A 56521-nucleotide genomic window follows, 5' to 3' on the forward strand; every position below is an offset into this window, starting at 1 on the left:
GAGCGGTTCCTAGACAGCTCCACTCTCGCAACGGGAGGCCTTCGTCCGTCAGCAGATCACACTCGATTCACGCAACAACGTCCCTGGACATCACAGCTAGGCGTTCTGGACCCGGCCGAGCGGGATGCGGTGATGGTCCGATTCGGAGTCTCGCCCGTGCAGGTCGCTCGCGACCACGTCATGTCGCACGCGCTCGCTGCGATCGCCAGCCTCGGAACGGACGGCATCGTCTTCTTCGGCGGCACGGCACTCGCGCGGACGCTGCTGCCAGAGCTCCGCCTCTCTGAGGACATCGACCTCATCGCGCTCGGCGACCGGCGCGAGATCGGCTCGGCGATTCAGGAGGCGATCGAGCGGCAGTTCCTGCGCAGCTTCGGTCATCCGACGTTCACTCCGCCGCTGGCTGATGCGCGGCATCCTGACCCATCGGTGCTCGCTGTCGGTGGGGTTCGCATCCAGATTCAGCTGCTATCCGGAACCGGATATCCGGCGTGGCCCACGGAGGTCGTCGACATCGAGCAGCGCTACAGCGATGCGCCGGCTGCGCGGCTGCGTGTGCCGACGCCTTCTGCGTTCGTTGCGGCGAAGCTCGCCGCGTGGACCGACAGGCATGCGCCTCGCGACCTGTACGACCTGTGGGCGCTCGCCGAAGCTGGTTATCTCACCGATGAAGCGGCCCGGCTGTATGGGCGGTACGGGCAGTACACGGATGTGGCGAGGGTGTCGTTCGCCGAGGTGCCCACGGATGCCGCGTGGCGAGATGCTCTGGAACGCCAGGGGATCGTCGCGGTGGGCCCCGAGGAAGCGGCGCGCGTCGTGCGCCACGCCATCGCGGCGCTATGACGCGCTCTCTCATCCGCCCGGGCTCTTGACCGACGCCCGGAGGGTCGACCTACCATTGCCGCATGGTCGAGCGCAGCATCCGACCCATTGTCACCGTGCCGGACGTGGTGGGGTTGCCCTTCCACGTCGGGCGCGATGTGGCGGCCGAAGCGGGCGTTGCGCTGGCGAATCCGGATCCCGATGGGCCAGCCATTGGTGCGCTGGCGTGGCCGGGGCTCTTCTACATCGTGTGGCAGCATCCGGCGCCGGGAACCCAGCTGCGCGAGTGGGATTCTGTCGCCGTCCGGGTCGTGAAGCACGGCGACGCGCCGGAGCGGGAACCCGCAGACCCGCTCGATGCGCCTCCCGCTGATTCGGCGCATGCGCAGCCCGATCGGGAGCGGTATCTCGACCTCACCGAGGGCGACTCGCGCGACTAGGGCGTGGAGCGTCGGCTTCGCCTGCCGGCGAGGAACTCGCCTCGGGGAGAGCGACGCGAACGCGATCCGAGTTTTCTCATGACTGGGTCGAATGCCACTATTCGTGAGAAAACATGGTTTTATCTCGCTACGATAAAACCATGGAAGTGCGAGAAAACACCGCATCGGTGTCGGCGTTGCTTCGGGTGATCCCCCCGGAGCTTGAGCCAGGGTGGGATGGCCACGTCGTTCGCATTCGTCACGAGGGGCGCGAATCGCTGTTCCGGCCGCTCTGGATCGGGGAGGGCCTGCCCGCTGACGCCCGGAGGGCGCGCAACGAACTCGTCCACGGTGCCCCCGAACAAATCGACGGTGTCGTGCCCGTCGTGACTGCCCGCCGGGTGAGTCCCGGGGCACGCGAGATCCTCGAAGACGCACAGCTGTCATGGGCAGACGCCAGCGGCAGGGCACGCATCGTGGTGCCGGGGAGCTTCTACATCGCGAGACTCGAGCCGATCCGCGCAGACGCGGGGCGCACCTTCAAATGGTCGGCAGCGGCTGATGCGATCGCAGAGACGTTGCTCGGGTGGCGGGTGGAGTACTCCGAGCGAGGACCCATGCCCATCGAGCAGGTCGGGGTTATCGCAAAGTCCGCGGATGTGTCATTGGCGCACACTGCTCGCGTCCTGCGGCACTTCGACGAGCAGCGATACACGGCCAAGACAGGAGCCGAACGTGGGACATCGGCGACGCGCGAGTTTCGCGATCCGGGACGGATGCTGAGCGACTGGGCCGCGCACTACGCGGCCCAGCCTCGGTCGGGAGCTGACATCGAGTTCCATGTTCCCTGGCGTGAGCCCCAGCAATCGATCGATGCGCTCACCAGTTCGCTGCACGGTCGGGAGTGGGCACTAACCGGGGAGGCGGCAGCCGATCGCGTCGCCCCATATCTCACCAGTGTCCCCACGGTCGACCTGTATGTGCCGGCGGGGCAGCTCGAGCCCGCCCGTGCGCGGCTGTCGCAGCATCCTGAGTTCAGGGAAGTGGAGGCGGGAGGGCGCATCCGCCTCCACGCCGCCGATCCCTACGTCTTCCGACTCATACGGGAAGCACGGGACGTGCGCATCGTATCTCCGGTGCGGGTCTATGCGGACCTCTTGCGCGGCCGGGGGCGTTCGGCCGAAGCCGCCGAATACCTGCGGGAGACGGCCATTGGATTCTGAGCCCCGAACCCGGGAGGCGCGCGCCCGTGCAGAGGAGGCGCTCGTACGATTCGCGCTGCTCGCTGGGGGTCACACCGACGAGTTCGTCGTCATTGGCGGCCTCAATCCGGAGTATCTCGCCACCGATGCTCCCGTCTCCCACCAGGGAACAACCGATGTCGACCTGCTGTTCGCGATCGGATTGGATCTGGCCGGCGCCGAACACGACTTTTCGTGGCTCGACGCTGCGCTCGATCAAGGTGGCTTCACCTCGGGGAACGGATGGCGGTGGGACGCGACTCTCGGCGACGCGCGGGTGCGACTCGAGTTTCTCGCGGACGTCTGGGATCACACCGCAGACACCGTGTCACTGCCGGGCTCGCGGACTGCGGTCGCGACCAAGCTGGCGGGACCGGCCGCAGCGCTCATCGACCCCGAGCTGCGAGACCTGCCAGTGCCGCCATCCGTTCGCGCGGAGTTTGGTATCGAGACGGATGCCGTCACCCTTCGATTCGCGAATCTCGGCGGCTACCTCCTCGCCAAGGCGGCCGCGGCGCAATCGCGGATGCTACCCAAAGACAAGTACGACCTGATGTATGTCACGCTCTACAACCCCGGCGGCGCAGCGGGTGCGGCGACCGCCGTAGTGCGCCAACTGGGTCTGGCAGGCGACGTCGCAGACCCAGAGGTCATCCGCGCGGCGATCGTAAAGTTCGCCGCGCCCGACGGTGCGTGGGCCGGAGTGTTCGCGGACACAATGGTGGCGACCGGCGACAGCGCCACAGAAGCGCAACTTCGAACGGATGCCGCGATCGGCGCCCAGACGTTTCTCGAGGTGCTCGACGCGAGCGCGTAGCTACTGCCCTACGCCCCGCCGGTGTAGACGAACGCCACCCGGGCGGACCCGTCGCCGCGGAGGTGCCAGCGGTTCCGCAGCGCACCGGGGTGGGCGACGGCATCCCCAGCGCCGAGTTCCCAGATCCCAAGGCCTTCGATCTCCAGCGCGATGGAGCCTTCGATGACGTAGTGAATGACTTCGCCATCCGTCTCGAACCAGTCCCCGACCTGCTCGCCGGGGCGGATCACGTACTCCTGCAGCGAGGTCTCACCGGCATGGATGACGCGGGTGTGGGCGGTGTCGGATGCCTCCGAGACCGGCACCCACGTGGCATCCGCCGCCCGCGAGACGTGCACGACCTCGGGGTCGGGGTCCGCGGGGAGGAGCGCGGAGGGCGAGATGTCGAGGGCGTTCGCGATGCGGTACAGGGTCAGCAGCGACGGCATCGTCTGGCCCGACTCGATCTGGCTCAGAAACGGCTGGCTGATCTCGGCGGCCGAGGCGAGCGCCCTCATCGACAGCTTCTTCTCGGTGCGTGCCTGCCGTACCTGCTTGCCGATTCCGACGCCGATCTGTGATTCATCGGATGCCGCACCCGACGCACCATCGGAGGTACGAGCGGGAGTGGACACCGCTCCAGGATACGGCGCTGCCCACAGCCGACCGGCGCGCCTAGTCGGAGACGAGGGAGCCCACCAGGTGGGCGATGCCGTAGTCGTAGGCGTCGTCGAGATCACCGCCGAGGCGGAAGGCCCCGGCGAGCTCCATCGTGACGAACCCGGTGGCCCACGCCGTCAGCAGCCGCGCCGCGTCGAGCGCGTGGTCCGGCCCGACGGCGGCGGTGGTCGCGCGCAGGGCTGGCGCGCTGGTGGCGGCGAGTTTGTCGGCATCCACCCCCGCGTTGAACAGCAGCCGGAACGCCTCGGGCCGCTCGTGCGCGAAGCGGCGAAAGACGAGCAGCAGCTCTTCGATGCCGGATGCCGCATCCAGACGCCCCGTGAGGTCGTCGGCCGCGGCGCCGCCGACGAGCCCCAAGAGCGTCTCACGATCTCGCACGCGCTTGTAGAGCGAGGGCGCCTTGACGCCGACATCCTGCGCGACGGCCTGCATTGTGACGGCGGCGACCCCGCCGGTCTCGAGCAGACGCGCTGCTGCGCTGACGATCTCGTCGAGCGATGTTCTCTCCGGTGTGGGCATCGAACCTCCATGGCTACGAACATAAGCTATCATGGCTAACGTTCGTAGCCATCCTCCTGAAAGGCCAGTCATGAGACTCGCACCATCGCTGCACCGCATCGGCAACGACATCGTCGCCGCCTACCTGATCGTCACGCCCGAGGGCATCACGCTCATCGACGCCGGACTGCCCGGAATGTACGCCGACCTCACTCGCGAGCTGGATGCCATCGGTCGCTCCCTCGACGACATCCGCGGCATCGTGCTCACCCACGGCGACAGCGACCACGTCGGGTTCGCCGAGCGCCTGCGCGCCGAGCGTGGCATCCCGGTCTTCGTGCACGCCGCTGACGCCGACCGCGCTCGCGGTGGCGACAAGCCCAAGACCCCCATGGGCCCGACCCGGATCGGCCCCCTGCTGCAGTTCGCCGCGTACGGCATCCGTAAGGGCATGCGTCCGACCTGGCTCACCGAGGTGCGCGAGGTCAGCGACGGCGACACGCTCGATCTTCCCGGCGCGCCTCGCGTGATGTCGATGCCCGGCCACTCGCCCGGCAGCATCGCGATCTTCTCGCCCGACGTGCATGCCGTCTTCGTGGGCGACGCGCTCACGACCCGCCACGTGCTGACCGGTCGCACCGGGCCTGGTCCAGCTCCGTTCACGGATGACCCCGCCGAGGCGCTCGCGTCGCTCGGCCGCATCGCCGACCTGGATGCCGAGTGGGTGCTCCCCGGACACGGACCTGCGTTCCATGGCTCGCCCGCGGCCGCCGTCGAGGCTGTGCGCGCGGCGGCCCAGGTTTAGGTCCCCTCGCTTGCGTCGGATGCAGCGGGTTCCGTCGGATCGCTGAGCCCGAGGCATCCGACCGAAACCGAGGTCTCCAACCGAACTCACACACCGATCACGTACGGCCGCGGTCGAGGCTGGGCGCGTGGCGGGTCGGGACTCGCAGCCGCCGTTCGGTTGCGTCGGATGCGGTGGGTTGGGTCGGATCCCTGGGCCTCGCTGCATCCGACTGAAGCCGAACTCTCCGACCGATTCACCCGCCAAAGTTCGCTGCAATCAGCCTTGGCGCGACTGAACGGTCCGGGGCTACTCGCCGCGGGCGTTGTAGACGAGGGAGTCGCTGGCGCCGTAGGCGCGGTAGACCTCGAGGGCCTCCTCGCGGCCGACATCCTGGGTCACCCGGATGCCGCGAGCCTCGAACTGCTCCGCCCAGTCGGAGACCATCGGCCCCTCGTCGAATCCCGAGAGCTCTTCGAGCTCGGGGCCGGACCCGGCCACGACCAGAGACCGCACCCCGCTCCACATCGTCGCGCCGTAGCACTGCACGCACGGGCGCCAGTTGACCACGAGCGAGAGGTTCGCGCCGTCAGCGCCGAGGTCCCAGCGACCGAGGCGCTGCTGGGCGAGTCCGAGGGCCATGACCTCGGCGTGGCCCGACGACTTGCCGGTCGACAGCACGACGTTGACCCCGGCCGAGACGAGCTCGCCCGTGGTGTCATCCACGACGATCGCCGCGAACGGACCGCCGTTGCCCTCGCGCCAGTTGCGGTCGGCGAGGCGGTTCACGAGGGCCATCCGTTCCTCGAGCGTTGGAAGCACGGTGGGCAGCGTGTCGGCCTCGTCGACCAGCCACGCGGGCAGGGTCATGGTGAAAGATGTCGCGATCGGCATGGGTTACTCCGTGGGCGGGGCCGGGGTCGGGTCAGGATGCTGCGCCAAGCGCCACACGCGCTGGCGGGTGAAGGGCTGGTGGAAGGGTCGCTTTCCGAGCGCCCGGGCGATGGCGTTGCCGATCGCGGGGGCGACGGGGTTGTAGGGCGACTCGCTCATCGACTTCGCTCCGAACGGACCGACTGTGTCGGACGTGTCGGCGAGGTACACCTCGGTTTCGGGAACGTCGGCGAATTGCGGCACGCGATAGACACGGAACACGGGGTTCAGCACCGCGCCGTTCTCGACGAGCACCTCTTCATAGAGCGCGCTGCCGACGGCCTGCGCGACGCCACCCTCGATCTGCCCGCGCAGCTGCGCCGGATTCATCACGGTTCCGGCATCCGCCGACTGCACCGACTGCAGAATCTGCACGACCCCGGTCTCGGGTTCGACGGCGACCCGCACCGCGTGCACATTGAACGACACCGAACGTAGATGCCCCTCTTCGTCACCGGTCGCGAACAGGCCGTTCTCGTCGCGCTCAGCGGGGTCGGCCGCAGCGACAAGATCCGCGAAAGACACGAGCCCCGCGGGAGTCGCGACCCCGGCATCCGTCAACAGCCCAGCATCCGGATCCGTGCCGGTCTGCGCTGCGGCGAGCTGCAGCATCCGCGTCCGCAGCGCCTGGCACGCTGCTGCGAGCGCCTTGCCCGCCACGGTGATACCGGTCGAGGCGAAGGCGCCGGTGTCGTGCGCGACGGCGTCAGTGTCGGCGGTCCACAGGTGCAGCCGCTCGAACGGTGCCTCGAGCACGGATGCCGCGATCTGCCGCAACACAGTCGTGGTGCCGTTGCCGAACTCGGCGGTGCCGGCGCGAACGACGAACGTGCCGTCAGGGCGCAGCGCGACTCTCGAGCGCGAGACATGCCCGTTGGGGGCGATCGTCGCGATCATCGCGACAGCCATCCCCTCACCGACTGCCCAGCCTTCCGGCGCCGACACCCCGTTGCCGCGGCGCAGCGCGTCCTGCGCGAGATCGAGGCACTGGTCGAGGCCGTAGCTGCCGATGATGAGGTCGCGCTCGTACGGGTCCTCATCCGGATGCAGCGGATCATCGGCCCGCACGATGTTGCGCCGCCGCAGCTCGAAGGGGTCGAGATCGAGCTTCTCGGCGAGCATGTCCATGGCAGATTCCACGCCGAGCATGACCTGCCCGAGCCCGTACCCGCGGAACGCTCCGGAAGGCACGTTGTTCGTATAGACGGCCTCGGCGTCGATGTGGCGCACGGGCGTCCGGTACACGGTCGTCGACTCGGCAACCCCGTGGAACATCACGCCTATCGCGTGGTTGCCGTACGCTCCGGTGTCGCTGAGAACGTCGAGCTTCATCGCGGTGAGGGTGCCATCGGCATCCGCACCGAGCGTCACCGACACCCGCATCGGATGCCGCAGTGACGCGCGCGTGAACTGCTCGGTGCGGCTGAACTCGTACGTCACGGGGCGGCCGGTGCGCAGCACGGCGAGGGCGACGAGGTCTTCGGTGAAGATCTCTTGCTTGCCGCCGAAGCCGCCGCCCACCCGCGCCGCGAAGACGCGAACGTTCTCGCGCGGCAGGTCGAACACGTGCGCGAGCTCGTCGCGGGTGAGGAACGGCACCTGCGTGCTCGAACGGATGACGAGCCTGCCGTCCTCGTCGAGCCAGCCGACCGCGCCGTGGGTCTCGAGCTGCGCGTGCGTGACGCGCGAGGTCTGCCAGGTGCCAGTCACGGTCACGGGGCTCGCGGCCAGCGCCGCGTCGATGTCGCCCCCATGCCCCTCGTGGAGCTGCGCGACGACGTTGCGGGAGGCATCCGAGACCCGGTCTTCGGTAGTGCGCCCCGGATGCAGCACCGGCGCCCCCGGCGCGCGGGCTTCTTCGGGGTCGAAGACGGTGGGAAGGATGTCGTACTCGACCTGCACGAGCCGGGCTGCCGCGTCAGCGGCGGCTGCCGTCTCGGCGACGACCGCGGCGACGCGCTGCCCGATGAAACGGACGGTGTCGTCGAGCACCCGGGTGTCGTCGGGGTCGTCTTCGCGGTGTTCGTGCCGGGCGGTCGAAAAGCGGGTGGCCGGGGAGTCTTCGTGCGTGAAGACGGCTACGACGCCTGGGACGGCGAGTGCGGCATCCGTGTTGATCGAGACGATGCGGGCATGCGCGTGCGGCGAGCCGACGACGCGCAGCACGAGTGAGCCGGTGACGGGCTCATCGAGGGTGTAGGGCTCGCGGCCCTGCACGATACGGCGCGCGGGCTCGGGGATGACCGACGCCCCAATGCCGCCCGAGGCGACAGACCGCGACGCCGAACCGGTCTCACGCACCGGTCCCATCACCGCGGCGGTGATCGCCTCGCGGATGGGACGGTAGCCGGTGCAACGACACAGGCTTCCCTTCATGAGGCGGTCGAGTTCGGGCAGGTCATCGGCTGTGAGTGTGGATGCCGTCACCGCCATCCCCGGGGTGCAGAACCCGCACTGGAATCCGAAGTGTTCGACCAGCTGCTCCTGCACGGGATGCAGCTCGTCGCTCGGCGCGAGACCCCCCGCTGTCGTCACGACGGCGCCATCCATACGCTGCGCGGGCACAATGCACGAGTGGACGGGGGCGCCATCCACGATCACCGCGCACGCGCCGCAGTCGCCGGCGTCGCATCCCTTCTTGACCTCGGTGTGTCCATGCTCGCGAAGGAATGTGCGCAAGCACTGTCCCGGAGCGGGGTCGCCCTCGAGGTCTGTGCCGTCGACGGTGAGTCTCATGCGGTCACCTCCGCGAGGTCAGCGAGCACGCGCTCGGCGAGCACCGCGGTGACCGCGCGCCGCCAGTCTGCTTCGCCGAGCGCATCGGTGAAGAAGTCGCTCGGGCTCGTGACATCCGCCCGCAGCTGCTCCGCCTCGGGAACCCCGGGGTACCGGAAGACATGGGGAGTGAGGGTGGATGCCGTCACCGCGATGATCGTCGAGCCGTCCTCGTTGCGCCGCCCGCTCACGACGATCCCCGACCGGCCGAGCTCGGCGAGGGCCATCTTGTGCAGGCTCACGCGGGCGCGCATCGCGGCCACGGGAACGTCGAGCGCGCGCAGCACCTCGCCGGGCTGCAGCGCGTTCTTCGCCTGACCGGTGATGAACTCCGCAACCGGCTGCCGCCGCTCGCCGCCGTCCGGCGTCCAGATCAGCGCTTCCCCATCGAGGGCCGCGAGAAGGGACACCATCGCCGCCGCCGTGAACGACTGGCAGACGTTCCCCCCGACCGTTGCGGTGTTCCATACCTTGAACGACATGAGCAGCGCGTGCGCGGCATCCGGGATCGCTCCCGCGGCGCGCCAACCGGGCGGAACCGGGGTATCGAGTTCGCCCCGCGACCACGCGACGAGACGTGCGATGGTGCAGGTTGCAGCGACGCGGAGCCCGGCATCCGTGATCTCGACCGCGGGCCAGCCCATCCGCGTGATGTCGACGAAGCCGGTCACCTCGGGCTGCGGTTCGCTCATCAGCCACGTACCGCCGGCGAGGATCTTCTCTCCGGGCGCGAGAGCGAGGTCGGCGCGGGTGCTCGCGAAGCGGTAGGAGGTCACCGTGGTGATGTCCATGAGACCCTCCCTCCGGCATCCGATGTTGACTCAGCGAACACTCCGAGTGAATCAGTCGAGGATTTCGCGAGTGTTTCGCCGCGGCACGTGCCAGGCTAAGTGAGTCGAGAGGAACCCGGATGCTCATTACCGGAATGGTCTTCGCCGCACTGGCCGCCCTGCTGCACGTCTACATCTTCTGGCTCGAATCCCTCGCCTGGGGCGGAGCCCGCAGCCGAGCCACCTTCGGGGTGCGCAACGACGCCGAGGTCGAAATCACTCGGGCCTTCGCGTTCAACCAGGGTTTCTACAACCTGTTCCTGGCGATCGCCGCGATTCTCGGCATCGTGCTGGCCGCGATCGGTTCGGTTGCGGTCGGCGTGACCCTCATGCTCGTGGGAACCGGCTCGATGCTGGCTGCCGCCCTCGTGCTGTTCGTCACCTCGCCCGACAAGCGCCGCGCCGCTGTGACGCAGGGCCTCTTCCCGCTGCTGGCGGTCGTGAGCCTGGTCATCGCCCTGCTGATCGGCTGAATGCGGGACTAAAACCCGACTCCCCCGACGTTGTGCTTCGGGTGCGCTCGCTCCGGGCGATCCTCGACGGGCGCGGCACTCGACATCCGTACAAAGGAGAATCATGCGCGCACTCGTGCAACACCAGTTCGGTGACCCGGCAGAGGTCCTCGCCGTCGAGGAGGTCGAGCTCCCCGAACCCGGACCCGGTCAGGTGCGGCTGAAGGTCGTCCTCAGCCCCATCCACAACCACGACCTGTGGACCGTGCGCGGCGACTACGGCTACAAGCCCGAGCTTCCCGCGCGCGCCGGCACCGAGGCACTCAGCGTCGTCGACGCACTCGGTGAGGGGGTCACGGGCATCGCCGTCGGTCAGCGCGTCGTGACGGCATCCGTCTTCGGCGTCTGGGCCGAGTACGTCCTGGCTCCGGCGGCGGCCCTCATCCCGGTGCCGGATGCTGTCGCCGACGAGGCCGCAGCCCAGGTCATCTCCATGCCGCTGAGCGCGGCGAGCCTGCTCGAATACCTCGAGGTCAGCGAGGGCGACTGGATCGTGCAGAACGCAGCGAACGGCGCCGTCGGACGCCTGGTCGCGCAGCTCGCCGCGTCGCGCGGAGTGCGCGTGCTCGGCCTCGTGCGTCGCGCTGCCGGCGTCGACGAGCTCGCTGCTGTCGGCATCCACGATGTTGTGGCGACGGATGCCGAGAACTGGCGCGACCGCGTCGCCGAGATCACCGGCGGCGCATCGATCCGCGCCGGCGTCGACTCGGTCGGCGGTGCGTCCGCCGGAGATGTGACCACGCTCCTCGGGGAGAACGGCACCCTCGTGGTGTTCGGGGCGATGGCATCCCCGACCATGGAGATCCCGTCGGGTGACGTGATCTTCCGCCAGCTCACGGTCCGCGGATTCTGGGGCAGCAAGGTCAGCGCCGCCATGGATCCCGCCCACCGCGTCGAGCTGATCCGCGAGATCATCACCCTCGTCGCGCAGGGCAAGCTCGATCTGCCCGTCTCGCAGATCTTCGGCCTCGAGCAGATCGCTGACGCGTCGCGACTGAACTTCGAACCCGGCCGCGTCGGCAAGGTCATGCTGCGCCCGTAAGCCCCGGGGCGAGGCCGCCGTCAGAGCTCGAGTTCGACGGCGGTCTCGAGGGCTGCCTCGATCGAGCGCATCCAGCCAGCCTGCAGGTCGGCCTTCGTTCCCGAATAGAGCGATGCGCCGTCGACGAGGTTGCTCGAGCAGGCACACACCATGCCGGCGCGAAGGCCCCGCAGGCGCGCGACGATGTAGAGGGCCGATGCCTCCATCTCGACGTTGAGGATCCCCATCGTGTTCAGCTGCGCGATCCACTCCGGGGTCTCGGCGTAGAACGCGTCGTCGCTCACGCTGATCCCGCGGAACGAGTTCGTACCCGCAGCCCCAGCGATCCGCTCCGCGTGACGGGCCAGTGCGGTGGTGAGCTCCAGGTCGGGCACCGCGGGGAAGCCCTTCGGAAGGTAGGCATCGGTCGTTCCGTCATTGCGGAAGCTGCCCTCGCTCACGAGCAGGTCGCCGGGCGCGATCCCCGGCTGCAGGCCCGCCGAGCTGCCGACACGGATGAAGGACGTGACGCCCACGCGCGCGAGCTCTTCGACGGCGATCGCGGTGGAGGGGCATCCCATGCCCGTCGAGGTCGCCGTAATGTGGCGGCCCTTGTACCAGCCGGTCATCGTGCGGTGCTCGCGGTTGTGCGCTACCTCTTTCACGTCGGTGAGGAACTCGGCGACGAGCGGCACCCGGAACGGATCGCCGGGCAGCAGAGCAACGCTCGAGACCTCGCCGGGCGCAATGGCGATGTGATACTGGCGGGCGTCGAGCCCTGCAGCTGACTTGTCGACGACGGACATGGGTACCTCCTGGGTTCTGAGACGATTCGGGTCGTCGCAGTCCCCGCCCTGGCGCCGGAGCCATGGTTGATAGGACGTGCTCTGCCGCGACGCTAACACCGCGCTGTTTCGCGGCTGTTTCCCGGGCGCGACCAGACCCCGATACGCTCGCCCGCATGACGGCGTGCGGAATCGTGTTGGCTGCCGGCGCGGGCAGTCGCTACGGGCAGCCGAAGATCTTCGCGCGCGACGCTGACGGTGCGTTGTGGCTCGAGCGCGTGGTCGCGGCGCTCCGAGAGGGCGGGTGCGAACAGGTTCTCGTGGTGATCGGCGCCGAGTCAGAACGTGCGTGCGCGGTCGTTGACACCCTCGACGCGGTGAGCGCGGTAATCGCTGCCGACTGGGATCTCGGGCTTTCGGCGTCAGTTCGGGCCGGGCTCGCGGCTGCGGCGAAAACGGATGCCGACACGGCCGTCATCGCACCCGTCGATGTGCCCCGGATGCCGGCATCCGTCGTGACGCGGGTGCTTCGGGCCGCTGCGGGACGGGCGGGGCTTGCTCGAGCCGTGTACGAGGGGCGGCCCGGGCATCCGGTCGCGATCGGGCGTGATCACTGGGAGCTGGTGGCGGCATCCGTTCACGGTGACGCGGGCGCGAACCGCTACCTCGCGACCCAGGGCGCGGTTGCCGTCGAGTGCGCCGACCTCTGGGACGGCACCGACATTGACACCCGCTAGCCAGGCTTGCGTGCTGAACGCAGGATGAATCAGCTCAGGATTGGTAGTTCGCCACCGGAAGCCGTGTCTGTCCTGCAATCGGCCCACACCCGGGGCGCGGACGGCCGGCGACCGGCTCGGCAGCCCTGCAACTCCGGCGAGCCAGGCTTGCGTGCCGAACGCAGGATGAACGAGGGATATGGGGTCTTGGGCAGGCGAAATCGGGGTTTGATCCTGCAATCGGCCCGGGTTCGTTAGGCGCTCGGGGCGAGATGCGGGGTCTCAGGTTCGCAGCACGACGTTGATCGGCTCCTCGCCGCGCTGCATCCGTTCCGCCTGCGTACGAACCAGCGCCGCGATCCGGGGCCGCATCGCCGTGGACGCGCCCCCGACGTGGGGCGTGAGAAGCAGTCCGGGCGCCGACCACAACGGGTGACCCTCCGGCACCGGCTCCGGGTCGACGACGTCCAGTGCCGCACGGATCCGGCCCGCGTGCAGATGGCTAAGCAGGGCCTCGGTGTCGACAAGGCTCCCGCGTCCGACGTTGACGAGCAGTGCGTCATCCGGGAGAGCCGAGAGGAACGCGTCGTCGACGAGCTTCGCTGTTTCTTCCCCACCGGGCAGAGCAAGGATGACGATCTCTGTCCGGGGGAGCAGACCCGACAGCTCGTGGAGTGCGTGGACGACGATCCCGTCCTCAACCCGCGCCCGTGTGGCGACAGCCTCGACGTGGGCCTCGAAGCCGCGCAACCGCGCTGCAATCGCCTTCCCTACTCCGCCGAATCCGACGATGAGCACCCGGCGGTCGGCGAGGCTCGGGGAAAATGCATCGCCCTCGCGGGGCCCCGCCCAGCGCCCCTCGCGCTGGGCCGTAACGAGGTGCGGGATCTGGCGCTGCGCCGCGAGTGTCAGCGTGAGCGCGAGTTCCGCTGTCGAGTCCTCATGGACCGACGCGGCGTTCGCATAAACGATCCCCGCCGGCAGGTGGCGGGCGGCAGCCTCGTATCCGATCGACTGGCTCTGCACGAGCCGAACATCGACACCCTCGAGCCGCGCGAGCACCCGGGGGCTCCGAATGTACGGCGGAATGACGATGTCGAACGCCGTCCGCGGCGCCGAATCGCCCATGTCCCACCGCACGACCTCGATACCGGGAAGGCCCGTGAGGTCTTTCTCGAGCTTGTCGTCGGGGACGGAAATCACCAGGGTGCGCGCGTCGGAAGTCACCCCTTCACGCTACCTACCGCGGCGGTACGGATGCCGATACGCTCGCGTCAGCGCGCGGCATCCGTACCTCGCGGCCAGCGAAGGAGCAGGGATGGAACTTGCGATCAACTACTGGGCGGTGATCCTCGCGACCCTGTCGACGATGGTGGTCGGGTCGATCTGGTACACACCCAAGGTGTTCGGGACTCGGTGGGCGAAGCTCGCGAAGGTCGACATGAACCGCCCCGGATCCAGCGCGACGCTCGCGATCATCGTGACCGTCGTCGTGAGCTTCGTGTCGGCCTGGGTCCTCGCCGCCGCGACAGTCGTGGTGTGGCACGCCTTCGGCGGCAGCTTCCTGTTGACCGCGGTGGGAACCGGCGCGGTGCTGTGGGCAGGCTTCACCGCCGCGCGGTTCATCACGCACGACGCGTTCGAGGGGCGCCCCACCTCGCTCACTGTCCTCAACATCGCTCACGAGCTGGTGACGGTCCTCGTGATGGCGCTCATCATCGGTGTCTGGCCCCCGGCCGGCACCATCTGACGACGAAACGGTGGCTCAGGCGGCGGCGCTGACGACCGCGGCGATCGCCGAGGTGAAGAAGGTCAGGCCGTCGGTGCCGGAGCGCATCGCGTCGCGGGTGTCGGGACCGAAGCCAGGCTCGACAGCGTGCTCAGGATGCGGCATCAGGCCGACCACGTTGCCTCGCTCGTTCGTGAGACCGGCGATGTCGTCGAGAGAGCCGTTCGGGTTGATCCCGAGGTAGCGGAACGCGACGAGGCCTTCACCCTCGATGCGATCGAGGGTCTCGGTCGAGCAGATGTAGCCGCCATCGGCGTTCTTGAGCGGGATGACGATCTCTTGGCCCGCCTCGAAGCCGCTCGTCCACGCGGTGTCGGCGTTCTCGACGCGCAGCCGCTGATCGCGACGGATGAACTGCTGGTGCGCGTTGCGGATCAGCCCGCCGGGCAGCAGGTGCGCCTCGACGAGCATCTGGAAGCCGTTGCAGATACCGAGGATCGGCATCCCCTTCGCCGCGGCATCCGCGACCTCGCGCATGATCGGCGCGTGAGCGGCGATCGCTCCGGCACGCAGGTAGTCGCCGTAGCTGAAGCCGCCGGGCAGCACGAGAGCATCGACGCCCCCGAGGTCGTGGTCGCCATGCCACAATGCGACCGGCTCAGCGCCGGCGACACGGATGGCGCGCTGCGCGTCGCGATCGTCGAGCGAACCGGGGAACGTGATGACCCCGATGCGAACGGTCACTCGATGACCTCGATCCCCACGACATCCTCGATCACGGAGTTCGAGAGGATCTCGTCGGCGATCCGCTGCGCCGTCTCAAGCAGTGCGTCGTCGACCTCGCCCTCGACGGTCAACTCGAAGCGCTTGCCGATGCGGACACCGGCGAAGCCATCGATTCCAAGCCGGTTCAGGGCGCCGGCGACGGCCTTTCCCTGCGGGTCGAGCAGCTCGGCCTTGGGCATGACGTCGACGACGATGGTCGGCATGGGGCGCTCCGGATGTCGAGGGAGGGGGTCGTGCCAGTCTACCGAGGCGGCCGGATGACGCGCTGAGCGGCCGTGATCAAACCGTTATCCGAATTCGTGGGAGCGCTCCCTTGACGTCGTGGGAGCGCTCCCGTACCGTGTTCCGCAGTCGTGGGAGCGTTCCCACGATGGCCAGGGTTCCGCCCTCCCTCGGTACCCAGGCACAAGCCAAAGGGTGCCTCTTCGGCATCCATCACACAAAGGAGTGACTGTGTCATCACGTGCCTTCCGTCGCAGCGCGATCGTCGCCGCCGCCTTCGGCGCCTCCGCGCTCGTCCTCGCCGGCTGCTCGGGCAGCGGCGGGGGATCGGAAACCGTCAACCCCGACGAGCCGATCACCCTCACGATCTCGACCTTCAACGACTTCGGGTACACCGATGCACTGCTTCAGCAGTACATGGATGAGAACCCGAACGTGACGATCGTGCACAACGTCGCCGCGACGTCCAACGACGCTCGCGCAAACTACTTCCAGAAGCTGGGCAAGACGGGTCTTGCCGACATCGAGGCCATCGAGGTCGACTGGCTGCCCGAGGTCATGCAGTACGCGGACCTGCTGGCCCCCGTGCCCAGCGACCTCACCAGCCGCTGGCTGGACTGGAAGGTCGAAGCGGCCACCGACCCCGACGGCAACCTGATCGGCTACGGCACCGACATCGGGCCCGAGGCGGTCTGCTACCGCACCGACCTGCTCGAGGCCGCTGGCATGCCCACCGACCCCGCCGCTGTCGCCGACCTGCTCACGGGCGACTGGGACACCTACTTCACGGTCGGTCAGCAGTACGTCGACGCCACCGGCAAGGCCTGGTTCGACTCGGCCGGCGCCACCTACCAGGGCATGATCAACCAGGTCGAGGCTGCCTACGAAGACCCGGCCACCGGCGAGATCATCGCGACCACCAACCCCGAGGTCCAGGACATCTACAACGCCGTCCTCGACGCCAGCTCGACGCAGTCCGCTCACCTTCAGCAGTGGGGCGACGACTGGTTCGCCGGGCTTGCCAACGGTGACTACGCCACGATGCTCTGCCCGGGCTGGATGCTCGGCGTCATCTCGGGCAACGCGCCCGACGTCACCACGTGGGACATCGCCAACGTGTTCCCCGGCGGCGGTGGCAACTGGGGCGGCTCGTACCTGACCGTCCCTGCCAACGGCGCGAACGTCGCCGCTGCCCAGCAGCTGGCCGACTGGCTGACCGCTCCGGAGCAGCAGATCACCGCCTTCGAGGACGCTGGAACGTTCCCGAGCCAGGTGGATGCTCTGGCTGACCCGATCCTGCTGGACTCCACGAACGAGTACTTCAACAACGCCCCGGTCGGTTCGATCTTCACGGATCGTGCCAACGCGGTGACTGTTGCACCGTTCAAGGGCCAGTACTACTTCCAGATCAACGACGCGATGCAGAAGGCGCTGACCCGTGTCGAAGACGGCACGCAGACCGCGCAGCAGTCGTGGGACCAGTGGGTGTCTGAAGTCGATCTGATCGGCTGATAACCCGGCTGCGGACCCGGCACCCGCCGGGTCCGCAGCACATCCCCCCTCGATCTCAGGAAGCTCTCGTGACCAGCACACTCGCCCGCCCGGCATCCGATGCCCCGGCGCAGACCCCCGGCCGCACGCCTCGGCGCATCGGCTTCGGGCACCGGCTCAGCCGGTGGGACCTGAAGCTCTCGCCCTACCTCTACATCTCGCCGTTCTTCATCCTCTTCTTCGTGGTCGGACTCTTCCCGATCGCCTACACGGCAGTGATCTCGTTCATGGACTGGGACCTGGTCCGAAACTCCGGCGAGTTCATCGGCTTCGAGCAGTACACATGGGTTCTGTCGAACCCCAAGTTCTGGATTGCGCTGCGCAACACCTTCAGCATCTTCTTGCTCTCGAGCGTGCCGCAGCTGATCATCGCGATCTTCATCGCGGCGATGCTCGACCAGAACATCCGCGCCAAGACGTTCTGGCGCATGGGCGTCCTCGTCCCCTATGTCATGGCTCCGGTAGCGGTAGCCCTCATCTTCAGCAACATGTTCGCCGACCAGTACGGCCTGGTGAACAACTTCCTCGCCTCGATCGGTATCCCGGCAGTGCCGTGGCACTCGGATGCCTTCGCCAGCCACATCGCGATCGCGACGATGGTCAACTTCCGGTGGACCGGATACAACACCCTCATCCTGCTCGCCGCGATGCAGGCGATCCCGCGCGACTACTACGAAGCAGCGACCGTGGACGGTGCGGGACGCATCCGGCAGTTCTTCTCCATCACGGTCCCGAGCCTGCGACCCACCCTCATCTTCGTCATCATCACCTCGACGATCGGTGGCCTGCAGATCTTCGATGAGCCGCGCATGTACGACCAGTACGGCACCGGCGGGGCCGACTCGCAGTGGCTGACCATCACCCTCTGGCTCTACAACATCGGGTGGGGTGAGTGGAACTTCGGCCGTGCCGCGGCCCTTGCCTGGATCCTGTTCATCATCATCCTCGTGATCGGTGTCATCAACCTGCTCGTGACCCAGAGCGTTGTGCGCACCGAAGGCGGCCGGGGTGAACTCAGCCGCCGCGAGAGGCGTGCTCAGAGCCGCGCGGCGCGCGAACGACTGGCGGCCGAGTCCGCCGCCGAACCGACATCCAAGGAGGACGTGCGATGACCGCCGTCGAGCCGATCCCGGTAGCCCCGCGTGACGAATACCCGCCGGAGGAACGCAAGCCTCGGCGCCGCCGCGGTATCCGTGGCCAGCGCCCCGGATGGGTCACGTACGCCGTCCTCGGTGTCTTCCTGCTCGGGTGCTTCTTCCCCTACTACTGGTCGATCCTCATCGGTTCGGGGGACTCGAGCACGATCCGCGACCCCAACATGTCGTGGATCCCCGGTGGCAACTTCTTCGCAAACGCCGCTGCCGTGGTCTCCAACCCCGCCGTGAACTTCTGGCTGGCCCTGTGGAACAGCATCTGGAGCTCGGTGGTCATCGCGGCATCCGTGGTCTTCTTCTCGACGCTTGCCGGATGGGCCTTCGCGAAACTGCGTTTCGCGGGGAGCCGCTGGCTGCTCGTCTTCGTGATCGCGACCATGGCGGTTCCCACGCAGCTCGGCGTCGTGCCGCTGTACATCCTGTTCTCCGACCTCGGATGGACCGGCCAGATCGGCGCGATCATCATTCCCGCGCTCGTGACGGCGTTCGGGGTGTTCTGGATGACGCAGTACCTGCAGCAGGCGGTGCCCGATGAGCTGATCGAGGCTGCACGCGTCGACGGTGCCAGCTCGTTCCGCACCTTCTGGACCATCGGCATCCCGGCGGCTCGTCCCGCCGCCGCGATGCTCGGACTGTTCACCTTCGTGACGGCCTGGAACAACTTCTTCTGGCCGTTCATCGTGCTCGACCGGCAGAACCCGACGCTTCCCGTCTCGCTGTCGCTCCTGCAGTCCAACTACTTCGTCGACTACTCGATCGTTCTCGCCGGAGTGATCCTCGCTACGATTCCGCTCCTGATTCTCTTCATTTTCGCGGGCAAGCAACTCGTGAGCGGCATCATGGCGGGAGCAGTGAAAGGCTGAAATGACCACCAATTTCTCGACCGAAACCGTGGCAACGGCATCCGTGTCGGCACGCCCGTTCCCGACGAACTTCCTGTTCGGCGCAGCGACCGCGGCCTATCAGATCGAGGGCGCTGCCCACGAAGACGGGCGCCGCGATTCGATCTGGGATGCCTTCAGCCGCGTCCCGGGAGCGGTGATCAACGCCGACAACGGCGACGTCGCGTGCGACCACTATCACCGGTATCGCGAGGATGTCGCGCTGATGCGCGACCTCGGACTGCAGACGTACCGCTTCTCGACCTCGTGGTCGCGGATCCGCCCCGACGGCGGCGCGATCAACCCAGCGGGGCTCGACTTCTACAAGCGCCTGGTCGACGAGCTGCTGGATGCCGACATTCTGCCGTGGCTCACGCTCTACCACTGGGACCTGCCGCAGGCGTTGCAGGAGCGTGGCGGCTGGGCCGCGCGTGAGACCGCAGACCTGTTCACCGAGTACGCGCTTGACGTGCACGATGCCCTCGGCGACCGCGTCAAGGTCTGGACCACCCTGAACGAGCCGTGGTGCTCGTCGTTCCTCAGCTACACCGCCGGGATCCACGCCCCTGGGCGATTCAGCGTCGCCGAAGGGATGCTCGCCTCGCACCACCTACTGCTCGGTCACGGGCAGGTCGTGCGCGAACTACGCGCCCGCGATGAGTCGCTGAACCTCGGGATCACGCTGAACCTCACGGTTGCCGAACCCGTCACCGACGCGCCAGCCGACCTGGACGCTGCCCGCCGCATCGACGGCCAGTTCAACCGGTGGTTCCTCGACCCGATCTTCCGCGGTTCATACCCGGCCGACATCGTCGAAGACATCCGTGCCGTCGACGCGGCCGCGGTAGCCGAGTGGGAGGGGGCGGTCTCGGATGCCGACCTCGCCGTGATCTCGACGCCGATCGACAGCCTCGGGGTGAACTACTACCACGGCGAACTCGTCGGCGGCACGCCCCCGGCGGTCAGCCCCGGCGGCGGCGAGGCTCCCACCGAGCGAGAGACGGCGTCCCCGTTCCCTTCGCACGAGGGAATCTTCTGGCACGACCGTGGCCTGCCGCGCACGGCCATGAACTGGGAGATCCAGCCCTCGGGTCTGACCACCCTGCTGCGACGCGTGTGGGACGACTACGCCGAGCCGGCCGGTGTCACGCTGTACGTCACCGAGAACGGTGCTGCCTTTGACGACATCCGTGTCGACGAAGCCGGCGGGGCCCGCGTCCACGATGCCGCCCGTACCGCCTTTCTCGAAGACCACCTCGCGGCGATCCTCGACGCGGCGGATGCCGGTGTCGATGTGCGCGGGTACTTTTACTGGTCACTCATGGACAACTACGAGTGGGCGTGGGGATACGCGAAGCGGTTCGGTATCGTACGAGTCGAGTACGACACGCAGGAGCGGGTCGTCAAAGACAGCGGTGCCCGCTACCGCGAGATCATCGCCGCGCGGGCGCTACCCGAATCGCCCTAGGCGAGGCGCCCGCCGAGGGAGGATACCCACGTGGACGGTGGAACAATGAGCGAGGCCGTCGTGGGCGAGGAGCTTGTACGGGCTACCCCGTTTCGCGGTGCTGTGACGATCGAAGAGGTCGCTGCAGCTGCCGGCGTTTCGCGATCGACGGTCTCTCGCGTCGTCAACGGTTCGACGGCGGTGAGCCCCGCGGCACTGGATGCCGTCAATCGCGCCATCGCCGAATTGAACTACGTGCCCAATCGTGCCGCCCGCTCGCTCGCCAGTCGGCAGACCCGCGCCCTTGCGCTGGTCGTGCCCGAAGACACGACACGCTTTTTCGGCGACCCGTTCTTTGCAGCGATCGTCTCGGGGATCAATGCGGGGCTGCGTTCGTCGGACTACGTGCTCAACCTCTTCATCGCCAGCGACGACCCGGGTGACAAGACCACGAGCTACCTGCGGTCGGGAAGCGTCGACGGCGCGCTGATCGCCTCGCACCACACGAGTGACACGTTCATCGATCGCATCGCGGCAGCAGTCCCCGTGGTCTACGGTGGCCGTCCGGTGCGCGAGCGGGGCACCGACTATTACGTGGATGTCGACAACGTCCGCGCCGGGTACGACGCCACCAGGTACCTGATCGAACGGGGCTACACCGACATCGGCACGATCACCGGGCCCCTCACGATGCCCGGTGGTGTGGACCGCCTCGCCGGATACCGGCAGGCGCTCGCCGAAGCAGGCCTTCCGGAGGGGGCGCACGCCGACGGCGGGTTCACGACCGACGGTGGTGCAGGCGCGATGCGCCGCATCCTGAACGCCGGGCCGCCGCCGCGCGCGCTGTTCATCGCGAGCGACCTCATGGCCCAGGGTGCCATCTCGGTGCTCGCCGGCGCGGGGCTGAAGGTGCCGACGGATGTCGCCATCATCGGTTTCGATGACTCACCGGTCGCCGAAACCGTGGACCCACCGCTCACGACGATTCGCCAACCGTCGTTCGAGCAGGGGGAGCACATGGTGAGCGTGCTGCTCGACCTGCTCGCCGGCGGGACGCCCCCGCACGCGACGATTCTCGACACGGAGCTGATCGTCCGGCAGAGCTCCTGAGGGCAGTCCCGCCGCCGGGTCGGGGTCAGGAGCTCGTCAGGCGGTCGATGAGTTCTCGGTACTTCTCGGCAGTCCGCTCGACGATCTCGGCGGGCAGTTCGGGGGGCGTGCCGGTCTTGTCCCAGGCTGCGGCGAGCCAGTCGCGCACGATCTGCTTGTCGAAGCTTGCCATGCGCTCGGCCGGAGTCGTTCCGGTGCGCCAGGCCTCGACGTCCCAGTAGCGGGACGAATCGCTCGTGAGCACCTCGTCGGCGAGGGTCAGCTCGCCGTCACGGATGCCGAACTCGAACTTCGTGTCGGCAAGGATCAGTCCGCGCGAGGCGGCAGTCTCGGCGGCGCGGCGGTACGTCTCCAGGGAAAGGTCGCGTAGCTGAGCCGCGCGGTCGGCGCCGACGAGCTGGGCGGTCTGATCGAAGGTGATGTTCTCGTCGTGTTCGCCCAGCGGCGCCTTGTAGGCGGGGGTGAACAGAGGCTCGGGAAGCCGGTCTCCGTTGCTGAGTCCCGCAGGCAGCTGGATGCCGCACACCGTGCCGCCCGCGGCGTACTCAGCCCAGCCCGACCCGGTCAGGTAGCCGCGCACGACACACTCGATCGGCAACATCTCGAGGCGGTGCACGAGCATGGCCCGGCCGCTCACGGCATCCGGAACCTCGCCCTGGTCGCCCGCGAGGTGGTTCGGAATCGGCACGCCCCCGTCGGCCCCCGCGAGCTGCGCAAACCACCACAGACTCAGCGTGGTCAGCAGTGTTCCCTTGCCGGGAATGCCGGGCTCGAGCACGTGGTCGAACGCGCTGACGCGGTCGCTCGCGACCACCAGCATCCGGGGGTCGGTCTCGTCGTCGGGAAGGTACAGGTCACGGACCTTGCCGGAGTAGACGGGATGCCATCCGGGCAGCGAAACGGGAGCGCCGTGATCTGTCACCCGAGCATTCTCGCAGGTCGCCGTCCCCTGCCGTGGGCCGATGACAGGCCGGTGCCGGGCACCGGTCACAGGCGAGCGAGCGACTCGATGTCTTCGGTGAACTCCGCTGCCGCTTCGGGCGAAACCGTTGCGCGAGTGGAGGCCAGCGCCGCGAGGTAGTCCTCGGTCTCGAGCCCCGTCGCTGCGTCTCCCTCGCGCATCGCTCGGCCGAGCGCCTCTTGCGAGGCACGTCGCGCGGCGTACTCGATATCCGCGGGGGTCAGACCGTCGCTTGCCTGCACGAGCTTCGGCAGATCGAGTTCGCCGAGGGAGTCGATCGGGATGTAGCGCGTCCAGATTGCTTCGCGGGCCTCGGCATCGGGCAATCCGATCGGCAGAACGTAGTCGAACCGCCCGTGGCGCAGGAAGGCGGCATCCAGTGCGCGTACGAAGTTGGTCGCGCACACCAAGAGGCGACCCGGACGGTCACGGAACTCGGCGATGAGTTTGAGCAGTTCGTTCGTCACACCCTGCGTGGGTGAGGGTGGTGTGCCCCCGCGGCGGGACGCGATCTCCTCGACCTCGTCGATGAACACGACGGCGTGTTCGAGCTCACCGATCTTCTCGAACGAGGTGCGTAGGGCGCTGGCCATCCCGCCGGGCGCATCACCCAGCCGGGACGGGAACAGCTCGACGAACGGCCAGTCGAGGCGGGACGCGACGGCGCGGGCAAATGTGGTCTTCCCCGTTCCGGGCGGGCCGAACAGCATGACAGCGCGCGGTGCCACGACCCCGAACCGGGCAGCCAGCTCGGGTTGTGCGAGCGGGGCGACGAGGCGCTCCTCGAGCAGGTTCTTCTCCTGCCGCATCCCCGCCACGGCGTTCCACAGGTCGCGGGGAAGGACGCGGCCACCGACCTCCTTCAGCAGATCCAGCTCACGCCGCTGCACAGGGAGTCGACGCTCGAAGTAGCGCAGGTGGCGCTGCTCGTGGAAGCCGTTCTGTACCAGGTGTTGGGCTCCGCCGCCCTCCTCGGACACGAGGGCCGACAGGGTTCCGAGCCCCAGCGGTGCCATCCGGCGTTCGAGTGCATCGAGCAGCTCGCCCGCGACACCCGGATCGACCTCGTCGTCGAGGGCGAAGAAGACGAGCCACCCCTGGGCGTGCGCCGCCCGACCGACGGCGGCGCCGACGACCTCCTCGCCGACGACGGCAACGATGGCGACATCCTCGCGGCACGAGGCGATGACCTCGGCCAGCGAGTAGACCGCGCCACCGGAGCCTGCAACGGATTGCCACAGCCGGACGACGCCGTCGATGTCATCTGCGTGAGCCTCCCGCACGCGCGGGTGCTGACGGATCCGAACCATCGGTGACCTCCCCACTGAGCCCTGACATCCGCGGTGACGGCTGATCTGAGCCGATCTTCGCGGGTCAGGGTGCCGCGTGTCTACTGGCATTCGAGGGGGGGACCCGCCGGCTTGGCCGAATGCCGATACGCGCGTATAGTCCATGTGGACTAGCCGATATGGACCATATTTGGAAGGACGCACGCCGTGAAACCCGCGCACCACACGCTGACGCCGATCGCGATCATGGCGATGGCGCTGCTGCGTGAGGATGACATGCATCCGTACGAGATGATCCGGCTGCTGCGCCACCGCCGCGACGACCGTATAGTCGCCATCACGAACGGCACGTTCTATCACACGATCGCGCGCCTGCAGCGGGCCGGCCTGATCGACGAAGTCGGCAGCGACCGCGACGGCAACCGCCCCGCGCGCACCACCTACACGCTCCTGCCCGCGGGCGCCGAAGCGGTGCGCGCGTGGCTGCGCGCCGAACTGCCGCGGGTCGATCGCCCCGTCGAGTTCCGCGTGGCTCTGGCCGAGGCGCACAACCTCGAGCGCAGCGAGGTGATCGAACTCCTCCGGCAGCGTGCCACCGAGCTGGACGCTGACTACGCCGAGCACCGGACCGGACTCGCCGCAGCACGGGCCGATGGCGTCCCCGAGCAATACCTCATCGAGGTCGAGCGCCAGGAAGCGCTGCTCGCCGCCGAGACCCGGTGGCTCCACCAGACCATCGATCGCCTTGCCGACCCGGGTTACGCCTGGGGCGGCGACCCGAAACCCCACGAAACCGTCTATCGCGCACAGAGAGAAGCTGCACGCTCATGACCGAGACCACCCGCCCTCCTGCGCCGCCGGCATCCGACGCTCCGGCACGGAGCCCCTGGCCCGCCCTGTTCGCGCTTGTCATCGGGTTCTTCATGATCCTCGTCGACACGACGATCGTCGCTGTGGCCAACCCCGCCATCAAGGCGGCCCTCGACCCGAACACCGCCAACCTCGACAACGTGGTGTGGGTCACCTCGTCCTACCTGCTGGCCTACGCCGTGCCGCTGCTGATCACCGGCCGCCTGGGCGACCGCTTCGGGCCCAAGACCATCTACCTCATCGGACTGGTGATCTTCACGGGGGCCTCCCTGGCCTGCGGCCTCTCACCGACGCTTGGCGCGCTCATCGCTTGGCGCGCGGTTCAGGGGCTCGGCGCCGCGCTCATGACCCCCCAGACGATGGCCGTCATCACCCGCACATTCCCCCCGCACCGCCGTGGCGCGGCAATGGGCCTGTGGGGAGCCACCGCCGGCGTCGCGACGCTCGTCGGTCCGCTCGCGGGCGGCCTGCTCGTCGACGGACTCGGCTGGGAGTGGATCTTCTTCATCAACGTGCCCGTCGGGGTCATCGCGTTCGTGCTCGCGGCGGTTCTGGTGCCCCGACTCGAGACGCACCGCCACCGCTTCGACATCGTGGGTGTCGTGCTCAGTGCTGCTGCCCTCTTCTGCATCGTCTTCGGGCTGCAAGAGGGAGAGGCCTATGACTGGGGAGTGATTTGGGGACCCATCTCAGTGTGGGGACTCATCATCGTCGGGGTCATCCTGCTCGGCATCTTCATCTGGACGCAGGCGCGCACCCGCAGCGAGCCTCTCGTGCCGCTTCCGCTCTTCCGTGACCGCAACTTCTCGCTCGCGAACATCGCCATCGCCGCCGTCGGATTCGCTGTTACGACCATGGCGCTTCCGCTCATGTTCTTCCTGCAGCTGGCCCGCGGCCTCACGCCGACAGAGTCAGCTCTGCTGCTGATTCCGATGGCGGTGCTCTCGGGAGTTCTCGCACCGCTGGCCGGCCGGTGGCTCGACCGCACCGACGCGCGCTGGCTGCTCGTACCCGGCATCCTTCTGGTGTCGGTTTCGCTGTGGTGGTACGCCGCGATGCTGAACGTCGACACCCCGATCTGGATGTTCCTGCTCCCGTCGGCCCTGATGGGAATCGGCAACGCGGGGATGTGGGGACCGCTGGCCACCGCCGCGACCAACAGCCTGTCGCCCCGCGAAGCGGGCGCTGGCGCCGGCATCTACAACACCACCCGCACCGTCGGTTCGGTGATCGGTTCGGCTGCGATCGCGGCGTTCATGCAGTCACGGCTCGAAGCGAACCTGCCGGGAGCCGCCGAAAGCACCGAGAGCTTCGGTGGCGGCACGCTGCCCGCCGCGGTGGCCGACGGCTTCTCGACCGCGATGGCTCAGACCCTCATGCTGCCGGCATCCGTGATTCTCATCGCTGTCGCGGCGTCGCTGTTCATCCACCGCAAGCCGCGACAGGCCGTCAGCTGACGCGGGCGGCGATGTCAGTGCGGAACTGGCCGCCTTCAAGCGTGATCTTCGAGAGCGCGTCGTAAGCACGCGAGCGCGCCTGGCCGAAGTCGTCACCGATCGCCACGACATTCAGCACTCGGCCGCCGGTCGCGACGAGCCCCTCGGGCCCGGCGGCCGTTGCGGCATGCGCCAGGTGAACGCCGTCGACGGATGCCGCGGCATCCGTGCCCGTGATCGGGCGGCCGACCTGCGGAGCCGCGGGATAACCCTCGCTCGCCAGTACGACGGTGACTGCTGCGGTGTCGTGGAAGGTCGGTTGCGCCACGTCTTCGAGGTTGCCCGAGGCTGCCGCCAGCAAAAGCCCTGACAGCGGCTCGACCAGGCGTGGCAGCACGACCTGCGTCTCGGGGTCTCCGAAGCGCGCGTTGAACTCGATCACGCGCACGCCGCGCTCGGTCAGGATGAGGCCCGCGTAGAGCAGGCCGATGAACGGCGTGCCCTCGGCATCCAGCTGACGGATGACGGGCTCAGCGACCTCACGGGTGACCTGCTCGACGAAGGCCGCCTCGCCACCCCAGTGGTCGCTCAGCCATGGGAGCGGTGAGTAAGCGCCCATGCCGCCGGTGTTCGGGCCCTGGTCACCGTCGCGGAGGCGCTTGAAGTCCTGGGCGGGACTCAGCGCCCGCACGGTGTCGCCGTCGCTGAGGAAGAAGAGCGACACTTCGGGTCCCGACAGGAACTCCTCAACCAGCACCCCGCCCGTGCCGAGGTACTCCGCGGCGTGCTCAAGCGCCGCGTCGCGGTCGCCGGTGACGATGACTCCCTTGCCAGCGGCGAGCCCGTCGGCTTTCACAACGTGCGGAGCCCCGAATTCGTCGAGGGCAGCGGCTACCTCGTCGAGCGTGGCGGCGTGGGTCGCGCGCCCGGTCGGGACGCCGGCTGCCTGCATGATGCGCTTCGCAAAGGCCTTGGATCCCTCCAGCTGCGCCGCAGCCTTACCCGGCCCGAACGTCGGGATGCCTCGCTCGCGCAGCGCATCAGCGACCCCGGCCACCAACGGTGCCTCCGGTCCGATCACGACGAGACCGATCGACTCCGTCTGCGCGAACGACGCGACAGCGACGGGGTCGTTTGCGTCAAGGGCGACCACCGTGACGTCCTGGGCGATGCCGGCGTTTCCCGGGGCAGCGAAGATCTCGTGCGCCTCCCCTTCGTCTCGCAGCGACGTGATGATCGCGTGTTCACGGGCACCGGAGCCGAGGACGAGAATTCGCACCCGGTCAGCCTACCGACCGGCGTAGCGTGGAACCGTGCCTCCCAAGATCACGACCGAAGCCGGACGCGCCGCCCTCGGAGCCGTTGCGGACGGCACAGCGGGCCGGCCCGAGACTGCGACTGCCGTGCGCTATCTGCTCCAGCTGCTTGCCGAGAAGGCCCCGGGGGCGACGGTCGAGGTCCGCGTTCCGCCGTTCGGGGCGACACAGATCATCGAGGGGCCGCGGCACACGCGCGGCACCCCACCCAACGTCGTCGAGATGGATGCCGCCACCTTCATCGAGCTCGCCACGGGCGTCAGCGGGTGGTCGGATGCCGAAACTTCCGGGGCCCTCCGGGCCTCTGGCGTCCGCGCCGACTTCTCGCACCTCCTGCCCCTCCGGCCATGAGTGCGGCATCCGTGCCGGGGTGCGCCGACTATCGCTTCGGGACGACGACGCCGGTTCCGGTGACGGGGTGGGTGAGGATGTCGACGGGCTGCCCGTAGACCTCCTCGATCCGCTCCGCCGTGAGGACCTCTGTGGGTGAGCCGGTCGCAACGACTCGGCCGCGAGAGAGCAGCGTTGCGCGATCGCCGTAGGCCAACGCCGCGTTCAGATCATGGACGACCAGGGCGACTGCAGCCCCGGCGGCTGCGCGATCGCGCGCGATGCGCAGCACGTCCTCCTGGTGGCGCAGGTCGAGCGCCGCAGTCGGTTCGTCCAGCAGCAGGATGCCGACATCCTGCGCCAGCACCCGGGCAAGCGCGACCCTCGCCCGCTCGCCGCCCGAGAGCGATCGGACCGCCCGGTGCCGGAGGGCGGTGATGTCGGTTGCCGCCATCGCTGCGGCGACGAGTTCGTCATCCGCATCCTCTCGCTCTGTTCGGACCCACGGAGCGCGCCCCATCCGCACGACCTGCTCGACCGTGAAGGCGAACGCCACGTCGTTCTGCTGCAGCAGCACGGCGCGCTGACGGGCGAGATCCTTCGGGGGGATGCTGGCCAGGGGTGCACCGTCGAGGTCGACAGTCCCGGACGCGGGGGCGATGTCTCCGGCGAGAACTCCGAACAGGGTCGACTTGCCGGCGCCGTTGGGGCCGACCAGCGCATGGACTTCGCCCGCCCGCAGCTCGAGATCCGCGTTCTCGAGGATGGGTGCGGGGGCGGCCTCCGGGTGGACCGTGACGCCGCGCGCACTCAGCCGGATGCTCATGCCCAGCCTCCCGCGCTCTTGCGCGCTCGCAGCAGGAGCCACAGGAAGAACGGCCCGCCGATGAGGGAGGTGAGCATGCCGATCGGCAGGTCTGCCAACGGAACGGCGGTGCGCGCGACAAGGTCGGCGAGCTCGATCAGCAGCGCACCGCCCAGCGCGCTCGTGATCACGAGCGGCAGGTGCGCGGGGCCGATCGCCATCCGCAGCAGGTGGGGGATCACGAGTCCGACGAAGGCGATGATGCCGGCAAACGCCACGGCGGCGCACACCAGGAGCGCGACGGTCACGATGACGACGATCCGCAACGCCTCGACCCGCACGCCGAGGTGCCGTGCGGTGCGCTCGCCGAGGGCGAAGAGGTCGAGCGAATTCGCGACGACGAGCGCAACGATCGACCCGATCAGCACCAGCGGCGCGACCAGGGCGATGTTCTGCCAGAGGGCTCCGTTGAGGCTCCCCAGCTGCCAGAACACGATCTGCTCGCGCGTCGATGTCGTGCCGAGGAAGGTCAGCAGCGCGAGGCCCGCGCCGGCGATGGCGTTGATCGCGATGCCCGTCAGCAGCAGCGTCACGACTTCGGTTCGCCCGCCCGCCCGACTGATCAGGTAGACCGAGAACACGGCGATGAGTCCCCCCGCGAAAGCGAGGAGGGGAGTCGTCCAGGCACCGAGTGTCACAAGGCCCAATGTGATGCTCGCCGCCGCGCCAACTGCCGCACCCGATGAGACGCCCACGACGCCGGCGTCGGCGAGAGGGTTGCCGAAGATCGCCTGCATGAGGACGCCGGAGACGGCGAGCGCCCATCCCACGAGAAGTCCGAGCACGATGCGGGGCAGGCGGATCTCGAGCACGACGCCCGCGGCTGGTGCGGCATCCGGAGCCCAGCCGTTGCCGATCCCGACCGAGCGCAGCAGGATGCCGATCACCTCCGTCGGCGACAGGGGATACTGCCCAGAACCGAGCGACACGATCACCGTCACGGCGAGCGCGACGACCAGCAGTGCCGTCACGCTGGCGAAGCGAGACGCGCGGAACCGCGACGGTGTCGGGACGACGACCTCCTGGCTCACGGCGTCGGCACCGGGGTGGGCGCCGAGGGCGCGTCGGTCGGTGCGTAGAGCGCGCGGGCCAGAGCCAGGATGATCTCGGGCGAGCGGGGGCCGAACGAGAGGATCTGCGTATCAGCCATGTCGATCACGCGGCGATGGTGGCCCGCCGGAGTCTGCAGCAGCGCGGGGATGCGTTCGAGCAGCCCGTCCACGCCGCCGACCGACTCCAGGCCGAGCGTCATCATGACCAGGACATCCGGCTGCGCGGCAACCAGCGCCTCGGCGGTCATCGGCTTCATCCCCTCCCAGCCGATCTCGCTGGCCACATCGATGCCGCCGACCGCGTCGATGAGTGAGTCTGCTCCCGAGTCGGCGCCGAAGATGTAGTAGATGTTCGCGTTGCCGCGCACGTAGAGGAACAGCATCCGGGGCTTGTCGCTTTCGCTGGCCGGCGCAACCTCGGCGATCTGCGAGCGTGCCGCGGCAAGGTCGGCATCCGTCTGCTGGATGAGCGCGTCGCCGCGGGTGGGAACGCCGAGGGCTGCGGCGATCTCGGCGATGAGGTCGTCGGTGGTCTCGAGGCGGCGATCGCCTGAGACCACAACGACAGCGATGCCCGCGTCGCGAAGCTGCTGGCGGACCTCTTTGGGGCCGAGGGTGGCGTCGGTGAGCACGACGGTCGGGGCGAGCTGGAGGATCGCCTCGGCGTTGAGGGTGTGACCGGCATTGGTCACCACGGGAAGATCCTCGGTGCCGGCGAGGTCGGTCGAGGAGTCGCGTCCGACGACGTTGTCGCCGAGCCCGAGCGCGAAGACCGTTGCGGCGATCGTTCCCGAGATATCGATCGGCAGGATGCGGCTGGCATCGGCAACGGTGACTTCGGTGCCCTCGGCGTCGGTGACTGTCACCGGAAGTGCCGGCGCCGTCGTATCGTCCACCGCGACCATGCCGTTCGAGTCCAGGCATGCGGTCGAGGGACCCGTCGCGGCGCGCGCGTCCGGGACGAGGTCGAGCGCAGTGAGGGCCGTCGCGGCATCCGGGCACGACGGGTCGGCGCCGGGGGCGCCAAGCGAGCCGCATCCGGTGAGCGCGGCGGCCAAGACGATCGCCGAGATCACGGCGAACCGGGTGCGTCGTGAGGGAATCATATTAGGAGAGGCTTACCTAAAAGTTGACGGACGGCAAACGCGTGCTCTAGCGTCGAGTTGCCTGTGAGGTAAACCTAACCTTACTCATGGCATCCCCCCAAAACTCGACGACCGCAGCCGCCACCAGGTGCTGCCGACCGGAGATTCCTGTGACCGACCGTCTGATCACTCCTGTCCCCGTGAGCCGCACACGCGCGCTGCTTGCGACGCTCCTGACGCTCGCGCTCGTGCTCGCGGGCGCTCTCGCATCCCCTCCCGTCATGGCCGCCGAAGGCCCGCACATCACGGTGAGCCCGTCGACGGACCTCGATCCCGAGGCTGCCCACACCCTCACCGTCTCGGGCACAGGCTTTGTCGGGGACGGCGCCGTCAACGGCGTCTACGTCTTGTTCGGCACGCAGTCCGTGTGGTCAGGTGGCGGTCCCCTCGTGGCTTCCGGATGGATCGCCCAGGCGTGGGTGCAGTCAGCGCAGATCACCGACGGTTCCTTCACGACGACGCTGAACGTCCCGGCGGGATCGCTCGAGTCCGGTGTCGCGTATCACGTTGCGACATCCGCGGCCCACGCCTTGTCTGCCACCAACCGCACGATGGACACGTTCGCGTCGGTGACGGTCGCCGCGCCGGCCCCGGAGCCGGATCCGGAACCCGACCCCGACCCCGAGCCCGTGGCGACTGTTGAGACGTCGGTGGTGTCGGTGGATGCCGAAGACGGCGCGACAGTGTCGATCACCGGGTCCGGGCTCGGTGAGGTGACCGGAGCGTACGCGGCGATCATCGAGAGGGGCAGGGAGTCCCAGGTCACCAGCAGCGGCGGGTACGTCGCGTTCGGGTACTGGATGACTCCTGGCGCGATCGTCGACGGTGCGTTCACGAAGACTCTCGTCGCCCCGACCGCGAAGCTCGACGCGAGCAAGCAGTACGAGGTCATCGTCTGGCAGGGGCACACGCTGCCGACGGCTGAGACGATCTACGCTCGCGCCGACATTCCCTTCACGACCGCCGACTGGAACACCCTGTTCCCGTCCGCGCCGGCGATCGAGGTGTTCCTCGCCGACGGGGTGACGCCGCTCGGTGACACCGGCGTCCACGTCGGTGACACACTCGTGGTTCGCGGGACCGGATTCGATCCCGACGCGAACGTCGGCGGGCGGGGTGTGCCGATTCCGAACACGCTTCCCCAGGGCACCTACGTCGTGTTCGGCCACTTCGCCGAGCAGTGGCAGCCCTCTACCGGCGCGGCAAGCAGCCTCCGCAAGGTCGGCTCCCAGAAGTGGGCACTCGCAGAGTCCGTGCTGAACCAGGTGCCGTCGAACTACCAGAGCGCCATCCGTTCCCAGTGGGTCGACATCGCGCAGGACGGGTCGTTCACCGCTGAGCTCACGGTCACCGAGCCGTCCGCGCTCGTGAGCGACGGACACTACGGTGTGTTCACCTACGCCGCGAGTGGCGTGACCAACGCGGCGCAGGAACTCGAGGTTCCCATCACCATCGCGCCCGCCGAGCCGGTATCGGCTGTTGAGACGTCGGTGGTGTCGGTGGATGCCGAAGACGGTGCGACTGTCTCGATCACGGGTTCTGGTTTTGGTGAGGTGACCGGAGCGTACGCGGCGATCATCGAGAAGGGCACCGAGTCCGCTGTCACCAGCAGCGGCGGGTACGTCGCGTTCGGGTACTGGATGACCCCTGGCGCGATCGTCGGCGGTGCGTTCGAGAAGACCATCGTCGCGCCGACCGCGAAGCTCGACGCGAGCAAGCAGTATGAGGTCATCGTCTGGCAGGGGCACACCCTGCCGACCGCCGACACGATCTACGCGCGTGCCGACGTACCCTTCACGAACGCCGACTGGGGCATCCTCTTCCCCGGCGGCGGCACGCCCACCCCGACGCCGACCCCGACACCCACCGCGCCCACCCCGACACCCAACGAGCCGGTGACGCCGGTGGCGGGAGGTTCGATGTCGTGGGCGATCTCGACCAGCTTCAACAGCTACGTCACGGGCAGCATTGCGAAGGGCGCGATCTCGGTCGGCAACGGCGCGACGCGCTCGGGCGGAGTGTTCTGGTTCGGCCAGTCGGAGACCTCATCGTTCTCGCCGTCCACCGGCACCGGAACCGTCTCTTACAGCGGTTCGGTGCGGTACTTCGGGCACGAGGGTGCGCTGGATGTGACGATCGCGAACCCGCAGGTGCGCATCACATCCCCGACGTCAGCATCGATGTACGTCACGAGCGGTGGCCGCCAGGTGCAGTTCGCGACGCTGGGCCTGGGTGCCGCGCAGCGGTCGGAGGCGAACGGCGCGGTGACCTTCACGAACGCCCCGGCAACGCTGACCGCGGCGGCGGTATCGCAGGTCCTGGGCGGGTTCTCGACCACCCTGGCTCCCGTGACGTTCACAATCGGCGCTCCTGCCGCAGCGCCGCTCGGTGCCACGGGCACGGTGGCTGCCGCGTCGGTGACTACCACCACCACGAGCAGCATCCCCTCGACGCCCCCGGCCACGAGCGGCATCGAGCTGGATGACGAGGGTCTGACCGCCCTCCAGTCCGGTGGGGCCTTCACCCTCGAGGTCGGCGGATTCCAGCCGAACGAGACCGGCATCGCACTCGTGGTCTACTCGACCCCGACGGTGATCGCGACCGACCTCACCGCTGACGCGCAGGGCGTCGTGCGGTGGACCGGGTCCCTCCCCGCAAGCCTCGCCGATGGCGAGCACACGCTCACGCTGCAGGGCTCAGTGAGCCGCGGAATCGTGTTCACGCTCGCCCGGGCCGCGGCGATCGGCACCTGCGCTGTCGACGGTGCCACGCTCTCGTGGGGCTTCAAGGAGTCGTTCCGGGTCTACATCGAGGGGATCGCGGCCGGCGGGTGGGAGCTGAGCGATGTCGAATACGTCTACCCCGACTACGTGTGGGCTGACGGAACGGGATCGATCGACCCCGAGACCATGACGGGGCTGGTGACCTACGGCGGAAGCATCCGTTTCACCGGCCACGACGGCGCGCTCGACACGACGCTGTCGAACGCTCGCCTGGAGCTTGCCGGCGACACGGGATACCTCGTCTTCGACGTTACGGGCCAGACGCAGGATGGCGCCTCGGTGTCTGAGACCGGAGTGCGATTCGCGCAGTTCGCGGTGCCGTCGCTCGAGGTCGTGGACGGTGCGATCACGCTCGATGCTCTGCCGACGACGCTGACGGATGCCGGAGCCGCCGCCTTCGGCACGTACTCCAGCGGCGAGCAGCTCGACCCGGTCTCTGCCGTGATCCCGGTCACCTCGGACTGCGTCACGGCAGCCCCCGCTGTTGTCGAAGAGCCCGCGGATGCCGCGCTCGTGACGACCGAGGAGGCGGCATCCAGCGCTGATGCAGCGCCGGTGTGGCCCTGGATCGCCGGGGGTGTCGGACTTCTCGCGGTGATCGTCGCGGCTGGTGTGCTCGTCGCCCGCCGCCGCGGGTCGGATGCCGCGCCTGGCACGCACGACGACTGACCCTGCCGCTCTCGCACCCTCTCGCCCGCGAATCCCGCAGGGCGGGAGGGTGCGAGAATGGAGACCATGTCCCCGACGAGTGACGACCACCTCGAGCAGGTGACGGTGCGGCGCAGCCCGAAGTACTCCGTCTTCCTGCTGCTGGGCGGTGCCCTGGGCCTGCTCGTCGCGATGATCCTGACGTTCCTGTTCGACGGGACGACACAAGAGAGCCCGAACACGGGCCTCGTCTACTCCCAGATGCAGGTCTTCGGTTTCCTCCTGTTGATCTTCGTCTCGGCAGGAGTTGCCCTCGGCGGCGCGGTGGCGCTCATCTTCGACCGGATCTACGCGCGTCGCGCCCGCACGATGCGGGTCGAGCACGAGCGCATCATCTCGGCCGACTGACCGCCGGTAGGCTGTTCGGGTGGAGTCCCACAACGCCCCCAGCAATCCCTACACCGCAGCAGGTGTCGACACGGCAGCGGGTGACCTCGCCGTCGAACTCATGAAGGCTGCGGTCCGTCGCACCCAGGGACCCGAAGTCCTCGGCGGTGTCGGTGGCTTCGCCGGCCTGTTCGACGCTTCGACCCTCCGCTCGTACCGCCGTCCGCTGCTCGCGACGAGCACCGACGGCGTCGGCACGAAGGTCGCCATCGCCCAGGCCATCGACAAGCACGACACCATCGGCCAAGACCTCGTCGGAATGGTCGTAGATGACATCGTCGTCGTCGGCGCCAGGCCCCTGTTCATGACCGACTACATCGCGTGCGGCAAGGTCGTGCCCGAGCGCATCGCCGACATCGTGGCGGGTATCGCGCGCGGCTGCGAAGAGACCGGAACAGCTCTGGTCGGCGGTGAGACAGCCGAACACCCGGGCCTGCTCGGCGTCGATGACTACGACGTCGCGGGAGCTGCAACGGGCGTCGTCGAGGCTGACGCCGTGCTCGGGGCCGATCGCGTCGAGAACGGTGACGTGGTTCTCGCGCTCGCTTCGAGCGGACTCCACGCCAACGGCTACTCGCTCGTGCGCCACATCGTCTCGGCATCCGGCCTGTCGTACACGGATGCCGCGGCCGAGTTCGGTGGCACCACCTGGGGTGAGGTTCTGCTCGAGCCCACTCGCTTGTACACGGCGCCGCTGCTGCGGCTGATCGCACAGTCCGGCGGCGGGGTGCATTCGCTCAGCCACGTGACCGGCGGCGGGATTGCTGCGAACCTCGCGCGCGTCCTTCCGGCTGGCACCTGGGTCGATGTCGACCGTGCGACCTGGACTCCGCCGGTGGTGTTCCAGTCACTTGCCAACCGTGGCGGCATCCCTCTCTCGGACACCGAGGGCACGTGGAATCTCGGTATCGGCTTCGTCGCGGTCGTCGCGGCAGATCGGGCAGCGGATGCGGCATCCGCCCTGACCGCCGAAGGTATTGCCGCGTGGCAGATCGGCGTTGTCTCCGACGGGCCGAGGCCCAGTGGCACGTACGTGGAAGGGGCGAAGGGCGTTGACGGCGGTGCCGTTCGCCTGGTCGGATCGTTCGCCGAAGGAGCGCAGTAACACCCCATGTGTGGAATCGTCGGCATGGTCGGGCGGGGCCCCGTCAACCAAGAGATCTACGACGCGCTTCTGCTGCTGCAGCACCGCGGGCAGGACTCGACCGGAATCGCCACGGCGGAACCGAGTGGGGTCTTTCACATCACGAAGGCGCGTGGCCAGGTGCGCGAGGCATTTCGCACGCGCGACATGCGGTCGCTGCTCGGCACGATCGGGCTCGGCCACGTGCGTTATGCCACCAAGGGCACAGCATCCAGCGAAGAAGAAGCACAGCCCTTCTACGTCAACGCGCCGTACGGCATCGTGCTGGTGCACAACGGCAACCTCACGAACACCCGCGAACTCACCGACGAGCTCTTCCACAAGGATCGTCGCCACCTGAACACGAGCTCCGACACCGAGCTCCTGGTCAACGTCCTCGCCGGCGAGCTGCAGGCGACGGTTTCGGGGATCGATCTCGAGCCCGACGAGATCTTCGAAGCTGTGTCCCGCGTCCACGCCCGCGTCGAAGGCTCGTACGCCACCATCGCCCTCATCGCGGGCCACGGCCTGCTCGCCTTCCGCGACCCGTTCGGCATCCGACCCCTGATCCTCGGCACGCGACGGGCAGCCGACGGATCGTACGAGTGGGTGGTCACGTCCGAGTCCCTCGTGCTCGAAAACGGCGAGTTCGAGGTCGTCCGCGACGTCATGCCGGGCGAGGCGGTGTTCATCGACCTCGACGGACATCTGCACACGAAGCAGTGCGCCGAGGATCCGCAGCTCGTGCCGTGCTCATTCGAGTACGTCTACCTTGCGCGGCCCGACTCGATCATGAACGGGATCTCGGTGTACGAGGCACGGCTGCGCATGGGTGACCGCCTGGCCGACACCATCGCGAAGTACACCCCCGCGGGGACGATCGACGTCGTCATGCCGATCCCGGATTCATCCCGGCCCGCCGCGATGCAGGTCGCGCGCAAGCTCGGCATCGAGTACCGCGAGGGGTTCTACAAGAACCGGTACGTCGGCCGCACCTTCATCATGCCCGGCCAGTCGGCCCGCAAGCGCAGCGTGCGACAGAAGCTCAACGCGATGTCGAGCGAGTTCAAGGGCAAGAACGTGCTGCTCATCGACGACTCGATCGTGCGGGGAACGACCTCGAAGCAGATCATCCAGATGGCGCGGGATGCCGGTGCGACATCCGTGACCTTTGCCTCGGCAGCCCCTCCCGTGCGATACCCGCACGTCTACGGCATCAACATGCCGACCCGCCACGAGCTTGTCGCACACGGACGCTCCATCCCCGAGATCGCTGAGGAGCTGGGTGCCGATTACGTCGTGTACCAGGAGGTCGCCGACCTCAAGGCGGCGATCCTCGAAGGCTCGGATGTCGAGGACCTCGACATGAGCTGCTTCGACGGACGCTACGTCACCGGAACCGTGACGGAGGAGTATCTCAATTGGGTCGAGGCCAGTCAGGAGTCCTGAGTGGGAGCGCGATGACGGGACGAGGCGCGCTCAGGCGGTCTCGTCGAGTTCGTCATCCTCGTCGTCGAACTCATCGGCCCACTTGTCGACGTACAGATCATCGTCGGACGGGTGACCCAGTTCCTTCTCGAGCGCCGCATAGTTGACGCTCGGGCTGTAGGACTTGAGTTCGCGGGCGATCTTGGTGTGTTTCGCCTTTTGACGGCCACGCCCCATGCGAGACCCCCTCATTTCTGACCCGCGGGCTGAAGCGCGGGTCTCCGCGCTCCGCAGCCCGTGCATTCACGATCCGGTCTTTCGCCGGGAAGAGTAGCATTCAGAATATCACGGAGCCCTCGAGGGCCCGCGGCTGTGCACCCCTCGGCTCCGTATGTCGAGGAGGGAATCCCCATGGCGGACGAACGGCCAGAGCTCACAACGGCGCCCCTGGACGCGGCGGCGGTACGCGGCGCGGTGATCGTCGGGGTCGTCCCCGACCAGAACCCCCGCGTCGTGAAGGAGGCCGCGAAGTACGCCGCCATGATGAAGGCGCCCCTGGTTGTGGCCCACGTCGACGTCACCCGGTTCGTGACATATGAGGATCCTGACGGGTACGTGCACACCGCTCCGATCGACGTGAACATCGCGCCGGGCGAGGCAGATATCGACCTCGTGCGCGCCTCAGTAGCCCACGCGCTGGAAGGAATCGACGTCGACTGGCGCCTCCATCAGCTCGTCGGCGACCCGGCGCTGGCCATCAAGCACCTCGCCGAGCAGGTCGACGCCCGTTTGCTCGTCGTCGGGACACGCAAGCGCGGTATCGGCGAGTCGATCCGCGAGTTCTTCACCGGGTCGGTGGCCGCCCGGTTGGCCCACCGGCAGGCGCGCCCGATCCTCGTCGTGCCCCTGGGTGAGCCGGCACCCGATGACGAGGACCTCTGGCCGACCAGCTGACCGGCCCGATCGCAGGATCGACCGAGCCACGACGACCCCGCAGCATGCGAGGACGCCGATTCATCCTGCAATCGGTCCGCGGGGCGAACCGGCCTCAGCCGCGCAGTGAGCGAGTGATGGCGTGGGTCACCTCGTCGAGGCCGGTTGCCAGCTCGTCCACGACGGATGCCGCGAGTGTGCCGCCCTTGGCAACGTGCGTGCGCAGGTCGGCGCGCACCTGCGCGCGGAACTCGCTGATCGCAACCTCGGCCCGGTGCAGTTGTTCCCGCGAGAGGGAGCGCAGGTCGTCGGTGACGTCCCGCACCTGCTGATCGCGATCCTCGCGCTCTGCCCTGCTGGCGGCGGCGAGGTCTGCGCGCAGGCTCTTCATCGCCTCACGCACCGATCCGCGTACCTCGTCGGCGATCAGGCGCACCGAATCGGCAAGACCGTCCTCGATGCTCTTGAGGTCGTCGGCGCGGGATGCCACCTCGGCGCGGCCGGCATCCGTGATCTCGTAGATCGTCTTGCGACCGTCGACGGTCTTGGTCACCAGGCCCTCCTCCTCGAGCTTCGCGAGCCGCGGGTACACCGTGCCGGCACTCGGGGTGTAGGTGCCGCCGGTGCGATCCGACAGGGCCTGCATGATGTCGTAGCCATGTCGCGGCCCCTCGTCGAGGAGCGAGAGCAGGTACAGGCGCAGGTCGCCGTGAGAGAAGACGGGGGCCATCACAGGCCCTCCGCCTCGCTCGGGGCATCCGCCGGTGTCGAAGCGGGGGAGCGGCGCAGCACCGTGAGTCCGCCAGCGACGGAATTTGTGCGCACGTCCACGAAGGAGCCGCTCAGCTCGCCGGTCGAGCCGGTGTAGTTGGTCACACCGCTTCCCGACCGCATCACGCCGTCGATCTGGACGCGACCGCTCACGCTGCGCACGACGAAGTTGGCCGGAAGTCCCTCATCGAGTCGGATCGTTGAGCTACCGCTGACCGTGTTCAGGCTGATGGCGTGGGCGTTGCCGGTGGTGTCGACCAGCATGTCGCCCGACACGGTGTCGATCGTCGCCTTGCGGATGCTGCCGGTCGCGGCGACATCACCCGAGACGCTGTTCGCCGACAGGGTGCCGGTGAGGTCCCGGATCTGAACATCGCCCGAGACCGCATTGACCGTGACGTCGCCGCTCAGGCCGTCGACGATGATGTCGCCCGACACGGTGTTGAGGCGTGCGCCGGCCTCAAGCCCCGAAACGAGGGCGCTCGCATTCACGACGCCGAGGTTCAGCGCGACCGATCGGGGGACGGCGACGCTGACCTCTGCTTTCGGGCCGCCGGACCCGAAGTTGCGGAACGCCTCGAGGAAGTTGTCCCAGCGCAGCTGCGGGTGATCGATCTCGACGGCGTCACCGGTCGCCTCGATGCGGAGGTCTTTGACCGTAACTCCGTACACCTCGATTCGCACTCCGGGTTCGTCGTGCGCGACGACATCGACCTGTCCGCCGACGAGGCCGATCTTGAGGGTGCGCACGTCGGCGAGGTCGATGACGCGCGTCTCTCCCGGGTGAATGAGCCACTTCTCGAGGGTCACGGTCCGCTCCGTTCTGATCACAAGAAAGCAAAGACGCGATATAACGCGATTCCAGAGTAACGCGATATAACGCGTTACGCAAGATTCCCCGGTTTGCCTCCTTGACATTGACGCAACGTCAACTTCTAGCGTGGATGCCATGACGGAATGGAGCATCCACGAGGTGGCGCAGCGATCGGGCGTGACCACACGCACGCTGCGGCACTACGACGCCATCGGCATCCTGAGCCCAACGCGCACCGGCGCGAACGGGTACCGGTACTACGGTGCAGAGGCCCTCGTGCGATTGCAGCGGATCCTGCTGCTGCGGGACCTGGGGCTCGCGCTCGGCGACATCGCCGAGGTCCTGGACGCGCAGCAGGACCCCGCTGCAGCGTTGCGCACACACATCGGATGGCTCCGTTCCGAGCAGGCAAGACTCGCCCGGCAGATCGCCGCGGTGGAATCCACGATCAGATCATGGGAGGGAGGTGAATCGACGATGAACGACGACATGTTCGACGGCTTCGACCACACCGTCTACAAGGACGAGGTCGAGCAGCGCTGGGGCGCCGAGGCCTACGCCAGCTCGGACGCGTGGTGGCGCTCACTCGGAGCGGAGCAGCAGACGGCGTGGAAGAACACGACAGCTGAACTCGCGCGGGCCTGGGCGGCTGCCGCTGAGTCCGGCATCGCGCCCGGCTCGGCCGAGGCGCAGGCTCTCGCGGAGCGTCACGTGGCGTGGCTGCGGGCCATCCCCGGCACGCCCGCTCACGAGGATGAGACGGCGTTGAAGCCCTACGTCCTCGGGCTCGCGGAGATGTATGTGGCTGACCCTCGCTTCGCGGCGAACTACGCGACATCCGCCGGCGGCAACGGCGGCGCCGAGTTCGTGCGTGACGCGCTCACGGAGTATGTGAATACCCGGCTGTAGCCATTCGGCGCCGCCACGGCAAACGGATGCCGCGCCCCTCCCCCGAGGAGCGCGGCATCCGTTCGTCGCGGGTGCGTCAGCGGCGGCTACCGCTGATCACCCTGAACAGGAATGCGATCAGGGCGATCACACCGACAATGAGGGCGACCCAGAGCAGCCAGTTCAAGGCCGTGTTGAGGCCGCCGACGATAGCCAGAACGACGGCGATGATGATGACGAGCAGAAGTGCGATGTTCATGGGGCACCTTTCGTTGGACGTCGGGGAGCATGCTCGACACGTGTCGGGCGCGCTCGCCACCCCGTGACGATGTCACCGTCGACGCCGCGCGACAACGGGGTTGTTTCCGCGCCCCGAAACCGGTATGCGAGAGCGGCGATGCGCCGGTCGGAGCGTTAGCCTGAGCGGATGGCGACCAGACCGCGCTTCTCGGGGGCTCATCTGTGGCTGGTGTTCGCGGGCGGGGTGATCGGTACTGCCGCGCGACTGCTCATCCTGCTCATCGAGGATCCCTCGGTCCAGTGGTTTTCCATCCCGCTCATCAACATCATCGGGTCCTTCCTGCTTGGCGTGGTGACGGGGCGGGCCGAGGCTCAGGCCGACCCCGCCCGCGCCACCAGGATGCGCACGTTCTGGGGAGTCGGGGTGATGGGAGGGTTCACGACCTACTCGAGCTTTGCCGTGCTCGCAGTGGACCCGGCATCGCTGCCGCTCGCGGTCGTCACCGTGCTCGCCGGGCTGGTAGCTGCGCTCGCCGGGCTCTGGATCGCCCGTCCCCGGCCGGCATCAGCGCGTGGACACTCCGCATGAGCCCGCTTCTGCTCGCTCTCGGTGCGCTCGCCGGCGGCGTTGGTGCAGCACTGCGCTACAGCGCTGACGTCGCCGTCCTGCGCTGGTGGGGCCCGCCATGGGGAATCTTCGTCGTCAACGTCGTCGGGTCGTTCGCGCTCGGCATCCTGACCGGCGCCGCTCCCTCCGCTGACCTGCAGCTCATCATCGGGGGAGGCCTCCTCGGCGGCTTCACGACCTTCAGCGCCGTCTCGGTCACGACGATCCTGCTCGCCGAAGAGCGGCGCGGACGGATCGCGATCGTCAACGTCGTCGGAACCTTCGTGCTCTCGCTCGCTGCCGCTGCGGGCGGGCTTGCGCTGGGCGCAGCGCTCGCTCCCGGCGCCGGCTGATCGGGAGTTTTCGGGATATCCCCCGGAATCACCGTGCGAAGATGGGGGCGATACACCCGCGTATCGTCGCGTCCCGACAGCACCGAACACAGCAAAGGCCACCGTGTCGAAACTCGCCGTCCTGAGCCTGAAAAACCGCGCCCTCATCGCGCTGGTCACGATCGTCGCTGCCCTGTTCGGCAGCCTCGCATTGACCAGCCTGAAGCAGGAACTGATCCCCTCGATCGAGTTCCCCGCTCTCATCGTCGTCACGACGTATCCGGGAGCGTCGCCTGAGGTTGTCGCCAACGACGTGTCGACACCGATCGAAACAGCCATCCAGGCCGTCCCCGGCCTCGAGTCGACGACAGCGACCAGCACGACCAACGCCTCGATCGTGCAGGCGTCCTTCACCTACGGCACCGACCTCGGCACCGCTGAGCAGAAGATCACGCAAGCGATCAATCGGATCTCATCTCAACTGCCCGAAAACGTCGAACCCAATGTCCTTTCGGCAAGCATCGACGACTTCCCCGTCATCCAGATCGCCGTCACCGGCTACGACGATCAGCAGACCATCCAGGCGACACTCGAATCAGTCGCGATTCCCGAGCTTGAGGATGTCGACGGCGTCAACGCCGCGCAGATCGTCGGTGGCACCGGACAGCGCATCACGATCACCCCCGACCCGGCGAAGCTCGCTGCGACCGGCTACACGCAGCAGGCGATCCGCGACGCCCTCGATCAGAACGGTGTGCTGTTCCCGGGCGGTGAGATCACCGAGAACGAGCAGACCCTCACAGTGCAGACCGGCTCGAAGATCACGTCGGTCGATGCGGTGGCGGCGCTCCCGCTCGTTCCCACGGATGCCGAGCAGTTCCAAGCCGGTACGGTGACGATCGCCGACGTCGCCACGGTCGAGCAGGCACAGGACCCCGTCACGACGATCTCGCGTGTGAACGGCGAGCCGGCAGTGACGATCGCGATCACGAAGCTTCCGGCAGCCAACACCGTCGATGTCTCGCACGGCGTGGTCGACATCCTGCCCGAGCTCGAGCAGCAGCTCGATGGAGTCACCCTCACCGTCGTCTTCGACCAGGCGCCCTACATCGAGCAGTCGATCGAGACTCTCGCCGTCGAGGGTGGATTCGGCCTGCTGTTCGCCGTGCTCGTCATCCTGCTCTTCCTGCTGTCGGTGCGCGCGACGCTCGTGACCGCGATCTCGATCCCGACGAGCGTGCTGATCACGTTCATCGGCCTGCAGGCGTTCGGGTACTCGCTGAACATCCTGACCCTCGGGGCGATCACGATCTCGATCGGCCGTGTCGTGGATGACTCGATCGTCGTGATCGAGAACATCAGGCGCCACTACGTCGGCAAGGCCGACAAGATGACCTCGATCGTGCGGGCCGTCAAGGAAGTCGGGTCGGCGATCACATCGTCGACGATCACGACTGTCGCCGTCTTCTTGCCGATCGCCTTCGTCGGCGACGTGACCGGCGAACTGTTCCGACCCTTCGCTCTGACCGTCACGATCGCGCTGCTGGCATCGCTCCTGGTCGCTCTCACGATCGTGCCTGTGCTGGCTTACTGGTTCCTCAAGCCCGGCAAGCCGCTGCTGGATGAGGCGGGGCGGGAGATCGACCCCGAGAACCCGGCAGCTCCGCTCGATCGGTTGCAGCGCGGCTACACCCCGATCCTGCGGTGGACGCTGCGCCACTCCTGGGTCACCCTGGGGCTTGCGGTCCTCGTCCTCGTGGGCACCATCGCCGTCGCACCGTTGATGAAGACGAACTTCCTCGGCGATTCCGGTCAGAACACGTTCACCATGACGCAGGACATCGGTCCCGCGCCGAGCCTGGAGGCCGAGTCCGCCGCGGCGGTGCCGGTCGAAGAAGCCCTCATGGGAATCGACGGCATCCAGACCGTGCAGGTCTCGATCGGCTCCAGCGGCAACGCGCTGCGTGATGCTTTCACCGGCGGCGGCAGCGGAATCACTTACTCCATTACGACACAGGAAGGTGCCGACCAGGTCGCGCTTCGCCAGGAAGTCCAGGACACCGTCGAGGCGATTCCGGATGTCGGGGAGATCACCGTCGCTGGCAGCAACGGCGGATTCGGCTCGACCGACATCGAGGTCGACGTCACTGCTCCCGACGCCTCGACACTGCAAGAGGCGACGGATGCCGTCGTCGCGAGCCTCAGCGACCTCGACGACGTCAGCCAGGTCACGAGCAACCTGTCGGCATCCCTGCCCTTCATCTCGGTGCAGGTCGACAGCGACAAGGCGGCGTCGCTCGGTCTGTCGGAAGTCGCCGTCGGCGCAATCGTGTCCAGCACCATGCAGCCGCAGAACATCGGCAGCGTCGAGGTCGACGACACCTCGCTGACGGTGTACCTGGCCTCGAACGACCCGCCCACCACGATCGACGAGCTGCGCAACCTGCAGGTGTTCACCGCGCAGGGCCCCGTGCCGCTGTCGGAGGTCGCGACTGTCGAGGAGTCACAGGGGCCGACATCGATCACCACGCAGGGCGGCACGCGCACCGCGACAGTGACGGTCACCCCCGCGACCGACAACCTCGCGCAGGTGACGGCATCCGTCACGGAAGCGATCGATGCGGCTGATCTGCCGTCTTCGGCCAGCGCTGACCTCGGCGGTGTCGCAACCGACCAGGCTGACGCATTCAGCCAGCTCGGCCTCGCGCTGCTGGCAGCCATCCTGATCGTGTACGTCGTCATGGTCGCCACCTTCAAGTCGCTGCGACAGCCGTTGCTGCTGCTCATCTCGGTGCCGTTCGCGGCAACCGGCGCGATCCTGCTGCAGATCGTCACCGGCATCCCGCTGGGTGTCGCCTCGCTCATCGGCGTGCTGATGCTCATCGGCATCGTCGTCACGAACGCGATCGTTCTCGTCGACCTCGTGAACCAGTACCGCGAGAAGGGCCTGAGCGCCCACGATGCGACCATCGCCGGTGGTACGCGCCGTCTTCGCCCGATCCTGATGACCGCGCTCGCCACGATCCTCGCTCTCACGCCGATGGGACTGGGGATCACCGGCACGGGTGGATTCATTTCGCAGCCGCTCGCGATCGTCGTGATCGGCGGACTCATCTCGTCGACGGTCCTCACCCTGCTGGTGTTGCCGACGCTCTACAACCTCGTCGAGGGCGCAAAGGAACGGCGGCAGGCCAAGCGCGCGTCGCGAGCGGGTCAGGCGGATGCCGAGGGCGCGCTCGTGCTTGCCGGCGTAGGGGTAGGTGCCGGTGCTGCCGGTGCTGCTGGTGCCGAGGACGTGCCGTTGACGCGTCGCGAGCTGCGCGAACGTGAGGCACTGCGCACCGGTCAGATCCCGATCCAGTCGCCGGCGCCGGAAGGCGACGCTGAGCCGGATGCTGCTGAGTCGGATGCCGCCGAGTCCGAGGGCGCCGGTCGCGCGACCGACCACGCCGGCGAGACTGCAACCGACGAGGACGCGGGGGCGGAGGGGCAGGAGCCGGATGCTGCTGAGTCGGACGCCGCTGAAGCAGAGGCTACTCAGCCCGAGACCGACGCTGCAGGCGGGCCCGAATCTGAGCCGACCGAACCGGGGACCGACGCGTCGCCAGAGCCTGAAGCCGCCGAACCCGAAGCCGAGAACGGTGACGAATCGACGGATGCCGAGACCCCTTCCCCGGAGTCAGTCGACGGCGCGGAACCGACCGATACCGGCGCCGAGAACTCGGACGACGACCACAACGGACGTCAGCCCGAGTAGGAGATTCCCCAGCTCACGGTCCAGGTCTCGCCGGGCGCCAGCCAGCGCAGACCTCGACCGGAGTTGAGGGCGTCCGGCACCGCGCTCATGGGTTCGATGGCGACAGCCAGCTCGCGGCCCGGGTAGCGGTCGGTGGTGTAGACCTGCACGTAGTCGAGGTCAGCGCCCTGCCAGATCGTGACGATCCGGCCATCCGGTGCGCTCAGACGGTGGCGCAGCATCCCGTCGGCATCCCGAGCGATGTCGGTGTAGCAGGTGTTGAGCGAGACATCGCCGAGCCGGGCGCCGCTGCGCAGGTCGGATGCCGCATCCACCGGTACCTCATCGACGGGGATCAGCGCGTCGTCGAGCACGAGCATCTTCTCTGCCGGTGAGGTCAACACGAGGTCGGCTGTCGGGACGTCACCGAGCGTGAAATACGGATGGGTGCCGAGGGCCGCGGGTGCGGCATCCGTGCCGACGTTCTCGATGACGTGCGTGACCTCGATGCCGTCGGTAGTCAGCGCGTACGTGACAGTTGTGTCGAGCTGGAAGGGGTAGCCGCTCTGCGGAAAGACCGTTGCCGCGAGCGTGATCGTGTCGCCGGACTGCTCGGCGACCGTGTACGGCGTGAAGCGCAGCAGCCCGTGCGAGGCACCGCCGACCGACGGATCGGTGAGCCACAGCTGGTAGGTGGTGCCGTTGTGGCTCCATGTGCCGCCCCGGACGCGGTTCGGCCACGGCACGAGCACGGTTCCGGATGCGGCGGGAGCCGGCAGCCCCTGCGGATAGGACGCAATAAGATCGACGCCGTCGACGGTGAGTCCGCGGATTGTTGCCCCCACCTGCGTGAGGTGCGCCGTTACCCGACCGTCGGCGCTCGAGAGGTAGAACTGCTCCCCGGTGGGGTCGTGGCGCGTGTCGGTCATTGGTCCTCCTCGGCGGGCGTCGTGCCCATGCTAGAGCGCGCGCGGCATCCGTTTGCTCACCCGGGCGCGCGGCGGATGCCCGGGTGAGGGTCTTTCCCAGGGTGACCCGCTACGCTGGATCGGTCGGCTCTGGACATTGCCTTGTATGGCGAGTGGGTTTGTGAGTCCTTGGGGCCGATGGTGAGCGCCGATCGGCGTGCATGACCATCACATGAATGGCCCCCGGCCAAGAGAGTCCGGGCCTGTCGAGCGCGTCTCGACTGCTGTTCTCGTGCGAGAGAACCCAGGAAGAACACACCCATGCCCAAGAGCAAGAAGCCGGCCGGCGGCCGCGCAGCCAAGAACTTCGAACCGCGCTACGGAGAGAAGACCGCGTACCAGGACCGCAAGCGTCGCCCCGGTACGTCGTCGGCCGGAAAGCCCGGTAGCAAGAGCCCGAGCCATCGGGGCTACCGTCCCGAGGCCGCAGAGTCGAGCGGCGAGCCCAAGCGTCGCTGGACGGCGCAGGAGCGCGCAGGTCGCGACGAGGCTCGCGCCATCCGTTCCCATGCTCGGGACGACCGTCCGCGTCGTGATGACCGCCCGGCTCGCGATGATCGCCAGCGCCCCGGCGGCTACGACCGCGGGTCGCGCGATGACCGTCCGGCCTACGGTGACCGTCCGCGTCGTGATGACCGTCCGGCATACGACCGTCCACAGCGCGACGGCCAGGATCGCTACGGTGACCGCCCGCGTCGTGATGATCGCCCCTCGTATGGTGACCGGTCGCGTCGCGATGATCGCCCGCAGCGTGATGACCGTCCGCGTCGTGATGACCGTCCCTCATACGGGGATCGTCCGCGTCGTGATGACCGTCCCTCGTACGGGGATCGTCCGCGTCGTGATGACCGCCCCTCGTACGGTGACCGTCCGCGTCGGGATGACCGTCCGCAGCGTGATGAACGCGCTGGGTACGGTGATCGCCCGCGCCGTGATGACCGGCCCTCGTACGGTGACCGTCCCTCGTACAGCGACCGCCCGCGTCGGGATGACCGCGGTGGTTATGGCGACCGCCCCCGTCGTGACGACCGTCCGCAGCGCGAGAGCCAGGACCGCTACGGTGACCGCCCCCGCCGCGATGACCGACCCTCCTACACAGACCGTCCCCGTCGTGACGATCGCCCCTCGTACAGTGACCGTCCGCGCCGTGATGACCGTGCTGGTTACGGTGACCGCCCCCGCCGCGATGACCGACCGCGCCGTGACGACCGTCCGAACCGCTCCGACTGGAACGCGCCGACCCGCTCGGCTGCCCACGAAGAGCATGTCGACGTCGTCCACGAGCGGTTGCAGGCTGACGCTGTTCAGGCCGATGCCGTCGAGGGCGTGAGCTTCGGAGATCTGGGTCTCGGCGAGAACATCGTCCGCGTGCTCGCCGACCTCGGCGCAGCCACGCCGTTCCCGATCCAGGCTGCGACGATCGCGCCGATCCTCGAGGGCCGCGATGTGCTCGCGCGTGGACGCACCGGATCGGGCAAGACCATCGCGTTCGGTGCACCGCTGGTCGAGAGCATTTTGCGCTCGCAGGCGGGAAGCCGTCGTGAGTTCGGCCGATCGCCCAAGGCGCTGGTGCTCGCTCCCACGCGTGAACTTGCGCTGCAGATCGACCGCACGATCCAGCCGATCGCCCGCAGCGTCGGCCTGTTCACGACGCAGATCTACGGCGGCGTGCCCCAGGCGCGCCAGGTCGGCGCGCTCAAAAAGGGCGTCGACATCATCGTCGGGACCCCCGGCCGCATTGAAGACCTCGTCGAACAGGGCAAACTCGACCTCTCCGAGATTCGGATCGCGGTCCTGGATGAGGCTGACCACATGTGTGAGCTGGGCTTCCTCGAGCCGGTGCAGCGCATCCTGCGCCTGACCGCCGACGGTAGCCAGAAGCTGCTCTTCTCCGCGACGCTTGACCGTGAGGTTGCCGCGCTCGTCGACGAGTTCCTCGTCGAGCCCGCCGTCTACGAGGTTGCGGGTGAAGACCAGGACTCGAGCACCATCGAGCACCGCGTGCTCGTGATCGATCACCGCGACAAGGCTGAGATCCTCAACTCGCTCGTCGACCGCGACGGCAAGACCCTCGTCTTCGCCCGCACGCGCGCGTACGCCGAGATGCTCGCCGAGCAGTTCGACGACGCGGGCATCCCGTCGCTGGCGCTTCACGGTGACCTCAACCAGGCCAAGCGCACGCGCAACCTCGAGAAGCTCACCTCGGGCCGCGTTCGGGTGCTCGTTGCCACGGATGTCGCCGCGCGCGGCATCCATGTCGACGACATCGACCTGGTCGTGCAGGCCGACGCCCCCGACGAGTACAAGACGTACCTGCACCGATCGGGACGGACCGGTCGTGCGGGTCGCGAGGGCCGGGTGGTGACGCTCATCACGCGTCAGCGTCGTCGCCGCATGACCGAGATGCTTGATCGCGCCGAGATCGAGGCGCCCTTCGAGGACGCTCGCGTCGGTGACGACCTTCTCGAGGAGATCGCGGGTCGTCAGCTCGCCGACGTCGACGCCTGACGCGCCGCCGACACCTCTCTGACGTAGGCAATATCCCGCAGGCAGGGCGAATCCTCACCGGATCGTCCTGCCTGCGGGATTTGTCCTACCTCCATGCGTAGAAGCGACGGGCTCAGAACAGCATCGCTGCCGCGTCAGCACGTCTGCCGCGCGAGGTCGTGACGACGGATGCCGCGGCACGCCGCGCCGCCAGGCCGGGCACCGGCTCGCGTGGGGGCGCTTCTTCCTCGGCGTGCCCCGTCAGGCCGTGAACCCGCAGCAGCGGCCGAACGCGCTTGGCGAGCCACTGACGGTACGGCTTCGGCGCGTACGCGGAAGCGCCCGGGTAGAGGCCGCGATACGACCCGACGAGTTCCGGATGCTCCCGCTCGAGCCATTGCCAGAACCACTGCTTCGCCCCCGGGCGCAGGTGCAGCGCGCCGAAGACCACTCGGTGTGCGCCGGCCGCTCGGATGCGCCCCAGCGCATCATCGAGCGAGGCAATTGAATCGGTGAGGTGGGGGAGGATCGGCATCAGGAACACGGTGACGCGGAATCCGGCATCCGTCGCCGCTCTCACGGTCTCGAGGCGCGCGGCTGCGCTCGGCGTCCCCGGCTCGAGCGTGCGCTGTAGTGCATCGTCGAACACGGCTATCGACATCGCCAGTGAGACATCGACCTCATACGAGGCTTCTGTCAGAAGCGGAAGATCCCGGCGTAGCAGCGTGCCCTTGGTCAGGATCGAGAACGGGGTGCCGGCATCCGTCAGCGCCTGGATGATGCCGGGCATGAGTCGGTACCGTCCCTCGGCCCGCTGATACGGGTCGGTGTTTGTGCCGAGCATGACCGGATCGCCGGTCCACGACGGCCGTGCGAGCTCTGTGCGCAGCACGTCGGCGACGTTGACCTTGACGACGATCTGCGAGTCGAAGTCGCGCCCGGCATCCAGCTCGAGGTACTCGTGCGTGCCGCGGGCGAAGCAGTTGTGACTGATAACGCCGTTCGCGATGAAATCACCGGTGCCGGTCGTGATGTCGACCATGTCGATGCTGTGCCCGAGATCTTCGATTTCGACGACGCGGAGGTCACTCGATGTCTTCACCGCAGTGTCGACTATCGAGAGCTTTCTCGTGATCGCGGGTCGTGAGATCTCGAAGAAGCGCATCCGCGAAGCCAGCCCGCCCGTGACCCGGATAGCGCTCACCCCGTTCGGTCGCGGCCCCTCGGTGACGGCAGGGATGTCAAAGCACGCGAGTGCCTCGCGGACCGTGCCGAGCACGTCCGCGCTCTTGTTGCTGATTCTCAGCACACCCCGGGAACAGGAGCCTTCGGCGTCGAAGATTCCGCCCAGGTATCCAGCGAGCCACTCCTCGCTCAGGTCTGCGGGTCGCTTGATGAGGGCCTCAATTGCGGCGACCCCCTCTTTGCGTGCTGTATGGATGGCGAGCATGGCGCGCCGTTGCTCGGTTGCGGCTGTGAACGGCCTCACGTTGGTGGGGATTCCCTCGAGCGCTAAAAACGCCTGGGTGCGTTCCAGAGCCTCCGTGTCCGCAAGCGCGAGTCGAAAGGCGTGAATCGCGCCGGTGCGACCCCGACGCGGGTAAGTCCTGTGCAGGATCATTCCGTCGCCCTGGATCATTCCCGCCAGATAACCCAGTCGCCACAATCTGTCGGCGGCGTCACGGCTCACGGCTCGCGCTGCGCCCATGCCGAAGCCCATGAGGCGGTTGTTAGCGGTCAGGTAGGGACGCTGCTCCGGTCCACTCATCGCACCCTTCACGTGCTTCCAGCCCCGCTCGGTCAAGAAGCGGTGATCGGCGCTTGCGATGAGCTCTGTCCCATCGGCGAGGGTCACGCGGTGCGCGCGTCGATTCGTCGTCCACTTCGCGCGCACCGTTGTGGCGACGTACCGGCGGTAATCTCCGCGGCGTTCGGTGCCGATGATCGAATCGCCGACCCGGAGATCGCCGAGGGTGCGGGTGCGGCCGTCGGCGAGCAGGATCGTGGTTTCCGGAGCTAGGCAGTAGGAGCACGCATGACTGCATCCGCGGTACGGGTTCACGGTCCAGTCGAAGGGCATCGCCGATGCGCCCGGGACGTGGTTGAGGGCGCTCTTGGCAATGACCTCGTGGAAGGTCATGCCCGCAAACTCGGGTGTCGTGACGGACCGGACGAAGCCCCCGAGGTGCTCCATCCCGGGCAGCGCGTTGGCGTCGCTCGCGCCGATCGCCTGCCCGTTCCATCGCATGCGCATAGTCGAACAAAAATACGATTGAATGTCAACCCGCGACGCGGATAATCCGAACTGGATACCGAACCTGGAGGCATCCTACAAACGCGAGACGCAGTACCGCCCCACGTGAACCGCAATCCCACACCGGGTGCGAAGCGCTGACAGCCCGCGGGCATAGAATCGCGTCGGCGACGGGGCCGAACCGCCGATTCCGGCAGGCCCGCGCCATCGATGTGGAAGGAAGGGCTCACATGGAGCGCGACATCTACGACGAAGACCACGAGGCGTTCCGCGACGTCGTCAAGGAGTTCGTCAAGCGATACGTCACGAACGAGGCAATCGCCCGGTGGGATGCCGACGGCGAGATCGACCGCGACACGATGAAGGCAGCCGGTGAGTCCGGACTCATCGGGCTGTCGGTGCCGGAAGAGTTCGGCGGTGCCGGGATGCTGCAGGACTACCGCTTCCGCGCGATCGTCATGGAGGAGGTCATCGCCGCGGGCTCGGGATCGCTCGCCGGCGCTTTCGGCATCCAGGATGACCTCGCCGTCCCCTACCTCGTGCACATGGGCACGCAGGAGCAAAAGGAGAAGTGGCTTCCCGGTATGGCGACCGGAGAGGTGATCGGCGCGCTCGCGATGACCGAGCCCGGTGCCGGCAGCGACCTTCGCGGCATCAAGACCACGGCCAAGAAGGTCGACGGCGGTTACATCGTCAACGGCGCGAAGACCTTCATCTCCAGCGGCAAGACGGCCGATCTCGTCGTCACGTTCGTCAAGACCGGCGAGGGCAACCGCCCGGATGCCTTCAGTCTGCTGCTCATCGAGAACGGCATGGAAGGCTTCGACCACGGCAAGAAGCTGCACAAGATGGGCTTTCACGGCCACGACACCGCCGAGCTCTCGTTCAGCGACGTGTTCGTTCCCGAGGGGAACCTCATCAGCGGCCGCGAAGGCATGGGCTTCGTGCAGCTCATGATGAACCTGCCGCTCGAGCGCATGTCGATCGGCGTTGCAGGTGCCGCGGCGGCGCAGGCAGCTCTCGACTGGACACTCGCGTACACGAAGGACCGAGAGGCGTTCGGGGAGCGGATCGCCGACTTCCAGAACACCCGGTTCCGCCTGGCCGACATGGCTGCCGACGTGGAAGCACTCTGGGCATATACCGACCGCGTTATGCGCGCCTACAAGGACTCCAAGCTCTCGGCCGAAGAGGCCGCGAAGTACAAGTTCTGGGCGACCGAGCGGGAGTGGGCAGTGCTCGACCTCGGCGTGCAGCTGCACGGCGGCTACGGCTACATCACCGAGTACCCGATCGCCCGCGCGTTCCTCGACGCTCGCGTCCACCGCATCTACGGCGGCACGAACGAGATCATGCGCGAGATCGTCGGACGAGACCTCGCCGGCAAGCGCTGATCACGCGTCACACAGCGGATGCCGCGACCCAGACCTCTCAGGAGGTGCGGGTCGCGGCATCCGTCGTTTGTGGCGCCCCGGCTGGGCGAGGAACAACGCGACTGACTAGGCGAGGCCCCAGGGGAAGAAGAGGGTGAAGAGGGCTGCGGATGCGAGCCAGAAGGCCGCGATGAAGACGACATCCCGCGCGCGGAACGGGACGAGGTGCCGCTCGGTGCGATCGGGGTAGGCGCCGAAAGCGCGGGAGTCCATCGCGAGTGCGACCCGCTCGGCGTGACGGATGGCGCCGGCAAGCAGCGGCACGAGGTAGCTGGCCCACCGGCGTACGCTCGCGATCGGCCCGCGTCCGCGGTGGGCGCCGCGCACCCGGTGGGCCTGCCGGATGATCTCGAGTTCGTGACCGAATCGGGGTACGAACCGGAAAGCCGCCAGCGCCGTATACCCGATCCGGTATGGGACGCGCAGCTGCTGCACGCAGGCGCGTACGAGGTCGGGCCCGGTCGTGCTGAGGCCCGGAATGAGCGAGAGCGCAAGGATCGCGGCGAGCCGTAGGCCCGTCGCAAGTCCGATCTCGAGCGCGCCGCTGTAGAGCGTCCACGCACCGATCTGCAGCACGGGCGGCGTGCTCGCAACGAGTCCGGCATCCGTCCAGAGCGCGAAGCCGAACCCCAACACCAGGGTCGCGCCGGGTATCACCAGCGCGAGAAGGACGGCGGCTCGGATGCTGAGGCTGACGCCCACGAGCAGCACGAGGTACGACAGCGCCAGAAACGCCAGCGGTGTCGCAAGGTCGCGCACGAACACGAGCAGCACGAGGGCCGGGAGCACCGCTGCGATCGTGGCGAGCGGGTTCAGTCCGTAGAGGAACCGCACCGCAGAGGTCTGCCGCACCGGGGCATAGGGATCATCGGCGACGGATGCCGGGAGCATTGTCGGCGCCGTCGTCACGACGCACCCCCGGGGAGGTCAGTGACGCGCGTAATCGCGCGAAGCTCCGGGTGCGTGACAAGCGGCGCGAGTGCGCGCGCGAGTGGCGGAACGCGCAGCCCGGCGCGGGCGATGAGGTCGGCATCCGCGAAGACCTCACCCGGCGTTCCGGTCGCGGTGACCCGACCCGACTCCATGACGGCGACACGGTCGGCATACTCGGCGACCAGCTGCATGTCATGGGTGACGACGATGATCGTCGTGCCGTCCCGGTTGAGGTCGCGCAGCAGTCCGAGAAGTTCGTCGGCTCGGGCGCGGTCTTGTCCGAACGTCGGCTCGTCCAGGGCGAGCACGGGGGCCCCGGCGACAAGGGCGGTCCCGACCGACAGGCGCCGCTTCTGCCCGCCCGACAGCAGGAACGGATGAACGTGCGCCCTCTCGCGCAGCCCGAAGCGGTCGAGAAGATCGAGTGTCCGCCGCTCGATCTCGGCCTCGTCGAGGTGCTGTCGGCGCAGGCCGTGCGCGATCTCGTCGAACACCGACGTCGCGATGAACTGGTGCTCCGGATTTTGGAACACGAACCCGACGTGGGTCGACAGTGACCGATCGTCCTGTCGCGCAACGTCGAGTCCATCGATCCGGACCGTGCCTCGGGGTGGGGCGAGAACCCCGGCGAGGGCTTGGATCAGCGTTGTCTTGCCCGCCCCATTGGCACCGACGATCGCGAGGAACTCGCCGTCGCGAACGTCGAGCGCGACATCCGTCAGCACCTCGGTCTTCTTGCGGCGCAGCGTGAGCCCCCGCACTTCGATGCGTGTCTCGGATGCCGCCACAGGCGCTTTGGCAGCCGCAGTCGCTTGGCGCAGAGCGGGCGGCGCGGGCTGTTGATCGAGCGCCGCGCGCAGCTCCTCGGGGTTGATCGGCAGAGGATCGAAGCGATACCCGGCCTCCCGCAGCCGCAGGGCCGCGAGGGTCGAGGTCGGCAACCACACGCCGAGGTCATGAAGCTCCGCCGCGCGCTCCCGCAAGATCTCGTCCACCGCGCCATCGGCTATCACGACGCCGGCAGCATCTAGCACCACGACGCGGTTCACGAACGAGGCAGCGGCGTCGAGGTTGTGCTCGATCAGCACGATGCCCTTGTCACCGGATGCCGCGAGTTCGGCGAGGGCCGCGTACACATCGTCGATACCTTGCGGATCGAGGTTGGCCGTCGGCTCGTCGAGCACGAGAAGCGGGGAACCCATGGCCAGCGCGCAGGCGATCGCGAGGCGTTGCCGGCCGCCACCGGAGAGGCGATCAGGGTTCTCGGCCCGCCTCTCCCACAGTCCGACGCGACGCAGCGCCGCCTCCGCGCGGGCGAGCACCTCGGCCACCGGGAGACGCAGGTTCTCGGGCCCGAAAGCTACCTCGTCGAGCACCGTGCCTGTCACCAGCTGGGCATCGGGATCCTGGAACACGATCCCGATGTGTGTCGACAGCTGCGCCACGGAGTGCGTCGCCGCATCCATCCCGGCTACCTCGACGCGTCCCGACAGCGTCGCGGGCACGGCGTGCGGGATGAGTCCGTTCATCGCGAGCGAGAGTGTCGACTTGCCCGAACCGCTCGGTCCGAGCAGCAGCACGACATCGCCACGCGATACCTCGAACGACACGGATGCCGGAGTCGCGGCATCCTCGCCCTCGTGCGTGATTCCGACCTCACGCAGCCGCAGGAGCGGAGTGGGCCCGACCTCGAGGCTCGCCTCCGCCACCGCCGTCTCGCCCAGAGAGGGGGCGACGGATGCCGAGCGCGCGGCTGAATCGGGGGGAGCTGTCACGGGTCCTCATCGGAAAGGGAAGTACGCCCTAACTTAGCTGAACCTAACTACGCGCGCCCCGAGATTCGGGTTTCGCGGGCGTCCGGACCGGAGCATCACGAGCGGCGCGCGACGCCGGCGCGGCGCAGCGATACACCGATCCCGAGTCCCGCAGCAGTCCACGCGACGGGGCCGAGCACCGCGACGATGAGGTAGATGATCTGTGCCCACAACGGGTAGGCGGCGAGGTTAGCGGCGAACGCGACGACAACGGCGACCAGGATGCCGATGATCACCGCCGAGATGAAGAACCGCCAGGCGTCCCACACCCGGTAGCGAGTGAGGGCGGCGACGAGCTCCTGGATGCCGCCGAAGAGAATCGCGGTGCCGAGGAATCGCAGCGCCCACTGGGGAGCCATGGCGCTGGCCACCAGAGCCGCGAACACGTGGCTGAGAAGCGCCACCCACGGGAGGCGGATGACCTCCTGCGCGATGATGCCCGGCAGCACGTGCGCCCCGAGGACGAAGCCGTAAAGAATCGGTGCAGCCCCGAGTACGAGCGGCGTGACCCATCCCGCAATGCCCGCGAGCAGCCCCGTCGCGACGCCGATGGCGGCGGTCGTGAGGAGCACGCGCGTCGTCAGGACGGAGGTTCGGGCCACCGTATCAGCGTACTGCCGCGTTCGGGACCAAAGTCTGTCTCAGAGGCGTCTGCGTCGCCGCGTCAGTCGCACCCCCGGCAGCGGCGGGGCGGGGATGCGCTCCGGGCCGTGGTCGACGACCTGACCGAACCGTGCCGCGGCGCTCTCCCAGTCCTCGCGGGCGGCGACGATCTCATCGTGCGAGCGTCCGACGAAGTTCCACCACATCACGATCTCGTCCGGGAACGGCTCGCCGCCGAGCAGGAACACTCGGGCTCCGGAGTCCGTGCGCAGGGTGATCGCGTCACGATGCGTCCCGAGATACAGCAGGTGGTTCGCGTCCA

The 56521-nt window shown here is 68.0% G+C and carries 53 protein-coding genes (1 of these 53 cut by a window edge); 28 read left to right on the plus strand and 25 right to left on the minus strand.

What is annotated here, in order from left to right; translation table 11 throughout:
* Nucleotides 1–132: 132 nt before the first annotated feature.
* From AB0O89_RS09845 to AB0O89_RS09860, 4 genes are all read left to right on the plus strand, one after another.
* Complete coding sequence (locus tag AB0O89_RS09845) at nt 133–843, plus strand: nucleotidyl transferase AbiEii/AbiGii toxin family protein (RefSeq protein WP_363496915.1); 711 nt, start codon at nt 133–135, stop codon at nt 841–843.
* 62 nt (nt 844–905) lie between these two features.
* Entirely contained in the window at nt 906–1262 is a 357-nt protein-coding gene (locus AB0O89_RS09850) for a PASTA domain-containing protein (protein ID WP_363496918.1), read from the plus strand.
* A gap of 140 nt (nt 1263–1402) precedes the next feature.
* The gene (locus AB0O89_RS09855) at nt 1403–2464 is read left to right on the plus strand and encodes a type IV toxin-antitoxin system AbiEi family antitoxin (protein ID WP_363496921.1); all 1062 of its coding nucleotides are present in this window, start codon (nt 1403–1405) and stop codon (nt 2462–2464) included.
* Entirely contained in the window at nt 2454–3299 is an 846-nt protein-coding gene (locus AB0O89_RS09860; RefSeq protein WP_363496924.1) for a hypothetical protein, read from the plus strand. Before AB0O89_RS09855 ends, AB0O89_RS09860 begins: the two co-directional genes overlap by 11 nt.
* A gap of 8 nt (nt 3300–3307) precedes the next feature.
* On the opposite strand, the gene AB0O89_RS09865 is transcribed toward AB0O89_RS09860, so the two are convergent.
* Both AB0O89_RS09865 and AB0O89_RS09870 read right to left on the minus strand, forming a co-directional pair.
* Nucleotides 3308–3913: a helix-turn-helix domain-containing protein gene (locus AB0O89_RS09865; RefSeq protein ID WP_363496927.1), complete on the minus strand. Its 606-nt coding sequence runs from the start codon at nt 3911–3913 to the stop codon at nt 3308–3310.
* A gap of 40 nt (nt 3914–3953) precedes the next feature.
* Nucleotides 3954–4478 (minus strand): TetR/AcrR family transcriptional regulator, encoded by a 525-nt coding sequence (locus AB0O89_RS09870; protein WP_363496930.1) that lies wholly within the window; start codon nt 4476–4478, stop codon nt 3954–3956.
* Nucleotides 4479–4548: 70 nt separating this feature from the next.
* Here AB0O89_RS09870 and AB0O89_RS09875 point away from each other — a divergent pair, with 70 nt between their 5' ends.
* A complete protein-coding gene (locus tag AB0O89_RS09875) occupies nt 4549–5262 on the plus strand; it encodes an MBL fold metallo-hydrolase (RefSeq protein WP_363496933.1) in 714 nt (237 codons plus the stop codon).
* 288 nt (nt 5263–5550) lie between these two features.
* On the opposite strand, the gene AB0O89_RS09880 is transcribed toward AB0O89_RS09875, so the two are convergent.
* From AB0O89_RS09880 to AB0O89_RS09890, 3 genes are read right to left on the minus strand one after another with little or no spacing between them, the layout of a single operon-like run.
* Entirely contained in the window at nt 5551–6135 is a 585-nt protein-coding gene (locus AB0O89_RS09880) for a nucleoside deaminase (RefSeq protein WP_363496936.1), read from the minus strand.
* Between the two features lie 3 nt (nt 6136–6138).
* On the minus strand, nt 6139–8910 hold the full coding sequence (locus AB0O89_RS09885) for a molybdopterin cofactor-binding domain-containing protein (protein WP_363496939.1): 2772 nt from the start codon (nt 8908–8910) through the stop codon (nt 6139–6141).
* Nucleotides 8907–9740 carry an FAD binding domain-containing protein gene (locus AB0O89_RS09890; RefSeq protein WP_363496942.1) on the minus strand — a complete coding sequence of 278 codons (834 nt, stop codon included), beginning with the start codon at nt 9738–9740 and terminating at the stop codon, nt 8907–8909. Before AB0O89_RS09890 ends, AB0O89_RS09885 begins: the two co-directional genes overlap by 4 nt.
* Nucleotides 9741–9859: 119 nt before the next feature.
* Here AB0O89_RS09890 and AB0O89_RS09895 point away from each other — a divergent pair, with 119 nt between their 5' ends.
* Both AB0O89_RS09895 and AB0O89_RS09900 read left to right on the plus strand, forming a co-directional pair.
* Nucleotides 9860–10252 (plus strand): DUF1304 domain-containing protein, encoded by a 393-nt coding sequence (locus AB0O89_RS09895; RefSeq protein ID WP_292712881.1) that lies wholly within the window; start codon nt 9860–9862, stop codon nt 10250–10252.
* Between the two features lie 103 nt (nt 10253–10355).
* Nucleotides 10356–11333 (plus strand): zinc-binding dehydrogenase, encoded by a 978-nt coding sequence (locus tag AB0O89_RS09900; protein WP_363496945.1) that lies wholly within the window; start codon nt 10356–10358, stop codon nt 11331–11333.
* A 20-nt stretch (nt 11334–11353) separates the two neighbouring features.
* On the opposite strand, the gene AB0O89_RS09905 is transcribed toward AB0O89_RS09900, so the two are convergent.
* Nucleotides 11354–12118, minus strand: a complete 765-nt coding sequence (locus AB0O89_RS09905) for a nucleoside phosphorylase (protein ID WP_195692735.1) — start codon at nt 12116–12118, stop codon at nt 11354–11356.
* A 155-nt stretch (nt 12119–12273) separates the two neighbouring features.
* Here AB0O89_RS09905 and AB0O89_RS09910 point away from each other — a divergent pair, with 155 nt between their 5' ends.
* The gene (locus AB0O89_RS09910; RefSeq protein ID WP_363496949.1) at nt 12274–12834 is read left to right on the plus strand and encodes an NTP transferase domain-containing protein; all 561 of its coding nucleotides are present in this window, start codon (nt 12274–12276) and stop codon (nt 12832–12834) included.
* 261 nt (nt 12835–13095) lie between these two features.
* Here AB0O89_RS09910 and AB0O89_RS09915 read toward each other — a convergent pair whose 3' ends face one another.
* Nucleotides 13096–14040, minus strand: coding sequence for a 2-hydroxyacid dehydrogenase (locus AB0O89_RS09915; RefSeq protein WP_363496952.1), 945 nt, complete (start codon nt 14038–14040; stop codon nt 13096–13098).
* 91 nt (nt 14041–14131) lie between these two features.
* On the opposite strand from AB0O89_RS09915, the gene AB0O89_RS09920 reads away from it, so the two are divergent.
* Nucleotides 14132–14563, plus strand: coding sequence for a DUF1761 domain-containing protein (locus AB0O89_RS09920; protein WP_363496955.1), 432 nt, complete (start codon nt 14132–14134; stop codon nt 14561–14563).
* Between the two features lie 15 nt (nt 14564–14578).
* Here AB0O89_RS09920 and purQ read toward each other — a convergent pair whose 3' ends face one another.
* Nucleotides 14579–15286, minus strand: coding sequence for a phosphoribosylformylglycinamidine synthase subunit PurQ (gene purQ / locus AB0O89_RS09925; RefSeq protein ID WP_363496958.1), 708 nt, complete (start codon nt 15284–15286; stop codon nt 14579–14581).
* Nucleotides 15283–15531 carry a phosphoribosylformylglycinamidine synthase subunit PurS gene (gene purS / locus AB0O89_RS09930; RefSeq protein WP_195692738.1) on the minus strand — a complete coding sequence of 83 codons (249 nt, stop codon included), beginning with the start codon at nt 15529–15531 and terminating at the stop codon, nt 15283–15285. Before purS ends, purQ begins: the two co-directional genes overlap by 4 nt.
* A gap of 250 nt (nt 15532–15781) precedes the next feature.
* Here purS and AB0O89_RS09935 point away from each other — a divergent pair, with 250 nt between their 5' ends.
* The 5 genes from AB0O89_RS09935 to AB0O89_RS09955 all read left to right on the plus strand — a co-directional run bounded on the left by AB0O89_RS09935 (nt 15782) and on the right by AB0O89_RS09955 (nt 21693).
* Nucleotides 15782–17062: an ABC transporter substrate-binding protein gene (locus tag AB0O89_RS09935; protein WP_363496962.1), complete on the plus strand. Its 1281-nt coding sequence runs from the start codon at nt 15782–15784 to the stop codon at nt 17060–17062.
* Nucleotides 17063–17130: 68 nt separating this feature from the next.
* Complete coding sequence (locus AB0O89_RS09940) at nt 17131–18213, plus strand: sugar ABC transporter permease (protein WP_363496965.1); 1083 nt, start codon at nt 17131–17133, stop codon at nt 18211–18213.
* Nucleotides 18210–19118, plus strand: a complete 909-nt coding sequence (locus AB0O89_RS09945; RefSeq protein ID WP_292712900.1) for a carbohydrate ABC transporter permease — start codon at nt 18210–18212, stop codon at nt 19116–19118. The genes AB0O89_RS09940 and AB0O89_RS09945 overlap by 4 nt, the downstream gene beginning before the upstream one ends.
* A gap of 1 nt (nt 19119) precedes the next feature.
* Complete coding sequence (locus AB0O89_RS09950; RefSeq protein ID WP_331790890.1) at nt 19120–20604, plus strand: GH1 family beta-glucosidase; 1485 nt, start codon at nt 19120–19122, stop codon at nt 20602–20604.
* A 45-nt stretch (nt 20605–20649) separates the two neighbouring features.
* The gene (locus tag AB0O89_RS09955) at nt 20650–21693 is read left to right on the plus strand and encodes a LacI family DNA-binding transcriptional regulator (RefSeq protein ID WP_363496969.1); all 1044 of its coding nucleotides are present in this window, start codon (nt 20650–20652) and stop codon (nt 21691–21693) included.
* 25 nt (nt 21694–21718) lie between these two features.
* On the opposite strand, the gene AB0O89_RS09960 is transcribed toward AB0O89_RS09955, so the two are convergent.
* The gene (locus tag AB0O89_RS09960; protein WP_363496972.1) at nt 21719–22615 is read right to left on the minus strand and encodes a phosphoribosylaminoimidazolesuccinocarboxamide synthase; all 897 of its coding nucleotides are present in this window, start codon (nt 22613–22615) and stop codon (nt 21719–21721) included.
* Between the two features lie 65 nt (nt 22616–22680).
* Entirely contained in the window at nt 22681–23964 is a 1284-nt protein-coding gene (locus tag AB0O89_RS09965; RefSeq protein ID WP_300592460.1) for an AAA family ATPase, read from the minus strand.
* Nucleotides 23965–24150: 186 nt separating this feature from the next.
* Here AB0O89_RS09965 and AB0O89_RS09970 point away from each other — a divergent pair, with 186 nt between their 5' ends.
* On the plus strand, nt 24151–24774 hold the full coding sequence (locus AB0O89_RS09970; RefSeq protein ID WP_363496976.1) for a PadR family transcriptional regulator: 624 nt from the start codon (nt 24151–24153) through the stop codon (nt 24772–24774).
* Nucleotides 24771–26270: a DHA2 family efflux MFS transporter permease subunit gene (locus AB0O89_RS09975; RefSeq protein WP_331790886.1), complete on the plus strand. Its 1500-nt coding sequence runs from the start codon at nt 24771–24773 to the stop codon at nt 26268–26270. Before AB0O89_RS09970 ends, AB0O89_RS09975 begins: the two co-directional genes overlap by 4 nt.
* Here AB0O89_RS09975 and purD read toward each other — a convergent pair.
* A complete protein-coding gene (gene purD / locus AB0O89_RS09980) occupies nt 26263–27528 on the minus strand; it encodes a phosphoribosylamine--glycine ligase (protein WP_363496980.1) in 1266 nt (421 codons plus the stop codon). The genes AB0O89_RS09975 and purD overlap by 8 nt on opposite strands.
* A 34-nt stretch (nt 27529–27562) precedes the next feature.
* On the opposite strand from purD, the gene AB0O89_RS09985 reads away from it, so the two are divergent.
* Entirely contained in the window at nt 27563–27916 is a 354-nt protein-coding gene (locus AB0O89_RS09985; RefSeq protein ID WP_331790884.1) for a sterol carrier family protein, read from the plus strand.
* A gap of 28 nt (nt 27917–27944) precedes the next feature.
* Here the strand turns inward: AB0O89_RS09985 and AB0O89_RS09990 are convergent, their stop codons facing one another.
* The 3 genes from AB0O89_RS09990 to AB0O89_RS10000 are packed head-to-tail and all read right to left on the minus strand — an operon-like array spanning nt 27945 to nt 30918.
* A complete protein-coding gene (locus AB0O89_RS09990) occupies nt 27945–28721 on the minus strand; it encodes a heme ABC transporter ATP-binding protein (RefSeq protein WP_363496984.1) in 777 nt (258 codons plus the stop codon).
* On the minus strand, nt 28718–29791 hold the full coding sequence (locus AB0O89_RS09995; protein ID WP_331790882.1) for an iron ABC transporter permease: 1074 nt from the start codon (nt 29789–29791) through the stop codon (nt 28718–28720). The genes AB0O89_RS09990 and AB0O89_RS09995 overlap by 4 nt, the downstream gene beginning before the upstream one ends.
* Entirely contained in the window at nt 29788–30918 is a 1131-nt protein-coding gene (locus tag AB0O89_RS10000) for an ABC transporter substrate-binding protein (RefSeq protein ID WP_363496987.1), read from the minus strand. Before AB0O89_RS10000 ends, AB0O89_RS09995 begins: the two co-directional genes overlap by 4 nt.
* A 179-nt stretch (nt 30919–31097) precedes the next feature.
* On the opposite strand from AB0O89_RS10000, the gene AB0O89_RS10005 reads away from it, so the two are divergent.
* Genes AB0O89_RS10005 through purF form a run of 4 tightly spaced genes read left to right on the plus strand, consistent with a single transcriptional unit; the run spans nt 31098 to nt 37407 of the window.
* On the plus strand, nt 31098–34409 hold the full coding sequence (locus tag AB0O89_RS10005; RefSeq protein ID WP_363496990.1) for an HtaA domain-containing protein: 3312 nt from the start codon (nt 31098–31100) through the stop codon (nt 34407–34409).
* Nucleotides 34410–34466: 57 nt separating this feature from the next.
* Nucleotides 34467–34796: a potassium transporter Trk gene (locus AB0O89_RS10010; RefSeq protein ID WP_292712924.1), complete on the plus strand. Its 330-nt coding sequence runs from the start codon at nt 34467–34469 to the stop codon at nt 34794–34796.
* A 19-nt stretch (nt 34797–34815) separates the two neighbouring features.
* A complete protein-coding gene (gene purM, locus AB0O89_RS10015) occupies nt 34816–35940 on the plus strand; it encodes a phosphoribosylformylglycinamidine cyclo-ligase (RefSeq protein ID WP_292712926.1) in 1125 nt (374 codons plus the stop codon).
* 6 nt (nt 35941–35946) lie between these two features.
* Nucleotides 35947–37407, plus strand: a complete 1461-nt coding sequence (gene purF, locus AB0O89_RS10020) for an amidophosphoribosyltransferase (protein ID WP_363496994.1) — start codon at nt 35947–35949, stop codon at nt 37405–37407.
* Nucleotides 37408–37437: 30 nt separating this feature from the next.
* Here the strand turns inward: purF and AB0O89_RS10025 are convergent, their stop codons facing one another.
* Entirely contained in the window at nt 37438–37623 is a 186-nt protein-coding gene (locus AB0O89_RS10025) for a DUF3073 domain-containing protein (protein ID WP_228179361.1), read from the minus strand.
* Nucleotides 37624–37797: 174 nt separating this feature from the next.
* Between AB0O89_RS10025 and AB0O89_RS10030 the strand changes: the two genes are divergently transcribed.
* On the plus strand, nt 37798–38340 hold the full coding sequence (locus AB0O89_RS10030; protein WP_363496998.1) for a universal stress protein: 543 nt from the start codon (nt 37798–37800) through the stop codon (nt 38338–38340).
* A 94-nt stretch (nt 38341–38434) separates the two neighbouring features.
* On the opposite strand, the gene AB0O89_RS10035 is transcribed toward AB0O89_RS10030, so the two are convergent.
* Both AB0O89_RS10035 and AB0O89_RS10040 read right to left on the minus strand, forming a co-directional pair.
* Entirely contained in the window at nt 38435–39049 is a 615-nt protein-coding gene (locus AB0O89_RS10035; RefSeq protein ID WP_363497150.1) for a PadR family transcriptional regulator, read from the minus strand.
* Nucleotides 39049–39900: a DUF4097 family beta strand repeat-containing protein gene (locus AB0O89_RS10040; RefSeq protein WP_363497001.1), complete on the minus strand. Its 852-nt coding sequence runs from the start codon at nt 39898–39900 to the stop codon at nt 39049–39051. Before AB0O89_RS10040 ends, AB0O89_RS10035 begins: the two co-directional genes overlap by 1 nt.
* Nucleotides 39901–40039: 139 nt before the next feature.
* On the opposite strand from AB0O89_RS10040, the gene AB0O89_RS10045 reads away from it, so the two are divergent.
* Complete coding sequence (locus tag AB0O89_RS10045) at nt 40040–40813, plus strand: MerR family transcriptional regulator (protein ID WP_363497004.1); 774 nt, start codon at nt 40040–40042, stop codon at nt 40811–40813.
* 76 nt (nt 40814–40889) lie between these two features.
* On the opposite strand, the gene AB0O89_RS10050 is transcribed toward AB0O89_RS10045, so the two are convergent.
* Entirely contained in the window at nt 40890–41051 is a 162-nt protein-coding gene (locus tag AB0O89_RS10050; protein WP_292712937.1) for a hypothetical protein, read from the minus strand.
* A gap of 168 nt (nt 41052–41219) precedes the next feature.
* Between AB0O89_RS10050 and AB0O89_RS10055 the strand changes: the two genes are divergently transcribed.
* From AB0O89_RS10055 to AB0O89_RS10065, 3 genes are all read left to right on the plus strand, one after another.
* Nucleotides 41220–41621: a CrcB family protein gene (locus AB0O89_RS10055; protein ID WP_292712939.1), complete on the plus strand. Its 402-nt coding sequence runs from the start codon at nt 41220–41222 to the stop codon at nt 41619–41621.
* A complete protein-coding gene (locus tag AB0O89_RS10060) occupies nt 41618–41992 on the plus strand; it encodes a CrcB family protein (RefSeq protein ID WP_363497008.1) in 375 nt (124 codons plus the stop codon). Before AB0O89_RS10055 ends, AB0O89_RS10060 begins: the two co-directional genes overlap by 4 nt.
* 103 nt (nt 41993–42095) lie before the next feature.
* A complete protein-coding gene (locus tag AB0O89_RS10065; RefSeq protein ID WP_363497011.1) occupies nt 42096–45728 on the plus strand; it encodes an efflux RND transporter permease subunit in 3633 nt (1210 codons plus the stop codon).
* Here the strand turns inward: AB0O89_RS10065 and AB0O89_RS10070 are convergent.
* On the minus strand, nt 45716–46636 hold the full coding sequence (locus tag AB0O89_RS10070; protein ID WP_363497014.1) for an aldose 1-epimerase family protein: 921 nt from the start codon (nt 46634–46636) through the stop codon (nt 45716–45718). The genes AB0O89_RS10065 and AB0O89_RS10070 overlap by 13 nt on opposite strands.
* 300 nt (nt 46637–46936) lie before the next feature.
* Between AB0O89_RS10070 and AB0O89_RS10075 the strand changes: the two genes are divergently transcribed.
* Nucleotides 46937–49183, plus strand: coding sequence for a DEAD/DEAH box helicase (locus AB0O89_RS10075; RefSeq protein ID WP_363497017.1), 2247 nt, complete (start codon nt 46937–46939; stop codon nt 49181–49183).
* A gap of 112 nt (nt 49184–49295) precedes the next feature.
* On the opposite strand, the gene AB0O89_RS10080 is transcribed toward AB0O89_RS10075, so the two are convergent.
* The gene (locus AB0O89_RS10080) at nt 49296–51410 is read right to left on the minus strand and encodes an intein-containing Rv2578c family radical SAM protein (protein ID WP_363497020.1); all 2115 of its coding nucleotides are present in this window, start codon (nt 51408–51410) and stop codon (nt 49296–49298) included.
* Nucleotides 51411–51646: 236 nt separating this feature from the next.
* Between AB0O89_RS10080 and AB0O89_RS10085 the strand changes: the two genes are divergently transcribed.
* On the plus strand, nt 51647–52810 hold the full coding sequence (locus AB0O89_RS10085) for an acyl-CoA dehydrogenase family protein (protein ID WP_341578331.1): 1164 nt from the start codon (nt 51647–51649) through the stop codon (nt 52808–52810).
* A 105-nt stretch (nt 52811–52915) separates the two neighbouring features.
* Here the strand turns inward: AB0O89_RS10085 and AB0O89_RS10090 are convergent, their stop codons facing one another.
* The 4 genes from AB0O89_RS10090 to AB0O89_RS10105 all read right to left on the minus strand — a co-directional run.
* The gene (locus AB0O89_RS10090) at nt 52916–53740 is read right to left on the minus strand and encodes an energy-coupling factor transporter transmembrane component T (RefSeq protein WP_363497153.1); all 825 of its coding nucleotides are present in this window, start codon (nt 53738–53740) and stop codon (nt 52916–52918) included.
* Between the two features lie 14 nt (nt 53741–53754).
* Nucleotides 53755–55491, minus strand: a complete 1737-nt coding sequence (locus AB0O89_RS10095) for an energy-coupling factor transporter ATPase (RefSeq protein ID WP_363497156.1) — start codon at nt 55489–55491, stop codon at nt 53755–53757.
* A gap of 161 nt (nt 55492–55652) precedes the next feature.
* On the minus strand, nt 55653–56198 hold the full coding sequence (locus AB0O89_RS10100) for an ECF transporter S component (RefSeq protein WP_363497024.1): 546 nt from the start codon (nt 56196–56198) through the stop codon (nt 55653–55655).
* A 39-nt stretch (nt 56199–56237) separates the two neighbouring features.
* On the minus strand, nt 56238–56521 hold the end of the coding sequence (locus AB0O89_RS10105; RefSeq protein WP_363497027.1) for a pirin family protein. 712 nt of this gene lie beyond the right edge of the window; 284 of the gene's 996 nt are visible here — the last part of the coding sequence; its start codon lies off the right edge, out of view; it ends in the stop codon at nt 56238–56240.

It is taken from the genome of Microbacterium sp. NPDC076895, from assembly GCF_040687115.1.
GTDB lineage: Bacteria > Actinomycetota > Actinomycetes > Actinomycetales > Microbacteriaceae > Microbacterium.

What these genes read in the sequence shown, in the direction of transcription:
- AB0O89_RS09845 (WP_363496915.1), top strand. Translation starts at nt 133, where the DNA reads ATGGTCCGATTCGGAGTCTCGCCCGTGCAGGTCGCTCGCGACCACGTC.
- AB0O89_RS09850 (WP_363496918.1), top strand. Translation starts at nt 906, where the DNA reads ATGGTCGAGCGCAGCATCCGACCCATTGTCACCGTGCCGGACGTGGTG.
- AB0O89_RS09855 (WP_363496921.1), top strand. Translation starts at nt 1,403, where the DNA reads ATGGAAGTGCGAGAAAACACCGCATCGGTGTCGGCGTTGCTTCGGGTG.
- AB0O89_RS09870 (WP_363496930.1), bottom strand. Translation starts at nt 4,478, where the DNA reads ATGCCCACACCGGAGAGAACATCGCTCGACGAGATCGTCAGCGCAGCA.
- AB0O89_RS09875 (WP_363496933.1), top strand. Translation starts at nt 4,549, where the DNA reads ATGAGACTCGCACCATCGCTGCACCGCATCGGCAACGACATCGTCGCC.
- AB0O89_RS09880 (WP_363496936.1), bottom strand. Translation starts at nt 6,135, where the DNA reads ATGCCGATCGCGACATCTTTCACCATGACCCTGCCCGCGTGGCTGGTC.
- AB0O89_RS09885 (WP_363496939.1), bottom strand. Translation starts at nt 8,910, where the DNA reads ATGAGACTCACCGTCGACGGCACAGACCTCGAGGGCGACCCCGCTCCG.
- AB0O89_RS09890 (WP_363496942.1), bottom strand. Translation starts at nt 9,740, where the DNA reads ATGGACATCACCACGGTGACCTCCTACCGCTTCGCGAGCACCCGCGCC.
- AB0O89_RS09895 (WP_292712881.1), top strand. Translation starts at nt 9,860, where the DNA reads ATGCTCATTACCGGAATGGTCTTCGCCGCACTGGCCGCCCTGCTGCAC.
- AB0O89_RS09900 (WP_363496945.1), top strand. Translation starts at nt 10,356, where the DNA reads ATGCGCGCACTCGTGCAACACCAGTTCGGTGACCCGGCAGAGGTCCTC.
- AB0O89_RS09905 (WP_195692735.1), bottom strand. Translation starts at nt 12,118, where the DNA reads ATGTCCGTCGTCGACAAGTCAGCTGCAGGGCTCGACGCCCGCCAGTAT.
- AB0O89_RS09910 (WP_363496949.1), top strand. Translation starts at nt 12,274, where the DNA reads ATGACGGCGTGCGGAATCGTGTTGGCTGCCGGCGCGGGCAGTCGCTAC.
- AB0O89_RS09920 (WP_363496955.1), top strand. Translation starts at nt 14,132, where the DNA reads ATGGAACTTGCGATCAACTACTGGGCGGTGATCCTCGCGACCCTGTCG.
- purS (WP_195692738.1), bottom strand. Translation starts at nt 15,531, where the DNA reads ATGCCGACCATCGTCGTCGACGTCATGCCCAAGGCCGAGCTGCTCGAC.
- AB0O89_RS09945 (WP_292712900.1), top strand. Translation starts at nt 18,210, where the DNA reads ATGACCGCCGTCGAGCCGATCCCGGTAGCCCCGCGTGACGAATACCCG.
- AB0O89_RS09950 (WP_331790890.1), top strand. Translation starts at nt 19,120, where the DNA reads ATGACCACCAATTTCTCGACCGAAACCGTGGCAACGGCATCCGTGTCG.
- AB0O89_RS09955 (WP_363496969.1), top strand. Translation starts at nt 20,650, where the DNA reads ATGAGCGAGGCCGTCGTGGGCGAGGAGCTTGTACGGGCTACCCCGTTT.
- AB0O89_RS09965 (WP_300592460.1), bottom strand. Translation starts at nt 23,964, where the DNA reads ATGGTTCGGATCCGTCAGCACCCGCGCGTGCGGGAGGCTCACGCAGAT.
- AB0O89_RS09975 (WP_331790886.1), top strand. Translation starts at nt 24,771, where the DNA reads ATGACCGAGACCACCCGCCCTCCTGCGCCGCCGGCATCCGACGCTCCG.
- AB0O89_RS09990 (WP_363496984.1), bottom strand. Translation starts at nt 28,721, where the DNA reads ATGAGCATCCGGCTGAGTGCGCGCGGCGTCACGGTCCACCCGGAGGCC.
- AB0O89_RS10000 (WP_363496987.1), bottom strand. Translation starts at nt 30,918, where the DNA reads ATGATTCCCTCACGACGCACCCGGTTCGCCGTGATCTCGGCGATCGTC.
- AB0O89_RS10010 (WP_292712924.1), top strand. Translation starts at nt 34,467, where the DNA reads ATGGAGACCATGTCCCCGACGAGTGACGACCACCTCGAGCAGGTGACG.
- purF (WP_363496994.1), top strand. Translation starts at nt 35,947, where the DNA reads ATGTGTGGAATCGTCGGCATGGTCGGGCGGGGCCCCGTCAACCAAGAG.
- AB0O89_RS10025 (WP_228179361.1), bottom strand. Translation starts at nt 37,623, where the DNA reads ATGGGGCGTGGCCGTCAAAAGGCGAAACACACCAAGATCGCCCGCGAA.
- AB0O89_RS10030 (WP_363496998.1), top strand. Translation starts at nt 37,798, where the DNA reads ATGGCGGACGAACGGCCAGAGCTCACAACGGCGCCCCTGGACGCGGCG.
- AB0O89_RS10035 (WP_363497150.1), bottom strand. Translation starts at nt 39,049, where the DNA reads ATGGCCCCCGTCTTCTCTCACGGCGACCTGCGCCTGTACCTGCTCTCG.
- AB0O89_RS10045 (WP_363497004.1), top strand. Translation starts at nt 40,040, where the DNA reads ATGACGGAATGGAGCATCCACGAGGTGGCGCAGCGATCGGGCGTGACC.
- AB0O89_RS10050 (WP_292712937.1), bottom strand. Translation starts at nt 41,051, where the DNA reads ATGAACATCGCACTTCTGCTCGTCATCATCATCGCCGTCGTTCTGGCT.
- AB0O89_RS10055 (WP_292712939.1), top strand. Translation starts at nt 41,220, where the DNA reads ATGGCGACCAGACCGCGCTTCTCGGGGGCTCATCTGTGGCTGGTGTTC.
- AB0O89_RS10060 (WP_363497008.1), top strand. Translation starts at nt 41,618, where the DNA reads ATGAGCCCGCTTCTGCTCGCTCTCGGTGCGCTCGCCGGCGGCGTTGGT.
- AB0O89_RS10070 (WP_363497014.1), bottom strand. Translation starts at nt 46,636, where the DNA reads ATGACCGACACGCGCCACGACCCCACCGGGGAGCAGTTCTACCTCTCG.
- AB0O89_RS10075 (WP_363497017.1), top strand. Translation starts at nt 46,937, where the DNA reads ATGCCCAAGAGCAAGAAGCCGGCCGGCGGCCGCGCAGCCAAGAACTTC.
- AB0O89_RS10080 (WP_363497020.1), bottom strand. Translation starts at nt 51,410, where the DNA reads ATGCGATGGAACGGGCAGGCGATCGGCGCGAGCGACGCCAACGCGCTG.
- AB0O89_RS10085 (WP_341578331.1), top strand. Translation starts at nt 51,647, where the DNA reads ATGGAGCGCGACATCTACGACGAAGACCACGAGGCGTTCCGCGACGTC.
- AB0O89_RS10090 (WP_363497153.1), bottom strand. Translation starts at nt 53,740, where the DNA reads ATGCTCCCGGCATCCGTCGCCGATGATCCCTATGCCCCGGTGCGGCAG.